This is a genomic window from Symmachiella macrocystis, assembly GCF_007860075.1.
In the GTDB taxonomy this organism is placed as follows: domain Bacteria; phylum Planctomycetota; class Planctomycetia; order Planctomycetales; family Planctomycetaceae; genus Symmachiella; species Symmachiella macrocystis.
Genome location: NZ_SJPP01000005.1, coordinates 1 through 57,671, shown reverse-complemented (window position 1 = coordinate 57,671; position 57,671 = coordinate 1). Strand labels below are relative to the sequence as shown.

The 57,671-nt window shown below is 53.4% G+C and carries 50 protein-coding genes and 2 pseudogenes (1 of these 52 running past the window's edge); 17 read left to right on the top strand and 35 right to left on the bottom strand.

From position 1 onward, the window contains the following. Window positions 1-567, bottom strand: partial view of a tyrosine-type recombinase/integrase gene (locus CA54_RS28650; protein ID WP_146374448.1) — the 5' portion only. Its footprint begins 72 nt before the window's first position; the window shows 567 of its 639 coding nt (coding positions 1-567); its start codon is at window positions 565-567; its stop codon lies beyond the left edge, outside the window. Window positions 568-971: 404 nt separating this feature from the next. On the opposite strand from CA54_RS28650, the gene CA54_RS28645 reads away from it, so the two are divergent. Then, window positions 972-1,385, top strand: a complete 414-nt coding sequence (locus CA54_RS28645; RefSeq protein ID WP_146374447.1) for a hypothetical protein — start codon at window positions 972-974, stop codon at window positions 1,383-1,385. 172 nt (window positions 1,386-1,557) lie between these two features. Here the strand turns inward: CA54_RS28645 and CA54_RS28640 are convergent, their stop codons facing one another. The 9 genes from CA54_RS28640 to CA54_RS28600 form a co-directional block, all read right to left on the bottom strand. Continuing rightward, window positions 1,558-2,262, bottom strand: a complete 705-nt coding sequence (locus tag CA54_RS28640) for a hypothetical protein (protein WP_146374446.1) — start codon at window positions 2,260-2,262, stop codon at window positions 1,558-1,560. 22 nt (window positions 2,263-2,284) lie between these two features. Next, window positions 2,285-3,562, bottom strand: a complete 1,278-nt coding sequence (locus tag CA54_RS28635; RefSeq protein WP_146374445.1) for a DNA modification methylase — start codon at window positions 3,560-3,562, stop codon at window positions 2,285-2,287. Window positions 3,563-3,899: 337 nt separating this feature from the next. Further along, window positions 3,900-4,982, bottom strand: a complete 1,083-nt coding sequence (locus tag CA54_RS28630; RefSeq protein ID WP_146374444.1) for a DNA primase family protein — start codon at window positions 4,980-4,982, stop codon at window positions 3,900-3,902. Then, window positions 4,912-6,093, bottom strand: coding sequence for a bifunctional DNA primase/polymerase (locus tag CA54_RS28625; RefSeq protein ID WP_146374443.1), 1,182 nt, complete (start codon window positions 6,091-6,093; stop codon window positions 4,912-4,914). Before CA54_RS28625 ends, CA54_RS28630 begins: the two co-directional genes overlap by 71 nt. After that, window positions 6,090-6,353 carry a hypothetical protein gene (locus CA54_RS28620; RefSeq protein ID WP_146374442.1) on the bottom strand — a complete coding sequence of 88 codons (264 nt, stop codon included), beginning with the start codon at window positions 6,351-6,353 and terminating at the stop codon, window positions 6,090-6,092. Before CA54_RS28620 ends, CA54_RS28625 begins: the two co-directional genes overlap by 4 nt. A gap of 71 nt (window positions 6,354-6,424) precedes the next feature. After that, window positions 6,425-6,985: a sigma factor gene (locus CA54_RS28615; RefSeq protein ID WP_197532951.1), complete on the bottom strand. Its 561-nt coding sequence runs from the start codon at window positions 6,983-6,985 to the stop codon at window positions 6,425-6,427. A gap of 70 nt (window positions 6,986-7,055) precedes the next feature. Continuing rightward, window positions 7,056-7,400 (bottom strand): hypothetical protein, encoded by a 345-nt coding sequence (locus CA54_RS28610; RefSeq protein WP_146374440.1) that lies wholly within the window; start codon window positions 7,398-7,400, stop codon window positions 7,056-7,058. Between the two features lie 209 nt (window positions 7,401-7,609). Then, window positions 7,610-8,776 (bottom strand): hypothetical protein, encoded by a 1,167-nt coding sequence (locus CA54_RS28605; protein ID WP_146374439.1) that lies wholly within the window; start codon window positions 8,774-8,776, stop codon window positions 7,610-7,612. Continuing rightward, window positions 8,751-9,962, bottom strand: a complete 1,212-nt coding sequence (locus tag CA54_RS28600) for a hypothetical protein (RefSeq protein ID WP_146374438.1) — start codon at window positions 9,960-9,962, stop codon at window positions 8,751-8,753. Before CA54_RS28600 ends, CA54_RS28605 begins: the two co-directional genes overlap by 26 nt. A gap of 260 nt (window positions 9,963-10,222) precedes the next feature. Here CA54_RS28600 and CA54_RS29955 point away from each other — a divergent pair. The 5 genes and pseudogenes from CA54_RS29955 to CA54_RS28585 all read left to right on the top strand — a co-directional run bounded on the left by CA54_RS29955 (window position 10,223) and on the right by CA54_RS28585 (window position 12,674). Further along, window positions 10,223-10,789: pseudogene (locus tag CA54_RS29955) on the top strand (DUF2924 domain-containing protein). Next, window positions 10,786-10,911: a hypothetical protein gene (locus CA54_RS30060; RefSeq protein ID WP_261343793.1), complete on the top strand. Its 126-nt coding sequence runs from the start codon at window positions 10,786-10,788 to the stop codon at window positions 10,909-10,911. The pseudogene CA54_RS29955 and the gene CA54_RS30060 overlap by 4 nt, the downstream one beginning before the upstream one ends. Before the next feature lie 6 nt (window positions 10,912-10,917). Then, window positions 10,918-11,877: a recombinase family protein gene (locus CA54_RS29665; protein WP_197532948.1), complete on the top strand. Its 960-nt coding sequence runs from the start codon at window positions 10,918-10,920 to the stop codon at window positions 11,875-11,877. Window positions 11,878-11,970: 93 nt separating this feature from the next. After that, the gene (locus tag CA54_RS29660; protein WP_197532947.1) at window positions 11,971-12,303 is read left to right on the top strand and encodes a hypothetical protein; all 333 of its coding nucleotides are present in this window, start codon (window positions 11,971-11,973) and stop codon (window positions 12,301-12,303) included. Then, on the top strand, window positions 12,282-12,674 hold the full coding sequence (locus CA54_RS28585; protein WP_146374437.1) for a hypothetical protein: 393 nt from the start codon (window positions 12,282-12,284) through the stop codon (window positions 12,672-12,674). The genes CA54_RS29660 and CA54_RS28585 overlap by 22 nt, the downstream gene beginning before the upstream one ends. Before the next feature lie 355 nt (window positions 12,675-13,029). Here CA54_RS28585 and CA54_RS28580 read toward each other — a convergent pair whose 3' ends face one another. From CA54_RS28580 to CA54_RS28540, 9 genes are all read right to left on the bottom strand, one after another. Beyond that, window positions 13,030-13,452 (bottom strand): DUF2752 domain-containing protein, encoded by a 423-nt coding sequence (locus CA54_RS28580; RefSeq protein WP_197532946.1) that lies wholly within the window; start codon window positions 13,450-13,452, stop codon window positions 13,030-13,032. Between the two features lie 14 nt (window positions 13,453-13,466). Next, window positions 13,467-14,138 (bottom strand): ubiquitin-conjugating enzyme E2, encoded by a 672-nt coding sequence (locus CA54_RS28575; RefSeq protein WP_146374435.1) that lies wholly within the window; start codon window positions 14,136-14,138, stop codon window positions 13,467-13,469. Then, complete coding sequence (locus CA54_RS28570; RefSeq protein WP_146374434.1) at window positions 14,135-15,454, bottom strand: trypsin-like peptidase domain-containing protein; 1,320 nt, start codon at window positions 15,452-15,454, stop codon at window positions 14,135-14,137. Before CA54_RS28570 ends, CA54_RS28575 begins: the two co-directional genes overlap by 4 nt. Before the next feature lie 16 nt (window positions 15,455-15,470). Further along, on the bottom strand, window positions 15,471-16,181 hold the full coding sequence (locus CA54_RS28565) for an RING finger protein (RefSeq protein ID WP_146374433.1): 711 nt from the start codon (window positions 16,179-16,181) through the stop codon (window positions 15,471-15,473). A 140-nt stretch (window positions 16,182-16,321) separates the two neighbouring features. After that, a complete protein-coding gene (locus tag CA54_RS28560) occupies window positions 16,322-16,858 on the bottom strand; it encodes a hypothetical protein (protein WP_146374432.1) in 537 nt (178 codons plus the stop codon). A gap of 30 nt (window positions 16,859-16,888) precedes the next feature. Continuing rightward, a complete protein-coding gene (locus tag CA54_RS28555; protein WP_146374431.1) occupies window positions 16,889-17,962 on the bottom strand; it encodes an FHA domain-containing protein in 1,074 nt (357 codons plus the stop codon). A 6-nt stretch (window positions 17,963-17,968) separates the two neighbouring features. Beyond that, a complete protein-coding gene (locus tag CA54_RS28550; protein ID WP_146374430.1) occupies window positions 17,969-19,090 on the bottom strand; it encodes a Mov34/MPN/PAD-1 family protein in 1,122 nt (373 codons plus the stop codon). Window positions 19,091-19,156: 66 nt separating this feature from the next. Beyond that, window positions 19,157-20,353, bottom strand: a complete 1,197-nt coding sequence (locus CA54_RS28545) for a HesA/MoeB/ThiF family protein (RefSeq protein ID WP_197532945.1) — start codon at window positions 20,351-20,353, stop codon at window positions 19,157-19,159. Next, window positions 20,337-20,681 (bottom strand): EsaB/YukD family protein, encoded by a 345-nt coding sequence (locus CA54_RS28540; RefSeq protein WP_146374428.1) that lies wholly within the window; start codon window positions 20,679-20,681, stop codon window positions 20,337-20,339. The genes CA54_RS28545 and CA54_RS28540 overlap by 17 nt, the downstream gene beginning before the upstream one ends. A gap of 1,223 nt (window positions 20,682-21,904) precedes the next feature. On the opposite strand from CA54_RS28540, the gene CA54_RS28535 reads away from it, so the two are divergent. Beyond that, window positions 21,905-24,361 (top strand): glycoside hydrolase family 20 zincin-like fold domain-containing protein, encoded by a 2,457-nt coding sequence (locus CA54_RS28535; RefSeq protein WP_146374427.1) that lies wholly within the window; start codon window positions 21,905-21,907, stop codon window positions 24,359-24,361. A 954-nt stretch (window positions 24,362-25,315) separates the two neighbouring features. On the opposite strand, the gene CA54_RS30055 is transcribed toward CA54_RS28535, so the two are convergent. Next, a complete protein-coding gene (locus CA54_RS30055; RefSeq protein ID WP_261343790.1) occupies window positions 25,316-25,450 on the bottom strand; it encodes a hypothetical protein in 135 nt (44 codons plus the stop codon). 157 nt (window positions 25,451-25,607) lie between these two features. Continuing rightward, window positions 25,608-26,576 carry an AraC family transcriptional regulator gene (locus CA54_RS28530; protein WP_197532944.1) on the bottom strand — a complete coding sequence of 323 codons (969 nt, stop codon included), beginning with the start codon at window positions 26,574-26,576 and terminating at the stop codon, window positions 25,608-25,610. Between the two features lie 172 nt (window positions 26,577-26,748). On the opposite strand from CA54_RS28530, the gene CA54_RS29655 reads away from it, so the two are divergent. From CA54_RS29655 to CA54_RS28510, 5 genes are all read left to right on the top strand, one after another. Further along, the gene (locus CA54_RS29655; protein ID WP_197532943.1) at window positions 26,749-26,955 is read left to right on the top strand and encodes a ribbon-helix-helix domain-containing protein; all 207 of its coding nucleotides are present in this window, start codon (window positions 26,749-26,751) and stop codon (window positions 26,953-26,955) included. Window positions 26,956-26,989: 34 nt separating this feature from the next. Then, entirely contained in the window at window positions 26,990-28,669 is a 1,680-nt protein-coding gene (locus CA54_RS28525; protein WP_197532942.1) for a sulfatase-like hydrolase/transferase, read from the top strand. Between the two features lie 34 nt (window positions 28,670-28,703). Further along, window positions 28,704-29,813 carry an ABC transporter substrate-binding protein gene (locus tag CA54_RS28520; protein ID WP_146374425.1) on the top strand — a complete coding sequence of 370 codons (1,110 nt, stop codon included), beginning with the start codon at window positions 28,704-28,706 and terminating at the stop codon, window positions 29,811-29,813. 87 nt (window positions 29,814-29,900) lie between these two features. After that, entirely contained in the window at window positions 29,901-31,574 is a 1,674-nt protein-coding gene (locus CA54_RS28515) for an arylsulfatase (RefSeq protein ID WP_197532941.1), read from the top strand. A 120-nt stretch (window positions 31,575-31,694) separates the two neighbouring features. Next, the gene (locus tag CA54_RS28510; protein WP_146374423.1) at window positions 31,695-33,545 is read left to right on the top strand and encodes an arylsulfatase; all 1,851 of its coding nucleotides are present in this window, start codon (window positions 31,695-31,697) and stop codon (window positions 33,543-33,545) included. A 66-nt stretch (window positions 33,546-33,611) separates the two neighbouring features. Here CA54_RS28510 and CA54_RS28505 read toward each other — a convergent pair whose 3' ends face one another. Together CA54_RS28505 and CA54_RS28500 are read right to left on the bottom strand one after the other, a co-directional pair. After that, window positions 33,612-34,895 (bottom strand): carbohydrate porin, encoded by a 1,284-nt coding sequence (locus tag CA54_RS28505; protein WP_197532940.1) that lies wholly within the window; start codon window positions 34,893-34,895, stop codon window positions 33,612-33,614. Window positions 34,896-35,343: 448 nt separating this feature from the next. Continuing rightward, entirely contained in the window at window positions 35,344-37,074 is a 1,731-nt protein-coding gene (locus tag CA54_RS28500; RefSeq protein WP_197532939.1) for a sulfatase-like hydrolase/transferase, read from the bottom strand. 1,037 nt (window positions 37,075-38,111) lie between these two features. On the opposite strand from CA54_RS28500, the gene CA54_RS28495 reads away from it, so the two are divergent. Both CA54_RS28495 and CA54_RS28490 read left to right on the top strand, forming a co-directional pair. Beyond that, the gene (locus tag CA54_RS28495; RefSeq protein WP_146374421.1) at window positions 38,112-38,405 is read left to right on the top strand and encodes a hypothetical protein; all 294 of its coding nucleotides are present in this window, start codon (window positions 38,112-38,114) and stop codon (window positions 38,403-38,405) included. 60 nt (window positions 38,406-38,465) lie between these two features. Further along, on the top strand, window positions 38,466-39,170 hold the full coding sequence (locus tag CA54_RS28490; RefSeq protein ID WP_197532938.1) for an integrase core domain-containing protein: 705 nt from the start codon (window positions 38,466-38,468) through the stop codon (window positions 39,168-39,170). 200 nt (window positions 39,171-39,370) lie between these two features. Here the strand turns inward: CA54_RS28490 and cheB are convergent, their stop codons facing one another. From cheB to CA54_RS28445, 10 genes and pseudogenes are all read right to left on the bottom strand, one after another. Continuing rightward, window positions 39,371-40,435, bottom strand: a complete 1,065-nt coding sequence (gene cheB / locus CA54_RS28485; RefSeq protein WP_146374419.1) for a chemotaxis-specific protein-glutamate methyltransferase CheB — start codon at window positions 40,433-40,435, stop codon at window positions 39,371-39,373. Further along, on the bottom strand, window positions 40,428-40,799 hold the full coding sequence (locus CA54_RS28480) for a response regulator (protein ID WP_197532936.1): 372 nt from the start codon (window positions 40,797-40,799) through the stop codon (window positions 40,428-40,430). The genes cheB and CA54_RS28480 overlap by 8 nt, the downstream gene beginning before the upstream one ends. Before the next feature lie 13 nt (window positions 40,800-40,812). Continuing rightward, on the bottom strand, window positions 40,813-41,355 hold the full coding sequence (locus tag CA54_RS28475; protein WP_197532935.1) for a chemotaxis protein CheD: 543 nt from the start codon (window positions 41,353-41,355) through the stop codon (window positions 40,813-40,815). After that, window positions 41,348-41,962, bottom strand: a complete 615-nt coding sequence (locus CA54_RS28470; RefSeq protein WP_146374418.1) for a chemotaxis protein CheC — start codon at window positions 41,960-41,962, stop codon at window positions 41,348-41,350. Before CA54_RS28470 ends, CA54_RS28475 begins: the two co-directional genes overlap by 8 nt. A 53-nt stretch (window positions 41,963-42,015) precedes the next feature. Next, window positions 42,016-44,037 carry a chemotaxis protein CheA gene (locus tag CA54_RS30050; protein ID WP_315851740.1) on the bottom strand — a complete coding sequence of 674 codons (2,022 nt, stop codon included), beginning with the start codon at window positions 44,035-44,037 and terminating at the stop codon, window positions 42,016-42,018. A gap of 138 nt (window positions 44,038-44,175) precedes the next feature. After that, a pseudogene (locus tag CA54_RS30295) lies at window positions 44,176-44,448 on the bottom strand (Hpt domain-containing protein); the annotation flags it as partial. A 127-nt stretch (window positions 44,449-44,575) separates the two neighbouring features. After that, window positions 44,576-45,406 (bottom strand): CheR family methyltransferase, encoded by an 831-nt coding sequence (locus tag CA54_RS28460; protein WP_261343786.1) that lies wholly within the window; start codon window positions 45,404-45,406, stop codon window positions 44,576-44,578. A gap of 12 nt (window positions 45,407-45,418) precedes the next feature. Beyond that, a complete protein-coding gene (locus CA54_RS28455) occupies window positions 45,419-46,561 on the bottom strand; it encodes a methyl-accepting chemotaxis protein (protein WP_197532934.1) in 1,143 nt (380 codons plus the stop codon). Window positions 46,562-46,719: 158 nt separating this feature from the next. Continuing rightward, window positions 46,720-47,247, bottom strand: a complete 528-nt coding sequence (locus CA54_RS28450) for a chemotaxis protein CheW (protein ID WP_231963234.1) — start codon at window positions 47,245-47,247, stop codon at window positions 46,720-46,722. A 233-nt stretch (window positions 47,248-47,480) separates the two neighbouring features. Then, window positions 47,481-49,334: a serine/threonine-protein kinase gene (locus tag CA54_RS28445; RefSeq protein ID WP_146374415.1), complete on the bottom strand. Its 1,854-nt coding sequence runs from the start codon at window positions 49,332-49,334 to the stop codon at window positions 47,481-47,483. Between the two features lie 763 nt (window positions 49,335-50,097). Between CA54_RS28445 and CA54_RS28440 the strand changes: the two genes are divergently transcribed. Further along, on the top strand, window positions 50,098-51,078 hold the full coding sequence (locus CA54_RS28440) for an integrase core domain-containing protein (RefSeq protein ID WP_146374414.1): 981 nt from the start codon (window positions 50,098-50,100) through the stop codon (window positions 51,076-51,078). A 222-nt stretch (window positions 51,079-51,300) separates the two neighbouring features. Here CA54_RS28440 and CA54_RS28435 read toward each other — a convergent pair whose 3' ends face one another. Continuing rightward, complete coding sequence (locus CA54_RS28435; protein WP_146374413.1) at window positions 51,301-52,437, bottom strand: leucine-rich repeat domain-containing protein; 1,137 nt, start codon at window positions 52,435-52,437, stop codon at window positions 51,301-51,303. Between the two features lie 726 nt (window positions 52,438-53,163). Continuing rightward, a complete protein-coding gene (locus CA54_RS28430) occupies window positions 53,164-54,621 on the bottom strand; it encodes an RNA polymerase sigma factor (protein ID WP_146374412.1) in 1,458 nt (485 codons plus the stop codon). 415 nt (window positions 54,622-55,036) lie between these two features. Between CA54_RS28430 and CA54_RS28425 the strand changes: the two genes are divergently transcribed. Both CA54_RS28425 and CA54_RS28420 read left to right on the top strand, forming a co-directional pair. Then, window positions 55,037-56,260, top strand: coding sequence for a hypothetical protein (locus CA54_RS28425; protein ID WP_146374411.1), 1,224 nt, complete (start codon window positions 55,037-55,039; stop codon window positions 56,258-56,260). A gap of 536 nt (window positions 56,261-56,796) precedes the next feature. Then, the coding region (locus CA54_RS28420) for a DDE-type integrase/transposase/recombinase (protein ID WP_146374410.1) at window positions 56,797-57,671 on the top strand (875 nt) is incomplete at its 3' end.

The following is a 57,671-nucleotide window of genomic DNA, read 5'->3' as shown; positions in this document are numbered from 1 at the left end:
TAGTAAACTCGCATGTCCCGCTGCCGCGCGGACTTCCGCCAACGTGCGATTACCGGCCAGTGCGTGACTAATGAACGTATGCCGGCCGTGATGTAGCGTAAGCGTTCGTAAGCGATCCCAGCCCAATACGCGGCAGGCGGTCAAGAATCTCCGCCGGAGCACATGCCGATTAATTGGCTTGCCAAACGTCGCAGCCTGCAGCGAACAGAGGAACGGATCACCGGAGCGCGCGGCCTGCGATTTGCGTTTCGACTTCCAGTCCGTAAGGTCCTCCAACGTCCCAGCATCCCACCATAGCGGCACGCGCCGGGCATGGCCCCCTTTGGCGGTTTCGGCGCGGACCTGGATAAACGACCGGGAAATACCCGTCGTCACATCCGCCAATTTCAAACCACCAATCTCGCTGGCTCGCAGACCGCAGCAGTACGCCAGTCGTACCAGCGCCAGGTTCTGTTGCACATTCGGCAACCGATCCGACCGCGTTTTCAAAGATGTCACGACGGACATTAATTCCCGGCGGGTGAGGATCTGCGAAACGTCTATATTCCAAGGCTCAAATGCATGCATGCGCGGGTTTACCCCAAGGTGATAATGACACAAATCCGGACATTTTTTGACACTTTTTGGTCACCCACCAGTTACCTCACACCCGCCCGAAACTCAACGAAAATGGTGCGCAGTTTGTATGAAATGGTTACCATTTTTGGAGAAAAAGTGATCGATGGTCCTATTCGCGGATAGATGCCGGTCTGTTGTATGATTGCGAGCCGACGAGTTCACTGACCAAACCCCCTCGACGATTGGAGTGGCGGCATATGGCGGTTCGACGCCCTTTGCAAGTACAAGTCATTCGCGCCTGGCAGCGTGCTATCACGCGTGATTATTGTAATCAGCGGATCAACTCCGAACGGAGTTTGCAGGCATCACTCTGGGCCCAACTCAATCGAACACTGCCACCCAAGACGCGACGGATGTTCATTGAACCTGGAATGAAAGTCGGAACGAAGCGGGTCTTCTTCCCCGACATCGTAATCTGTAACACCAGAGAAGTGATCGCTGTCATTGAAATCAAGTATCAACCCCGCGCCTTGCCATCTCATGATAAAGATCTAGAGACGTTACGTATCCTTGCACGAAATCGCAGACGAGTTTCGGTGTCCAACACTCGATTCCGAGGACCAGCGGTCGATGCGAAGAATTATCCGATGTCGGAGGATGTCCTGTTCGTCTGGGCCGGAATTCACAAGAAGCCCCAAACTAGTTATGAGTCCGAAGAACAGAAGTTACTTTCTCATCGGTTTCGCGTTTTAGACGACTGTTTTCTGCAGTTGCATGCCGAAACGGATCATCTCAAACGACCAAGCGTGTTCTCAAGAGTCAACTGAATCCCATCTGCCGTTGTTGATCTCCCGCCAACTTTTAACCTGATCGGCGATGCATGTCTTGACGTCCACATCACATACCGCCTGTAACTGATCCCGCGGCGGTGCCAAGTTACAAATGTTCTCCGCGCACACGTCCAACAGCGTCCCCTGGTAATTCGCTCGCACGAGCGCATCACCAGGGGACGCCGATCTCCGTTGTGAATTCTTCCCAGGCCAACTTACCGATCCGAAATCGGTAAGCGGCGGCCGCAGCAATCGCGTTCCACACACCGTCCGGATCACCCTCCCAATTGGTCATCGCGAACGCATGCAACAACTGTCCCGCCTGTTCCAGTTGTTCGTTGACGTAGATCAACGCCATCACGTTCAGCCGCTGTAGGGGCATCGCAATGTCGGGCGCCGCGTAAAACTTGCGGGGCGACGCCTGTTCCAGTAGCCGCATCTCCGCGTCGTCATGGTTTGATTGCGCGATCACCAACCGTGGTAGGCGTTCCTGCAACTCAATGCTGCAATGCGGCGCATACGGTTGCCGACCGTCGGGCGTGGTGGGCGCAATCTTGCTGGGCGGATACAAGCCCTCCAATTTGGCCTCGTCCTGCAGAACTGCCAGCGCGGTCCGTAGGTCGCCGTTTTTGAGCGCGCGGGCAAACAGACTCCGCCGCTGCATAATGTGCCGGCCAAGGAGTTGTTCCACAGCGCGGACGGTGAGTTTGGTGAATTGGCGATAGGCGGCCTCTATGTACCGCCGTACCTGCCGGTCACTCAGCTCCCAGCCTTGCTGAGTCGCATGTTGCCGAACTTCGGGGAATTCCGCGCCGGCCAGTATGAGCCTCAGCACCTCTTGCACGCGGCTTTTGATGACGCTCTTGGACGCCATGTTCTCTAACTCCAATCTATTATTAGGCGGGGATTTTGGCTGTCTGTGGAACGCGCCGTGCTATTTGGCCGGTGAACGCTTCCCAGCGACTCACAATCACATCGCAGTACAACGGATCGAATTCCATCAGGAATGCCTTGCGGCCGGTTTGCTGGCAACCGATCAGCGTCGACCCGCTGCCGCCGAACAGATCCAGCACGTTCTCGCCGATCCTGGAGGAATACTCGATGGCCCGTGTGGCCAATTCCACTGGTTTTTCGGTGAGATGGATCATGCTCTGAGGATTGACTTTCTTGACGTGCCACAGGTCGACGGCATTGTTGGGACCGTAGAATTTGTGACCGGCTCCTTCCTTCCAGCCGTAGAACGCCAGTTCGAAACCGCCCATAAAATCTTTGCGGCTCAACACGGGGTGTTCTTTGTCCCACACGATGGCCTGCGAGAAGTAGAGCCCGGAGGTTTTGAGCACCGGCGGGTAGTTCCCCAGGTTGGCGTAGCCTCCCCAGATATAGAACGCGCCGCCGGGAACTATGACCCGTGCGATATTGCCGAACCACGCGACGAGCAGGCGGTCGAATTCTTCGTCGGACACGAAGTCATTGGCCAGTGGTCGATCCTTGGCACGGAGCTTGGTTTGCGTGGCAGATTTCTGATTTGCCGAGAAGGAGGAGAGCCCGGCAGCGATGGCGTTGTTCGACCGGGGCTCGACTTTGACATTGTAGGGTGGATCGGTGTTCACCAAATGGATCGCCGCGCCGTCCAGCAAGCGGTCCACGTCGGCCGGGTTGGCGCTGTCTCCGCACAATAGCCGGTGATCGCCGAGGATCCACAGGTCGCCCGGTTGCGTGGTCGCCTCGTCGGGCGGTTCTGGGATCGCGTCGGGGTCGGTCAAGCCATCGGCCGGATCGGTGCCCAGCATCTTCGCCAGGTCGTCGGGTGTGAAGCCGATCGTATCCAGGTCGAAGTCGACTTCTTGTAGGTCCAATAGCTCGGCCGGCAACAAGGCTTGATCCCAATCGGCCAATTCGCCGGTTTTGTTGTCGGCGAGGCGGTAGGCCTTGATTTGTGCCGCGCTGAGCCCGGTGACTACGTGGACCGGGATTGTTTCCAGGCCCAGTTTCTGCGCGGCTTTGTAGCGGGTATGGCCGACGATAATCACGCCGTCTTCGTCGACGACGATCGGCTGCCGGAAGCCGAACTCTTGGATGGACTTCGCTACGGCGTCGACGGCGCCGTCATTGAGTCGAGGATTGTTCTCGTAGTGCTGGATGTCAGTGAGGGGGCGTTGGTCTATTTGCATTGTGTGGTTTCCTATGAATATAAATTGATCGTAGTCATTAACGCACGGCGGCCTCGCCATGGTCATTTAGGGTAGGGGTGGTTGCGCGGCGGTCGACGTTCTGGAAGAAGTCTTAAGGCTGTGATCTGTGATCAACAGCGAGCTACCGTCGCACCGTCGCGACGTTTCCTATTGTGCGCCATATATTTGTGTTTTTTTAAAATGCGTGTATTACTCCAAATAAATAGGAACCTCCGCGATGGTGCGACGGCGGATTCCCAAACTGGCTTCCGGGTAAGGTTATACGGATTTCCCATCGGCAAAACATCTCGACGGTGATCGCGACGGTAAATGGCCATTACACGCCCTCCTTAAATGTGATGCCGTCATAGAACCGCACATTGCCAGTGCCGCGACGGCATTCAACCGTCGCGGTAGCAGCCTTCAGATCGCGGCCGAACGTCTGTATCGACAGGGTGACTGTGTGCCCTTCGCGGCGGCACCACCCCACCCACGCGCTATATAGGTCTTCTACATTCACGCGGAGGCCTTGGCCGACCTCGCACTTCTCGCGGACGAAAGCCCCCACCGGTGACCCGAGGTCGCGCATCGCCTGCAACTCTTCCGCAACACTAGCGGGCACAAAGAACCGCCCTCGATGGCGCAAGCGTTTCCAGCCTTCGATCGCCCAATTGAAAATGCCGGGCAGTTCGGCCAATAATTTTGCAGTCAAACCGTGGTCTTCCAGGCCATAAAAGCTTTTCGTCGTTTGCAGCATCACAAACCGCCCGGCTAGCGCTCCACTGGCATCCGACAACTTCGGCAACTCGTTGCTCAAAAACATGAACCGCGTGGGGAGTTTCAGGTATACGCTGCCCATGAACTTGCGGTCGACGGACAGTGGATCTTCGCCGCTGACGCAGAGCAGCCGCACAACGACAGTGGAGATGTCTTTGCCGCGGAACCGGGCATCACTGACAATGGCGAGCGACTTGCCAAGCAGCGGTTGTAACCCGAAGTTACCCGCTAGTCCCGATGTGGTTGGAGCATAGACATTGGCTGTGCCGACCAGCTCTTTAAGCACCCGAGCGATAGTTCCTTTACCGGGACGCGTGGGACCGACCATCAGCAGCATTTTCTGTTGCGACGTATCGGAAGTCAGGCAATAACCGAACCAGTCCTGTAGCAACTCCAGAGACTCCCGGTCATTGCCGAAGAGTTGCGTGACGAACTTAAGCCATTCCTGCGGTGATGGTGCTTCGGGGTCAAGGTCAAACTCCAACGCATTGTTCGTGAAGAATCGCGGGGTGGAAATTAGTAAATTGCCGGTCGGTAAATGCAGCAACTGCGACCGTCCGGCTAGAATTTCGTCAGGCTGCTGATCGCCAGGCTGCGGCTGTAACCAGTAGGGATCGCTGATCGTTCCTGAGTAAATGCACATGAGTGCGAATCGACTCCAGAGCACTGTTGACCGTGCGAGGATTTGCTTCGAATTGCACCAGTCGTGGCTTACCAGAGATGGTCTTGTACATCAACGCGTCGTGAAGCCACCGCTGAAACTTGTTTTTAGCAGCGCCGTCCTCTAATTCCACGTACCGATTGCCTTCCCAGTGCAACAACACTCCATTGTGACAGTACAGCGTGCGTCCCTCGGGATGTGTATGAAATTCGTCGACATAGGCTTCCGCCGTCGGTAGAGTTTTCTTGGGAGAGAGTACCAGCTTGCCGCTTTTTGGATCGCGTTCCCCGGTCTTCGCAAAACCGCTCGGCCTTTCCGTGACTGTTCCACGCTCAACCTTTTTCTCAGCGTCCCGATACCGCTGCAGAATCTCTTTGTCACTCCATTGGCGAGGGAACGGTCGTTGCTGTTCGTACTGACGAATTAGGGCCAACCCGTCTTGGTCGGAGAGGTCATGCTCCACGACCCGACACGCAGCGGCAAACAGACGCTTAGATCCGTCCTTACCATCTGCCATATTCATGCGGAGCATCGCATCGAGGCAGACGTTTGCGGGAAGTTCACCGATTCGCTCTTTAACCGCCGCAGCTAACTTGGCGACACACCGTTGCAATTCTTCTGGATCGACCAACGCCGGTTCCGGGTTGGCTTCGTTCCATTCGATTGCCTCACCGCTCACATGCGTACTGGGAGGCAGAACAGTCTGTTGTCCGGTCGATCGTAACTCGGCCAGCATGCCTTCTGAATTGCTTGAGAACTTCTTGGTCTCAATTGGCCCAGTGGCGCGGTAAAGATAGTGCGACCGCTGTTTGCCAGCGCGACCAAAAACGGCGGAGGTCGGCGGCAAATACTCTGGCGCCAATTCCACCGCTACCGGGTGGTCCAGATCAATGTCGATCAGCCACCCGGACGGTTCGCCGAGCAACACGCCGATGTTCTGCGGTTTGCCGTTGAAGTGCTTCGGCAGATTCTCCGTTGTTAGTCGAAGTTTTTGCCAACCATTGAGACGAGGGGCTTTCGACTTGTGGGGGATCGGTATGACGGACCAGCCGCGGTTCGTGTATTCAATGGATTTGCTTAATAAGTCGCTCACGAGACGGGCACCTCCCGCACCGTAAACGCATCCTCCCCAAACTCACGCCCCACGAATTTAACGAACAGGCTATTCAGATCGCGGCCAACTAGATTACCGGCGTCGATCACACAGGTCCGCCTATCGACATCCATGGCATGCTTAGCTTCCAAACGCACCTGCGATTCACCGTGAAGACTCTCTGTAGCCAACACGGCCAGCAGGAACGAGGCTTCAATCTCGAGCATGTCTACCTGCGGCGCAAACGTGTACTTGTACATAATGTACTCCTCAATGAAGTCCCTCTACCTACTATTTATTTACGCAATCGGGTGGCGCAAGCGCCCGCGAATTACAAATATTCTTTGAGGCCGGCGTCTTCGAATCGACGTCGCATGTGGGTGATGTGGTGGTGGGCTTGACGCCTAGAAATGTTGAGGGCGTTTGCCACGGAGTACTTAGAATTCCATTTTAGCAGGTTTCCCAGAGCGGCAAGATCTGCCTGAAGTCGACCCAATACTCCGCAGACGTCGAACCGAAGCTGCGCTATTTCACAGTCGCTCCGCGGTGCCGTACCGCGATGTTTGCGGGCACCCGATACGGTCAGTGTGTCGCCGAGTTCGTATGGTTCTTCGTCGATCGGCATGTTCAACGAAACCCCATTGGAGGCGTGGTTCCGTTTCTCCGCCGTGTGATAACGAATCAGCGACGCCCCTTTGTTTCGGCAAAGGCGTGTCACGAATGCGTTGAAAGCCCCACGTTCAATGTCAAAATGATGCTGCTTTTCTAAGACGTGCAGCCACAACTCTTGCTCTATGTCTTCGCGGTCCAATTTGTGGAGCGCGGGATGTTTCATCAACTGTCTCGCCTTACGGCGGATCAGTCGGGACGTACCTTCATCGCAGAAAAACATTGGTTCCATCCTCAGGTGGGACGATCAGAAGAGGCGGCGGGATGCGCATCCCGCCGCGCTGGGTAGAGGTTTAGTTAAGCGGGCGAAACGTCACGTGCGTCGCCAGACCATTTCGGACCTCAATCACTTCAACCCAAAGGTTGCGCTCGATGTCGAACAGCTCCCATAGGTTGTCCAGAGCCTTAGGGTGAGGACCAGACCACGTCAGCTTGTTGCAACCGCATCTTCGTAAATTATCAATAGGTCGGCGAAACACCTGAATCGGCTCTGGAAACTCTTGTGGTTCGCCGTCCCGTACCAACAAGTTTTCGAGGCGCCCGAAATAGACGTCCTGCATCCAGGTGACTAAACGGCAACGACCATCTGTAATCTCGTCGATCCAAGACGGAATTTCCTGTCGTGTAGTAGAACTCATAACGAATCCTCGCTTCCTGGCCCTGTGGCCAAATAAATCACCCCGTGGGAAGCAAGTCCGGTGAAGGAGTTCCCACGGGGTGCGACCGCATTGGCTGCGGTTGATTGTTAATTAGTAGGTTTCACCGGACCTGCTACCTGAATAGAACGGCCGGTGTAGAACCTTGCGCAGAAACGACTTCTGCGATTTGCCATCTGCGCAGATGTTCGCTAGAGAAGTGGTTCGTCACCCTCATCAAGCGACTTGTCGTCCATTCGGTGAAGACTTCGGAGTTGGAGCGAAATCGCTGTACCCCGTGTCGGTTCGATTTTCAGCGATGGCAATATGCGTAGATTAAGTCCAGCTTTTTCCAGTTTTTTTCCACAATCACTTACAAGTGTTCCGATTTTTGCCAATGTGGATTTTAGCGTTTCAGGTTCACGCGGGCTTTCGACCAAGGCCCCAGGATAAACTTCTTCAAGGATAGTTGAGAATGTGACTGGCACGGGGAACTTGAAGCACAACAATCTCATGAGTTGGAGTTGTTTGGTTGGAGTACCATCTTGGTTTGGAGAGAATTCAACCGTTTCATCGGGGTGCCCGTCCGTCTTCGTACTGATCTTCAATGCACCTGATTTAACGGTCCAAACCTTCGCAGTCGTATGTTCATTCGGATCCGGCCATTCCCTTTCAACACGAATCCTGGAATTACGTTCCATCGATCGGCCTTCGTCTCTGCGTTCCTCTCGAAACTTCTCTGAGAACACCTCCACTGCGCGCCGTCCGATCGGAGTTATCAGCCAATCACACTCGTAAAACTGGAAAACTTCGCAAAATGGGAGAAACAGACATCGTTGTCGATCAAGTAGGGCTGTACAGGACGCATCGAGGAATTTGTCTGTTGCAGCGAATACGATGAAAGATTCTGAGGACCCTGCTACAAGAGCATTCAGAGATTGTTCAAACTGCCCTGAGCTGATAGCGATGATGAGATATGTAGGAACCGCCAAATCGGGATCCGCAGACAGTTTGCCGATCATGCGAGTCGAAGCAGGAAGCTCCACAGTTATTGCTGAAGGCAAGGCTCCCAAAACTTGGCAAACACCCTTGATCAAATTAACCTCGTCCAGCTCGTAGATCCAACGTTCGTCATCAATGATTATCTGTCGCTCGCCGGATTCACGGTTGACACCGACACAGCTACCGTCTGGCAAATTCCTTACCGACAGTGCTGCCCCTTGTCGCGTCAGAATAGTGTAAGCTCGCCGCTCCGTCCGTCGCAATAACTTCTGGATGAGTCCAATGTCGTCACCCACCAACAACCGCCATTGAACGAGCACAGCCTCCTGATTGGGGATACGCTCGAGCGCTTCACAAAATCGTTGCCACGTTGTCATTCCCAGCCTCGTTGTCCATAAATCGTTGTTCTGTTAACCACCGCTCGATTAGTGAGATGTCCTCATTGCGAGAGAACTTAGCAATGTTTGGCAATTGAAGCCGAAACGGCCGAGGATTCGTCTCGCCGGAGAACACCACATTAAATTCAGCCTCGATGAGCGCGGCCGTTTCCACCACATCGCCCTCCAGATCCGTACTGCTGCTAAAGATATTGTCCGAATTCCACGTTTCCACGCGGCCATAAACATCTTGGAAATGCCAGATCAATCCGGTGGCACGAATTGAGTCAAGGCCTTCATTCGCACCACAACCCAGCGACCGTTGGCCGTAGTCCTTCAGTGGTTCCAGCGAAAACACTTGGTCTTCGCTAAACATCCGATCGTCGCCAAAAACGTGTTTGCCAACGAGATTGCGATAGAGTTCGGCTTCGGGTCCGGGGTGCGAGCAGGGTTTGACTTTGAGCAAGCCGTGCTCACCGTCAAATACAATCGCATCGTATATCAATGGTTGGTATTCAATGCTAACGATACTTTTTCCATTCCAGCCTTCCAGGCGCCGGTAGGGTTGTCCATGCCGGACTAGAAACCAGCGATCAACATCACCACCAAAATCGAATATTTCTGTGCTACGTCCCCACTTCTGTGACTCGAACCAATTTCCAAGTTCGGTCTGTAAGTTCGATAGTGCCTCCTCGATCCGGTCTGGGAATTCCAACTCTGATTCGCTGGAGCGGAAATAATAAAATCGTGTCGCATTGGGCATCGCCCACTCGGCATGCACTCGCACCACGACGTTTCGATCGTACAACCACATGCACAATGCGACATCGGCAGGGCTGGGATTGTCGAGCGTCAGGTTTTCAGGAAAACTAACGACAAAAATCTCCATCTCGCCGCTCCTGGCATGGAATTCATTGATGAGCGCGGCCTGCGCATCTGGCGTCGATAGTTCGTCGATGAGATATAACGCATCGAGCAACTCGTGGGGCGTTTCCTCGTCAGGGGTCATCAATATGGTGATAAGTTTGTCGTAATTCAGGCGACCGCCTTTCGACTTTTCGGGCAGCTTTAAGCCTCGCCTCGCGAAGAAATCGCGATATTGCGTCAGGAAACCACTAAGGTTTTTTCGATCGATCGACCGGAGCACCCCCGGGTTCGACAACCGCTTCATGCGGTAATCAGCCATTACTTGTCTCCTTGTTGTACATCAATGGTGTGGGATCAGGATGAAGTCTTCCAAATTACCACGCAGGAAAAAACGATTCATTTTTCGGGCAACCGCAACGGCCGATTGCGTAAATAAATAGTATGAACACAGCACCCCCCACCACACACCGGAAGATCGCGACCGCCAAATCGCCGAACTCCTCGCCCGCGCCGTTCAGCGGCTCCACGCCAGGCCAATCTCCCCTCCACGCCTAGAAAAATCCGCCCCGACATGCCTTGATGCCGGCGACGATTCGAGGCTCACTGTCACCGTTGGTTAACGGTTTCGAGAGTCTCACACACAGGAGTAAATTCATGGCGTTGAACATCGAGCAAGAGGTTACCGCGTTGCGGCGAATGACGCCCCGTGAATTGCGGGTGCGGTACGAGGAGGTCTTCGGCGAAGAATGCCGCTCCAACCACAAACAATGGTTGATCAAGCGGATTGCTTGGCGGATGCAGGCCAATGAGGAAGGGGACCTGTCGGAACGGACTCGCCGCCGGGCAATGGAATTGGCCAACGACGCCGATCTGTGGCTCAAACCGCCACAGGGGCACGATCTGGCAAAGCCACCCGCGCGGACGGGACAGCTGCCGAATCGCCACGATCCCCGACTGCTGTTACCCGGCACGACGCTTTCCCGAATCTAGAAGGGGGGTGATGTCCGCGTGAAGGTGCTCGACGAGGGCTTCGAATACGAGGGGGAAACCTTCAAGTCGCTCTCGGCGGTCGCCAAGGCGATCACCGGCACACACACCAATGGATTTCTCATTTTCCGCCTGAATGTTAAAGGAGGACAGCAATGACGCGCTGTGCCATCTACACCCGCAAATCGACCAACGAGGGGCTCGAACAGGAATTCAATTCGCTCGACGCCCAGCGAGAATCCGCCGAGGCATTCATCGCCAGCCACCGTCACGAAGGCTAGGAGTGCTTGCCCACCGAATATGCCGATGGTGGCTTTTCGGGAGGAGACATGGACCGTCCGGGATTAAAACGACTAATGGCCGACATCGAAGCGGACCGCATTGAATGCGTTGTGGTCTACAAGGTCGACCGCCTTAGCCGCAGCCTGCTTGATTTTGCCAGCATGATGCAGGTCTTTGAACAACACGGCATCTCGTTCGTCTCGGTCACGCAGCAATTCAATACCACCCATTCCATGGGACGGCTCACGCTGAACATTTTGCTGTCGTTCGCCCAGTTCGAACGGGAAATGATCTCCGAGCGGACGCGAGACAAGATGGCGACTGCCCGCCGCAAGGGAAAATACGCTGGCGGCCCGCCGATCCTGGGATATGACATCATCAACACGAAACTGGTCATCAACGAAATCGAGGCACTGCAGATCCGACAGATATTCGAGCTTTATCTGGAGCACGAAGGGCTGCTGCCAACTATCGCGAAAATCGATCAGCGGGGTTGGAAGACGAAGCGCTGGACCACCAAGAAAGGCAAAACCCGTGGTGGCCGCCGATTCGACAAGACGAGTCTGCACAAACAACTGACCAACGTGGCCTTCATCGGCCAAGTGCGGCACAAAGAGGCCGTCTACGAGGGGGAACACGAGGCGATCGTCGATCAGGAGATATTTCGCCGGGTACAGGAATTGCTGCGAAAAAACCACCGCAACGGCGGTCGCGACGTGCGAAACCGGTTCGGCGCGCTGCTCAAGGGACTGCTCCACTGCGCACCGTGTGGTTGCCGGATGACGCCTTCGCACGTGGTCAAGAACAAGACAAAGCGGTACCGGTATTACGTCTGCACCAATGCGCAGAAACGGGGATACGGCGAGTGCCCTCCAAAATCAGTACCGGCCGGCGAAATCGAACGGTTTGTGGTGGACCAGATCCGAGCGATCGGCCGCGATCCCGGCCTCGTCGCCGCCACGTAGGCTGCGTCGCGGTCGCAGACCTAAAAGGCGATCAAAGAACTAAAAACTGAAACGCGGGCGTTTTCGCGGGAACTGGGGCGTTTGGGCGGCGAAATGGAACGGGCAGTTGCCGCGGAGGAGACGGCCCGATTGGCCGACGCCCAGGAACGCGAGGCGATCGCAGAACGGCGACAGTCGGAGATTCGTAGCGAATTGGCAGACTTGCGAAACCGGATCATCAATGAGGCGGACGTGCAGACTGCATTGGCGGAATTCGATCCGGTCTGGGACGAGTTGTCCTCACAGGAGAAATCGAAGCTTCTGAAATTGCTGATCGAGCGGGTCGACTACGACGGGCAGGCCGGAACGATCAGCGTGACGTTTCATGCGACGGGAATCAAGACGTTAGCAACGGAGGTGGTGCAATGTTTGGTGGACCGACTGTAACGGCAAACGTGCATTTCGGGGCCGGGCGGCGGAGCCGGAAAGAATTGAAGACTGGCGAAAAGCCCGCGCCGCCGGCAAAACGCATTCCTAGGATAGCCAAGTTGATGGCGTTGGCGATTCGGTTCGACCAGTTGATCTGCGATGGCGTCGTGACTGACCAGGCGGAGTTGGCGTGGCAGGGACATGTCAGCCGGGCGCGGGTGACGCAGATTATGAATTTGCTCAATCTAGCGACTGATATCCAAGAGGCGTTGTTGTTTCTGCCAGCAGTGGAACAGGGAAGGGATGCGATGACGGAGCGCGAACTGCGGGCGGTTGTGGCGGAGGCGGATTGGGGGAGGCAACGCAGGATATGGACCATCCTCCGTTAAGATGTGCCCTTGAGGATAACGCCGCGTTTGTAGTGGGAACTTGCCTACTCTAAATCCACAGGTCTACTACACCTCGGCCGAATACAGTTGCTAATACCAACGGTGAAATGAAATCGGCAGTAGTATGGTTGGGAACGCGATCCCGAATCCATGAAGATAGAGGAATGAATTTACTGGGTTTTCAGGCTCGGCCAGTCAGAAGAAACCTGATCCAGCAAGCGCACTCATAAACTTTCCCATTTTTGTCTTGGCCATCGTGATTTTATGCGGCCGTGTGGAAATAAATAACTCCAGAGCAACAGCACGCACTGCAAGACGTACTCGCTGCTGAGCGACATTTATTGCCTATCAGCGATCACAGCCAGAATCCGAGTATCCAATTCCCGATCAACATCGCGATCAGTCCCCAGGCAAACCATACCGTAAAGGGTTTGCCAATCGGATAATCTTTATGATAGGCCAGTGCGGCGATGCGATAAGGAAACTGGAGGAGCACAGCTATGGCCAACACCCACCCAACACGATGTACGGCTAAAGATTCCGCCCATTGGTTGTGCGACAAATACACGAAACTCCGTGTGAGGCCGCAACCTGGACAATCGACACCAAACACATCTCTCGAAATGCAACTTGAGGGAAGCGGATGACTTTTAAACATGCGGAGTTGAACGCCTTGGTCGGGGCGTACTTCGAGCAAAAAAGCCAAACAGACAACAACGGCTGCAGTCGTCAACATCATGAGATGCCGATTGCGCATCCGTAATCCGTTCTGTGCCATACGATCGTTAATCATCAAGAAACCGGTTGGCCGGGGATTTGAATCAGAGTTTGACAACGTTTACAACGAAAACGTTTGCCGGCCTTATCAACCGGCACGTTGTAGCGTGCTTGGCAATTCGTGCACGGGACGGAAAGCGTCGCTGGCTCCGACACATGTGTGGATTTGACTTTGCCCTTCGCGGATTGAGCGGATCGGGTTATCTTCCGGGATCGCGATGCCTTCTCCTCGGGGAGCATACTGACCGGGTCGAGTGGCAGTTGCACTTTGTTTTCGTCGACCCACCGCGCCGCTTCGCCATTTAAGGGGCTTTTTGTATTGTAGCTTTGATAGGCGATGATCTCGCCGATGCGAGCGACGATCGACCACAATGGTTCGCCCGCACTCCAGTGGTCTCCTACGCAGATGGCATGCGGCGCTATGTTGGGGTGAAATATCGGAGTGAGCATCCGACATTGGGGCGGGACACGTGGATAGTTCCGTGGCAACAAAATTTCTACAGTGTGGTTTTTTATCCATTCAACGTCATCATCGACTTGTCGAATGCTGCGGATACGGTATTCCAGTTGATATCTCTCGGGGGGATCACCATCGGCTTGAATCAATGTCAGCCTCGGATGCTGCTTGATAAAACTCCCCAACTTCTCATAGTCCGATTGCAATCGGCGCAGTCGTACGTTGCTCATAGTGCGTCTGAGGCCTCAATTTGAGGGGGGATAAAACCCTCCAATGGATGTGGTGCCAATTCTAACAGAGATTCAAACGCGATGGTAAAACTAAGCCCCTCGCTAAATCGCTTGTCATCGCTCCAGGTATTGATGCCAATCAATTTCCCAGCTTGATCGTAAAGACCTCCTCCGCTGTTACCGGAATTGATCGCGGTGCTGATTTGAATCACGCGAATTTTACGATTGCCGCTGGCCAGGGACCGAAACTGTGAAATCCCACCGCTCGTATGTGTCCAGCCCAAACCGTGAGGATTCCCAATCGCAAATACTTCATCCCCCACGGCCAGTTGGGGAACCGCAGCATCCCAAACCGCAGGCAACACATCCGGTGACAAGACAGGCACGGTTAACAACGCCAAGTCGATCCCGTCGGGAGCCATCCAGACTAGTTTTCCCGGTTGCGAGAGTTGCCCAATCAGCTTGATTCGTAATTCGCCGATATCTGTCGGCAGTTTCGTGTCGTGAAACTCGTCCCCTGTATACTCGTCGTCGATGACATGCCGGTTGGTTACGATCAACGCTTCTCCGTCTTGGATTCGGAGGATCACTCCCGATCCGATCGAGCCTCCAGAAAATCCTGGTATGCCGTTGTGCGATTCAATCAACACGTTTGCTTTGATCGCACGGCGAATATGTGGGGCGGCAGCCTCGATTTCAGCCGCGTCCGGTTCGAATTCGATCACTTGATGATTCTCGGCGCGGCCGTTCAAGAACAAGGCAAGAAACACGACCCAACCCGCCATATCAACCACGCCCAGCAGAATTCCAGAGACAGCGAATCCGGCGCCGCGGGCATTGGGTTTGTGTGTCGCCAGAGCAATGCACCCCAGCGCAATTGCCATTAACCCGGTGATAAGGCCGAATAACGGAATTCCCAGCAGGGCTATCACCAGTGCAATGACTGCCAAGCGATTCATCCCTGGCCGGTCGGACGAAACTCCCGCTGCGGAAGCAGAATTGGCATGTGGGCGGCGAGGATGAAATACGGATTTCGCTGGATGCACGCGTTTTAGATCGCCGGAAGTAATTTTGATGTCAGATGGCTGCGCCGCCAATTCCACACGTCGCTGCGGCGCACAATGATACGATCCGCACGTGTCCCAATTCTGAAAACATTTCTCATGCTGGACTTGACCACATGCCTGGCAGATGGAGACCATCTCGCCCAGTTCGATCTCTCCTCGGCAGTGGGGGCAAAGCACTCCCGCCTCACGGCTTCCAGCCAGCAGTGATTTATTATGGGGTTGATCCAATGTTGGACGGGCTTTATTCAACAGTCGGGTTCGTCGGTTAATTCAGTCCGCTTATTATCGCAAACGCAAGCATCAAAAATGAGTATATCGCAGACAGAATCGCCGCGGAATAACACAATACCAAGTAAATCGGGCCGGCTGCTTTTAATTCCTTGCGTTTGTTCAGTAATACACCGAAGGCCACGAATATCATGATGGGGGCAAAACACCCGATCAAGCTCATGACAAAAATGGCAATGGTCCAATTTCGCAAATCTCCGACCGCCGACTCATGCTTCACCTGCCGCCGCAAATCTTTCACAGTCAAAGGGTCAACGGTATTGAAGTCGGTGCCGCAATAACGGCATCGTAATGCAATCGACTTGATCGATTCAGAGCAAGCAGGACACGTTTTCTCATCCCCCCACCCAGAACGCTGCGTCTGAGAAGAACTCACATCTTTCTCATGTGCGGGGGCTTCACTACAACCATAAGTCCCGCATCCCCCCACTTCCGCCCAACATTCCTGGTGATGAATCTGATCGCATTGCGGGCAGCTGACCAACTGTTCAGACGCATGCGCTGACGATTGACATATCGAACAGGTTGCGACTGTTTCACCTGCATCCACTGGTACTGTCTTCAGCGCTGTCGCGTGGACGGTCAGCGCAATGCCCTGTTTGCATTTGGGGCAGCGCAGAGCGCGTTTCTCTGTATTAGAGGGCAATCGTATACTCGCCCCACACTCACATTGAATGATGTTTGACATTGCTGGTCAGCCTAAGTCTCTGTGCGGTCTCTGTGCGGTCTCTGTGCGGTCTCTGTGCGGTCTCTGTGCGGTCTCTGTGCGGTCTCTGTGCGGTCTCTGTGCGGTCTCTGTGCGGTCTCTGTGGTTGTTTCCACCTCTTTTTAACGATTCGCTGCTGCTTCAAGAATTACTCGGACAATTCCCCAAACGATTTGCATTACAAAAGAGATGCCGACCATTTTGATCCCTTTGGGCTTTCCCTGAATCATATAAACAATGCCAAAGATACAGGCGATTCCGCTACATATAATGCAAAACACCCAGTCGCCCGTCGTCAAATCGGCATCCTCATCCGAATGACGGCTCTCCTTCTTCTTGAGTGTCTCGTCAAAGATTTCTCCGCAATAGCGGCATTTGACGGCTGAGTCTTTAATCATCTCTCCGCAAACCGGGCACGGATGTCGGAAAGCGCCTTCGGCCTCTTCACGTGGGATCGGAGTTCCGGCGTTTTCATAGCCGTCAAACGAAGAGAAATCGTCGTCGCCCTGCGTTGAGTAGGACTCGACCTCTTCGGCATCATACACGGCGTCCGGGACTTGGATCTTTCCGTTACAATCGGGGCATTTCCCCGTCTTGCCAGCGGAGGATTCACGGACTTTCAATGCTTTCCCACATGTTGGACACTCAAATTCAATCACGACCGGCTCCTAAAGATGTGAATGATCAACCTATACTTTTTCTTTTACTGAAAACTCCAATACGGTTTTGCCGAGGCCGATTTGATCGCCCGCGTGCAAGACGTGCCGTTTGATCGGAATCCCGTTGACGTAGGTCCCATCAGGGGTTTGGCAATCTTCAAGTTCAAAACGTCCACCCCGGTTATGAATCAGCGCGTGTCGCGGTTCAATCACATCGTCTTTGAACAAATAAATGTCGGCTTTGGGTGAACTGCCGAGCACTGTGGTATCGCGATACATTACAAACTGCTTTCCGGCCAATGGCCCCTTTTGCATCAGCAACCAGGCTGTCTTCGTCCAGCCTTCGACTAAGCCGACAAATAGGCCGACCGAGAGTCCTATGCATGTTAACCCAATGGCTCGGCTTAAACTGGCCTCACCGTCATCAGTGACAAATAGCAGACTAATCGGATCGAATAACAATCCTCCCACTAACCCGCCCAGCACTCCTCCCACAACTCCGTTGAGGACCACTTTTTTCTGGCGGATCGCGATGCCCTGACCTAATCCAGCAGGAATACTTGCAACGGCCCAGGCTGCTGCCCGACCCATCATAAGGATTAACAGAGCAAATCCGGTTGGCATTTCATCGTCCTGTGGATTTTCCCAAAACTCCAGTGCGATGGATGTCATCACTGTAAAAATACAGCCAGCGGCAACCAAAGCAATCAAACCACCCCCAAAGCCAACTCCCAGCCCAATCGCACCGCTGATCACGGCACGGCTTGCATTGCGGCACATGATTCCTTCGGCAGCTCCCAAAAACAGGCCAATGAATCCGGCAACAGTAGGGAACAGAAGCAAGTTGACAATTTCGACGTCGTCTTGACCTGCCATTGAGTCGTCAAAGAAAGGCTCCAGAATCATCCAGGCAACAAACGCCCCCAAGCCGCTCGTCACTGACAGATAGAACCAACTGGAAAAAAGTGTTCGAACCAGCCACGATTGTGGCGCCATCTCGCCAACGTCGCGGCCCAGATGCGCCTGCTGCTGTAGAGATTCCTCCACACTTGGAGAATGCAGGTCATCTTGGTGGATGCGGATTGGCTGATTCGGGGCAGGCATTTCAGTTCACTCCGCTGGTGGTTTATCGGATGACGAGGATTCGCTCGTTTTCTGCTCGCTTGGCGACTTGGGCGAGGCGGGCTGGGGAGCGGCGTCGGTGAGAATTTGTTTGAGCAGGCCTTCAACGATTTCAGATTCTTCGTTTGTGAGACAATATGTCGCTTCAATCACGTCCAGTTGTTTTTGACTTTTTGCGACCGTATTGAGCACCGTGCGCCATTGCTTGCGAATCTTGTTCTTTTCATCACCTGCCAGTAATGCATGCTCCTTGGATAGTTTTTCAATCTCCAAAGTCGCCAACCCCAAGCCCGAGTCGACGGCGTCCAGGTGCCGTTTCAGTCCTGGTCGCAGATTCTTGATAATTCCATATTCCTGAACGACGCCACGGAAGATCATCCGTTGCTCCCAATTGGATCGCCGATTCGAAAGTATGCCTGATAGCATATAGCCCAGAAGAAACACCAGCGCCATACACATCCAAAAGTACAACGGCCCCGGTGCGGCGTTTTCAACCCGCGCAACGACCGCCTCGGGAGCACCGGGCTGTGGCGGCGATTGGCCGGCCGCTGTTTCGCGCTGGGTTTCCGCGCGGATTTCGTCGCCGACCCAAAAATGGGAACAGAGATGTGGCTTGCCCTCGCGCCAGACAAAGACGCCCTCGGTCTTACGAATCGGATCGACCACGTGAGCGATTTGACTGGCACCGGAAAAGAAATTCTGGTGAATGAATTCATCTCGGTCCGACAGAAATATTCCAAAGTCTGGGTGTGTGTGGTACCAGCCGACGATGCTCAAATCACTATACCGTGAATCCATCTCCGCATTGATTTTTGACCAGGCTTCGTGGGTAAACGTCACTTCAGCGAACTTACTCGTAGCGGCGTCGGCACGAATGTGTTCAGAGATCAATGCGAAGGGGCCGTGTGCATCGTGCTGTACTCCTCCCACCAGTACACCACAGATTTCGACGGACGTATCCTCTTCAGCATGAGCCAGAATAGACACATGGCATTTCTCAGTGAAGTGGACGCGAAAATCCTCAGATAGGTTGACGGGAAAATCCGCTTGAGGCAATTCTTCCAACACAATTTGCCGGACGTCGGGCAAACTCATACTCGAATCTGTCATGCTGACTCCCGCGTCTTTCCCGTTGTGTGTCGCAGCGCGATCAACCGAAAGCAACTTTGTGGTAATTCATCGGGAATGATCAGTCCCACCTAGAGGCCCCAATACGGAATCCTGGTCGCCGCCAAACTCATAATACTTTTGTTCTAGGCCAGAACGGCCTCCGATAATATCCCATTCCGGGACACCCAAATCTTTGAGTGTCCGATCCAAAAACTTTTCTTGGCCGTTGAGGGTATGGAATGTTTGCGGGATCCGGTCTGCCCCACATGACGTACAGCGGCCTTTTCGTTCATTGACGCACCCCAACGAGGAAAACATCATTTCTTCGTTCTCACACTCTGGACAACGTAACGATTCTAATAGGTCGTTGTTGAATTCGACCACAGCCGTCGGCCCTAGATCTCTGCGAACGCGTTGCAACATGTCACTTGCAGTGATGTCGGAGACGCTCCATGACTCCCGGACAATGGGCTGATAGGGATCATGCGATGGGCATTCGCTCCGCTGCGTGTAGTCGACGACATAACTCTGATGGTTCGAACCGTCGAAAACGAATCCCTGCCCGGAAAGCACATCGAGACCGTGCAGTAGCTTGACCGCTTCTTGGCATTGAATTCCTGCGATAATCGAAGCGGTTGTCGGCGTCGTTGGGACCTTTCCTTGATTCATTTCATCTCGCGAGAGTAGCGCACAACTCCTCCGTGCTTCTAACATTTTCCAGTCGACTTCGCTCATTGTGCACTCATAGCACGGACCACATGCCGGATCGAACACGCGCGCCACACCGTCCAATCGTTCAATCGCGCCGTCAATCCAGACCTTGCCTGCACGGGCAGCGGCACGGTTAATGGCCACACGGGCTTCGCGATTATCTAAACCGCACAAAATCACGTCAGCCCAGCGAAAGACACCTAACCCCAAATCGTAAACCACATTGCCGAAAAACGGCTGAATCTTCATATCCGGATAAATTTCAGACGCCCGTCCGGCCGCCACGTCGCATTTTCGACGTCCTTCATCCTCAGCACGAAACAGAACGCATCGAGATAAATTGGAATTCTCAATCGAATCCAAATCGGCGACAAACACTTGACCGATTCCGAGCAGCGCCAGATTTTTAAGAATTTCGTTGCCAAGCGCCCCGGCACCGATTACCAACACGTTCGCCTCGGCCAATCGTTGTTGGTCCCACCAGGAGATTAATTTGAACCGGTCGAAACGCTGATCGCCTTCTTTTTCACTCCACTTAATTGAAATGGCCAATGCGTCCCCCCAAGTTGTCAATTGGAACTGGCGCGACGCCGTTTTGTTGCGGTCCAGGGCTTCCTGCAGTGATTTCTGGTTGCAGCCGTAAGATATCGCCATCTTTCACACCGGCCGAATGCAGGGTCTCATCATCCAACAATTGTCGGCCGCTGCTTTTGTGATGAAACTTGTAGCTCATGAGTTGTCCATCCGGGCTGTGCACGGGTAAATTCATGCGTTCGACGAGAACGACAATCACGCGATTGACCTCAGCATCTTCCGGCAGTTCCACGGACTGTTTTTTGTTGCCAGTTGCATCCCATACTTCGATGGTTATATCGTTCATGAATCGCATCCTCTATACGACTGTTTAACCCCTGGCAACGCTTCTCCGACACTCTCTGTCCGTGTCAAAAGCAGGCGCAATCGGGCTTTGAAGCTGTATCTATGATGACGTTTTTAAACGGCGAATTGCAAACTGCATCACCGCCAAAAGTGCGATAAACTATGCGCAGACGCAGGCAACATCACTTGTTGTGCCACTATGCCAAAAAGGTATTGCGATTGCAAGAAGTTTCAGCTACCCCAGATCAAAATGGGAGACGCTTACAGAGTTCAGAATTGCCGTACTCGAGTTCCAGGTAATCGTTTGGTTGATGCGATTGGAGGGCACTATCCGCTACCCGATAACCATGGGTACGATCTCGCGCCGTCAGCGAAATCGACATTCAAAGTGCTAACAAGCCGTCACAGCGGCGGCAGATGATACAGCCAGAGTCGCGAACGACATGCTATGTTGCGAACGGACTCAGTTCGAAAGTTGTCCACATCAGACACCATTTGCAACCCTCTACAAACTCGTCCCCAGTGAGGCTTTTACGGCCAAGCCATTAACCGGCAAGACTACCCAAAACCAGAGAGTTCGAGATATTGCAACGGGGTCGGATCCCCAAACCCATATTCCGGAACGGCCCCATTCCAGGCGTTTCGAACCAGAGAGTTTTTCAACAGGTGGCTCAGTTGTTTATAGGTGGTGCACGGGGCTGAATGCCAGGAGTTCTGCCGACAGTTCATGCATGACTTTATCCGATGAACTTCGTTGTGGCATTCGGCTTTCGGCCGCCAATGTTTTTGGACCGCTCGGGAAGTGGCGATTCCCCGTCCACTGTTTCGGCAACTGCTACAGCGGATCCATCGGCTGAAAATGAAACGCCCCCTTCCCATGCCGGAATGAGGCCCTGCCGCGTTGAACAACTCCGAAGTTGACAAAGGAAGGTACGAACGGTCCGTTCGCAACGGGGAGAGAAGGGCGTTGGAGGCCGTCCCACGTGCGGCGAAACGGTCGCGATGGCAATGAACTCGTGGCGGAGCAGGCAAGTTCAGGATATACTCGAACAAATCGCCCTGCGGCCAAGACGGATTCCATTTGGGTAATTTTAGGACGAAACGGTTTGATCGATCGCCCTCTGATTTGGAGTTTTGCCTGCAACGATTCGGGACGATGCGAGTGCTCCGCCCAACCAACACCACAATCAGGCCAGACCGCACGAGAGAGAGAGAATTGATCCGATGTATCGCAGCTTACTAGGCGGATTTCTGTTCATTGTCCTCAGTCCTGCTGTCGCGATAGCGGCTTCGACGATCGATTTGTCGACGGCAACAATCGTGACAGATTCTCCGTCGCCCGTGGTGGCGAAGGCGGCAGTCATGCTGCAGGAAGAACTGGCTGAGCGCAGCGGCATCACACTGCCTATTGCCAAATCCGCACCCGCAGATGGGGTGGTCATCCGTCTGGGGACATCGGCAGATGTTTCGATTGTGGAGGTACCACAAAAGCCCGAATCGTATACGGTCGCCGTCCGCGAAAAAGAAGTCTGCCTAGTCGGACATGACGCGCGAGGCGCACTCTACGCTGCGGGGCGACTGATTCGCCTCGCGACGTATCGGCCCGGAATTTTGACCCTGAAGCTCGATCAACCGATCATTTCGTCGCCGGACGTTCCAATTCGCGCGCACCAGTTGGCATACCGCAATACAGCCAATACATACGATGCCTGGACGGTGGACATGTATGAGCAATACATCCGCGATCTGATCTTATTCGGTTGCAATGGCGTGGAACTCATCAGCAATCTTGACGCGAATGCCAAAGATGGTCCGGTCATGACCGAGACGATGCGTTCGATGAACGTGGCGCTCTCGGAGCTAATCCGGTCTTACGGCATTGACGTTTGGATCTGGTCGCCGGTCATGGCAATCGAGGGTGAAGATGTGACAACGCCGGAGGGCGCGGCGCGGGCGATCGCACTGCGTCGCAAATTCCTCGAGGATTATTCGGCGATCGATCACTTGTTTATTCCCGGTGGTGACGACGGCGATACACCGGCCGAGCATTTGATGCCCTTCCTTGAGAAGCTGTCAGTCGTTCTCAAGGAAATTCATCCCAATGCCAAAATCTGGGTATCCAATCAGACCTTCACGCTGGAAGAAAACGACTACTTCTTCGACTACCTTACCTCCAACAGCCCCGACTGGCTCGCCGGACTTATCTACGGACCATGGATCAAGATGGGATGGGAGGAAATGCGTGAACGCACACCAACCCGCTATCCCATCCGGCGATATCCGGACATCAACCATACGGTGCGCTGCCAGTACCCGATCCCCAACTGGGACCCAGCCTTTGCGCACACCATTGGCCGAGAACCCGTGATGCCGATGCCCCAAAAGCAGTCTCACATCTACCGCAGATACTTAAATCTCAGCGACGGTTTCGGCACGTATTCTGATGGAATCCATGATGATCTGAATAAACAGGTCTGGAACGTTCTCGGCTGGGATCCGCAGGCAGACATGGATATCGCCCTTGAGGAGTACGGCAAGGTCTGGTTTGGAGTCGATCTGGCGAAGGACGTTGCAGAGGGGCTGCGCGGGCTGGAGGCCAATTGGAGTGGACCTATTGCGGAGAACACAGCAATTCCCCGCACGCTGGCCTTGTGGGAAAAAATTGCGAAGCGCGTTCCCGATTTTGACAAAAACTGGCGAGCACAGATGTATCTGTTTCGCGCCCGATTCGACGCCAACGTCCAGGCAGAAGCCCGTGCCCAGAAGGGTTATGAAGCCCAGGCACTCGCCGCACTGGCCGATGCCTCACAGACTGGCGTGAGCCAAGCCATCGAAAGTGCCCGTGCGGCGCTGGCTCAAGCTGACCGACCGGCAGCACCTGCGCTGCGGTCCGGCCTTGAGGAATTGGGACCTTTGATGCTGGAGAGCATCGGTTATCAACTGAGCGTCGAGCCACCCTATCTCGCCCGAAATTCAGAACGCGGCGCTATGCTGGACTGGCTGGATCAGCCATTGAACAATCGGCCCTGGCTGGAACAGCGGTTTGAAGCAATTCTGGCACTCCCCAATCAGGCAGAGCAGCTTGCGCAAATCAAAACCATCCTGAATTGGGAGGATCCGGGCCCCGGCGGGTTCTACGATGATCTGGGGACAATCGGAAAGTACTCGCACGTAATTTCGCAACACAGCTGGGAAGAGGACCCCTCGGGCAATCACACCTCTCGCGTGGCCTTCCCGAATTACAAGGCGGACGCCAAGACGATTGCAAAGCAGACCGGACAGACGGAAAAGGACGACTTGGCGTTCAAAGAAGAAGTGGCCCGCGTGGCAGGAGCCCATACGGGACGTCAAGAATTGCGGGGGTCTTGGCAAACACAAATCACCACGCTCTACGGTACGCCGCTCAAGATGAGGTACGAAGGTCTCGATCCGAAAGCCCAGTACCGACTCAAAGTCACATACGCTGGCCGTTTCCGCCCCAGCATGACGCTCACTTTGAACGACGAGTTCGGCATTCATGGTCCTGTCGCTCAACCATCCCCCATCTGGCCAGTCAGCTACCACGTGCCCCAGGCAGCAACCCGAGGCGGTACTCTGGACGTAGAATGGAACCTCGTCGACGGTCGTGGCTGTATGGTCTCTGAAGTCTGGCTCATCAAATCTAATGATGCCGGTCCGTAGAGTTATCTCGAAGGACCTTTGGCCGTTAACCCCGAGCATGACTTGGACAAAAAAAGGGGAATCCGGCTTAAGGCGACCTCTGCCGACTCGCTCACAAGAACTGAGGACGTCAACCTGAGGAGGTGCGCAAGTGCTCACGGACATACCGAACACTTGGGGGGGCCTTCGATGCCTCGGACGTGCGGAATATCAACTGTTATTTGAACAACGTAAGGCCGTCGCTGTAGGCAAACTTCGATCACAACCTACGCATGCAAATAATGCCTTTCGAGGGGAACCATTCCACACCCTCTTCGAACCAAGAATCTCTTTGCATTTCAGCCCGGCCGCGCCGTTAACCATCCGGACACCCAAAATCAGACAGTTCGAGAGTTCCCAACGGGGTCCAATCCAACAACCCACTTTCCGGAATGGTCCCCAATCGTGACCTTTCGAACCACAGAGTTTTGCCTACGGCGACCGCACGTTCCAAACCCTTTGACGCCGTAGGGATATACGAAAAATGCCGTAGCTCTCGCCACGGCGTCTGCGTAAACCAATGGGGGAACGGAAGTTCGCTCCCAAAATATTAGCTCCCCGTTCAAAACCCTCTTCGAACTAATATCTCTTTATGCAAAGAGATATTTGACGAACACCGCGACCTAAAGCATGGAGCGAGCGTATGTTATGGAGAGCGCGGGGCAGGGCATGCGGCGAGAATTCGGCATTGCGCGACAAAATCGAATGTCTCGCGCGCGATTTCTGGTTAACAGAAATCTCTCTCTTTGTGTTAACCGGAGGGGAGTGCTAAAACCTTTGACCCATTGGTTAACAGCTTGCGCGACACAGAGAGCTTTTCCAACGTTCGACACCCCCAGTTTTCGGCGCCGAAATGTTGCGACCCACGTTTCAGCGCGGTACAAAAACGATGCTATCTCCCAACTCAACAACACGTTATCGAAATCACAGACAGGCTCAGGATGTCCCGGCTGTTTCACCCGCTGTTGTGCTGGTCTTCATCAATGTCGAGACTCGTGAAATCTTCGTCAGCAATTCCACGGCGCATCCCGATTCGGCGAGGGTGACGCGAAACGGGTTGTTGACACACATGCTGGTTCGCCGCGTCTTGAAACTACGACGGTGTGCCTCACCCCAACCGTTTTCACGATGTCAAGAACTTCAGCACATTCACACGCAAGTGGGCGTCATTTCAGGGCAGAAACCGAGAGGATTTACCGAGGGTACTGAACTGGTTGTCGTACACATCCTATCTACGTCGAAGGGTCTCAGAGGGTGATTCGTGAAAGACTTTCTTGTAATCCGCTGCGAACTGGCTCAGATGCCCAAAAGCGAATCTTGTTGCAACCGCTGTCACGGTGGTCGACTGCGGATCAGCTCGCAGAAGTTCTGATCGCACTCGGTCAAGACGCCGTTGTTTGATAAATGCTTTTGGTCCCATGCCATGGCACTTGCGAAACGCTCGGTTCAATGTCGGAACGCTGATGCCCACTGCTGCAGCAATGTCCACAACGCGAAGCGCTGAGTTTAGATGCCCAAGGATGAATTCCTCGGCAGGCTTGACGTAGGCTGCGTAGCCTCCGCTACGTAGATGTACGTTTTCGTGGCGATCACGTTGAACTGCGGACAATAACAATGCCCAGAGGCTGTCCTCGATTTCTACAGTCGCAAGAGGTGATTGCAGAAAAGCCCCGCCGCGATTTAATTCTTCCCATATGAAATTCGCGTACCTCGTAAAGCATGCACCTGCGCCCGAATCACGTTTCAAGTTGGCATTAACCTGGTCCAACCGAAAGTCATCGTTCCCATGGAATGTCCGAGCGTATTGCTGAAGCAGCGGTCTCTGGAAACACAATGTGGTGACGTCGAGGCTCTCATCGCTTGTGAAATCGAATTCGCAGTCGTCGTGATTCACGACGTGGACGCTTCCAACTTCCCATTCGCTACCGCGTCTTGGACTAGCGGTGCGTATTTGGCCACTTGAGACGATGTTGACACTGACAAAACCGCTTCCCTCGGAAACGACAACCCGGGCCCTGGGAAGCTTGAGACTGAAAAATGCAGTACGGGGTAACTCGAACAGCTTCATCTCTGCAGAAAACTCTCGGCCGTGCACCTCTGTTACGCTAACATCTGTAACCGGTCGCATGGATTCTTCCCATGCTTCAGGTGTTGTGGCGAGGACACTATTTCCCGTTTGGATCAGCTCAGATTGCATTGAAGGGTAAGCTCTCTTGGCGAGCGGCGCTGGCCTCGTCCTGGTCAACCCGCGAATTCGTGATCGGATATCGATAATTTGATCCGAAATTGATAGCGAGCGATCATCGAAAGTCGGACAATACATTTTGTATGACAGGCAATGGAAAGTCCAGATAAAGGGGCGTGTCCACATGACTAAACCGCAAATCGGTACCCAGAGCAGTCGTAGACTCGGACGCCCCCCTGGAGCTCCGGAGTCCATTCGTAACAAGCGCGTGGTGACGCTAATGACGGACGCTGAGTTCGAGAAGTTGATGAAGGTCGCTGACGAAGAAGAAAAATCGGTGTCGGGGTTGGTGCACCATATTGTCTCACGATACCTGAAGCGTCGTAGCTGAAGGTGCCGACGTTGCTTCAATCTTGAGGAACTACATGATGATGTTTAATGATGCCTTGCGAATTCTGATTGGAGTGACGCTCCTGGCGAGTACTGGCGATGCGTTGGCCCAACAAAGGAGTAAACCAATTCAACACGATGCCGAACACTATATGCTGTTGGCTCAGCACGGTGAAAAATGGGCCCGTGAAGACAAGGTGATTGGGGCCAAATTGGCTGAGGTGCGAAAAGCCAATGGTGGCAAACGCCCCAATATCCTTTTTGTACTAATAGACGACGTGGGTTTCGGTGAGATGGGTGACCCGGTACTGAATCATGTGCGGGGTTACACCACTCCGAACATCAATGCATTCGCCCGGGAAAGCCTGACGTTCTCCCGCATGTATTCTGAACCCACCTGCACACCCACCCGCACCGCTCTCCTGACCGGCCGTCTGCCTGTTCGCAGTCATATGCTAGAGCCAAAAATCGTGCCGCCAGAAGGCACGGGCTTACATGGAGATGAAGTTACGTTGGCCGAACTCTTGAAAAAGGAGGGCTATAACACAGCACACATCGGTAAGTGGCATCAAGGCGATATTGCGCAGGCTGCACCACACAATCAGGGTTTTGATACGGCCAGCTACCCCCTTCACAACCAAGCGACCTTCAACTTCATGACCATCGAATCTGAAGAAGACCGTCTTGCCGACAATGTCGCGACACGCAAGACCATTCCGAACTACCGCATGGACAAGAACTTTCGTCCGGCAGGCTGGGTATTGGGTGTTGATGCCGTTGCTGGCGAGGATGCACACGAATGGGGTGCGGAAGCAGGAAAACCACTGGACTACGCCTACTACGACGCATTGAACGAGCGATACAAGAAGCAGGTGATTGAACGGTTGAACCAGCTGGCAGCCGAGGATGAACCGTTCTTCCTCAACTACTGGCCACAGATTCCGGTTAACTTCACACGCCGTAACAGAAATTTCGTAACCGCCAACGGAGGCACCTGGGTTGAGAGCATGAAAGATCTCGACAATCACCTGGGTGATTTGTTTGCAGCACTGGAAGCAACCGGCAAGGCAGAGAACACCGTGGTCGTTGTCATGAGTGACAACGGCCCGATGGCGCAGGCCATGCCAGAATCCGGCTACTCACAACTGGTCTTCCGCGGCTTCAAGGGAGATACAACTGAAGGCGGTATCCGGGTGAATGCCTATGTCCGCTGGCCGGATGTCATCAAGGCTGATACCTTTGCCGGCGACATCGTTTATTGCGGTGACTGGTACACGACACTGGCAACAATTGCACAGGCAGATAAACACATCCCGCGCGATCGCGTCATTGACGGTGTGAATCAGTTGGCGCTGCTCTTGAATGGCGATGGATATGGTCGTCGCGATTACCATCATGTCTATGAGGGCCCTCATCTGAAGGCCACGATCAAAGAACAGTTCAAGGCACACTGGCCTGCACCAGGATCGCCCGGTTTTGCGCTGCCGGTTTTCGACCTGTACAGAGACGTTAAGGAAACCAAGCCTTTATTGGCCACGGGCATGTGGTCCGTCGCGTACTTCCCTGATATGCGGGAACGCCACATGGCCTTGAAGAAAAACTTCCCGGATCGTGGGGAAACACGCGGCAAACCCTACGAAGGGATTGCCAAACTTCGTCCGGAGACCAAGGCATTGCTGAAATACTATTATTCGGCGCGGAAGGCTGCCGAGTAATTCGGAAATCTTGAACTTGTGAAGGAGAGAATAGATGGATGGAAAGCAGTACTCCCGTCGCCGTTGCCTTCGGGCCGCTGCGGCTGGAGGACTCGGGGCGATTGCCGTCGCAGGAACACGCCCAGCGTTGGCAGCGAACAGCTTGCCAGAGGTTAACATTGCCGGCTATGCCTACGACCGCGTGCGCGCGATTCAAGATGGGCGACTTGACCTGGAAGGCTTCGAAGTCCGCTTTCATGCCGATGACATTTATAACCTCAACAGGCATCTCTTCGGCCCAAAGCGGACCTACGAGGTCAGCGAAACGGGACTCATCCCTTACGTCACGAGGTACGCCAACGAAGACTTCCGCGCCTATACTCTGATTCCCGTTTTTATCTCGCGGACGTTCCGACATCGGAACATTTTCGTTCGGACTGATCGTGGGATTGAAAAGCCCGAGGACCTGCGCGGCCGGCGCGTTGGAACACCCGGTTACGGGATGAGTTCTCACACCTGGATTCGCGGTTTCCTGCAAGACGTATACGGCGTCAAACCCAAGGAAATGCAGTGGGTCGAGACCACAAAGAGTTCGGACGGCGGGAAATTGAATTCCGGATTCGGAAAGTACTTTCTGCCAAAAGACTTTCCACTCAAAAGAGGCCCGGAAGGCGTGGACGAATCAGAGCTAATTCTCTCTGGCGAAGTCGACGCTCTCATAACTGCCATCGAGCCAAAGGCCTACACCGACGGACACCCGAAGATCAGGCGTCTGTTTCCCAATGTCCGAGCAGTGGAGAAGGAGTACTACAAGAAGACAGGTGTGTTTCCAATCATGCATGTCGTCGCAGTCCGAAAAGATTTTGCAGATGCAAACCCGAGCCTGCCAAAAAAACTCTTTTCCATGTACAGCGAGGCCAAGCAAGCCGCCTATGACGACTTGGAAGCTGCCGAGGTGCTGAAAGTGACTCTGCCGTGGGTGAACCAAGATTTGGCAGAGACGCGAGCGTTGATGGGAGAGAACTTCTGGCCGTACGGGGTGAAGTCCAACCGCAAAGAATTGGAACTGGTGATGCGCTACACTCATGAACAGGGCTTGGCGAAACGTAAACTCAGCGTGGAGGAGATATTTCATCCATCCACACTGGAATTGATTGAGGCCTGAGACACCATGTTGAAATCGATAATGCGCCCCTTCACAACCCGCGTAGGATTCCGAATTGACTTTGCACATCCAACCGAAGTGTTCGATATGGAAAACATTCTGCCTCTGCGGAGTTTTATTGTTTTTCTGATGGCGCTCTGTCTTATTGTCGCAACGAACCAACATGCTCGTGCTGACAAGAATCCGAATCTCGTACTTATCGTCTTGGACGACGCAGGCTATAGCGACCTTGGTGTCTTCGGAAGCGAGATCGATACTCCTCATATTGACAGCCTGGCAAAAGGCGGCGTGCAATTCACGCAGTTTCATGTCACGCCGAACTGTTCGTCAACGCGGGCTTCGCTGCTCACGGGGATGGATCATCACCGCACGGGCCTTGGCACGCACGGCGCGGCGGCAGAAAACCAACGGGGCAAGCCCGGCTACGAGGGTTACCTGAATAATCGCGTTGTTACGCTGCCCGAGGCCCTACGTACTGCCGGGTATCGCACCATGATGGCGGGAAAGTGGCATCTGGGCAGCCGTGATTCTGGCACCTGGCCCTCCGCGAGGGGCTTTGATGATTGTTTCGCTCTGCTGAACGGCGGCGCCAGTCATTGGGAAGACAACGCACCTCTGTTTCCATCAAAGCCGAGTGTTTATGTTGAAAATGGCACAACCATCAAACGACTCCCCAAAGGATTCTATTCAACAGACTACTACACCGGCAGAATCATCCATTACATTGAGCGCCGCAAGAACCCCGATCAGCCGTTCTTTGCTTTCTTATCCTTCACCGCTCCCCACAATCCACTTCATGCCCCCGCTGAGTCGATTAAGAAATACGAAGACAAATATTTGGATGGGTGGGACGCACAGCAACGGCGTCGCCTCAAGAGCCTGAAGTCCAGGGGATTGATCGGCAAATCCGTCAAGCCGCAACCGAGACCGGACTGGATTCCGTCTTGGGACAGTCTTAGTGATTCGGCGAAGAAACTCGCCGCCAGGGACATGGCAATTTACGCTGGCATGATTGATCGCATCGATCACAATGTGGGGCGTCTTGTGGCCCGACTCAAGACGCTGGAGGAATACGATAACACGTTGATCCTTGTCATGTCGGATAACGGACCGAGCAAGACCACAATTGCCGATTACTTGAAAATTGATGGTGCCGGGGCCGATTTCGTCAAAGGATTCAAGAACGACTTCGACAATCGCGGCCTATCAGGTTCGAGCGTCGATCTTGGCGCAGGCTGGGCTTATGGCCTGGCAGCTCCCTTTCGTCTGATGAAAGGATACCAGTCACAAGGCGGGGTGTTGAGCCCTTTGATTGCCAAACTCCCCTCAGTGTGGAAGAAACCGACTGGACTCAATACTGCTCCAGTTCATGTAATGGACATTATGCCAACGCTTCTCGAAATTGCCGGAGGTGCGAAAATCGATAGGAAAGCCATCCCCATGCAAGGGAAATCATTATTGGCTCTGATGCGAAGTGGAGACCGAGCCACGTTTGATGAACGAGGGTTTGGCGGTGAGTTATTTGGCATCCGATCTTATCGACAGGGGAATTGGAAAATTCTCAAACTTCCACCACCGTATGGCACTGGCAAATGGCAGCTTTACGATTTGTTGGTCGACCCTGGTGAAACTACGGACCTTGCCGACAGGCAGCCCAATCGACTGAATAAACTTGCTGCTCAGTGGCGCACCTACGCATCGGTGAACGGTGTAGTGCCGCCGAGCAAGCCAATTCTCTATGCAAAGCCCCCTCGGAAGTGAACCGGCAGTACGGAATCATCGCAGCCGTTGGTCAAGTCAGGAAACCTTCGAATATCGGTGAGTGTCAAAAACCATGACGGCAATGTTGTTTGACAATACGGTCGTTTTACGGCGCGTCTCGTGCCAAAGATCGTTCAACGGATATTTGAGACAATCGGCTCTAAGCTTGAAATAGCATTGCGGCAACATGAAACTGCGGGAGCTGGTGATATCCGTTCGGGGGGGGAGGTCACTGTTTTAGGCTGGTTAAACTGTAATCATATGTACGGCACGAATAGAAATAAATATCGACGGTGGCTACTTTCTGCAGGATATTGTGGAGGTAAATTGATGATTAAGCACTTGTTGATTACGCCTTTGTTGTTTGCGCTAGTGTCATCAAGTGTTGCACAGGATTCCCCTCCAAACGTGCTGCTAATCGTCGCCGACGACATGGGTTACTCGGACATCGGACCATTTGGTGGTGAGATCGCAACACCTACCCTTGATGCGTTGGCGAAACAAGGCCTTCAGTTGACCAACTATCATGTGCTGGCGAGTTGTTCACCTTCACGTTCGATTCTCTTGTCTGGGATGGACAACCATCGTGCGGGCTTGGGCACAATGAGCGAACTGTTGACAGAGCAAGCCAAAGGTAAGCCTGGCTATGAAGGTTACTTGAACCATCGCGTCGCTGCGTTGCCCGAGGTACTCAAGGCAAACGGCTACCGCACGTATATGGTTGGCAAGTGGCATCTTGGTGAGGATGAATCAACCATCCCGCACGCAAGAGGCTTTGACGAGACCTTTGTGCTCGTTGGCGGAGGTGGAAGTCATTGGAGCGACGGTCAATGGGTAACGCCAACTGTGCCGGTGAAGTACAGCCGTAATGGCAAAGAAGTGAAGTCGCTGCCGGAAGATTTCTACTCGACCAAGAACTACACCGACAACCTTATCGAGTGGATCAAGAGGGATCAGGACAGCGACAAACCTTTCTTTGCTTACCTGTCGTATACCGCTCCGCACGACCCGCTGCACGCTCCACAGAAGTACATCGACAAATACAAGGGAACATACGACGGCGGGTGGGACACCTTGCGTGAGAAGCGTCTGCAAAAGTTGAAAGAGCTCGGCGTCATTAACAAGGATGCCAGACCTTTCCCTCGCTTACCCACAGTGAAGGCGTGGGAAGAGTTGCCGGAGGATGAACGGGCGTTGGCAGCCCGCGACATGGAGGTCTACGCCGCCATGGTCGATTACATGGATGGGCAGATCAATCGCGTTATTGATCAACTGAAATCGGTGGGCCAATATGAGAATACGCTCATCATCTTCTTCTCAGATAATGGTGCCAACGGATCTTCGCTAGCGACTTATCCTGGTCAGACGAGTGAATACATGAATAGGTTCGACAATCGTCTCGAAAACCGCGGTTTGAAGAACTCGCTCATCGACATGGGCCCAGGCTGGGCTCAGGCAAGCATGTCGCCAGGCCGTATGTTCAAGGGCTTCACCGCGGAAGGTGGCATTCGATCTCCACTACTGGTGAAACTGCCCGGCAAAATGGCAAACGCCGGCAGCATCAACCAGTCGTTCTTGCACATTAGGGATATCATGCCGACGATTCTTGACGCGGCCAATATCAAACAACCGGCGACGCAGTTCGCGGGGCGTTTGGTACAACCCATCCAAGGAACTTCCATGCTGCCACTGCTCGAAGGTCGCGAATTAGATACGGGTCCGGACGTTCGTGAGGTCGGATACGAGCTGTTTGGAATGAAAGCCTTCTTTGCGGGCCGCTGGAAAGTTCTCTGGATGCCAACACCACATGGTACGAGTGAGTGGGAGTTATTTGACCTGAAGCAAGATCCGGGCGAGCTGAATGACTTAGGCAAAAAATACCCGCAAAAACTCATGGAACTTGTAGCCCGCTGGGAACAGTACAAGAAAGAGAACGGCGTCCTTGATTTGTCTTCGGGTGGCGGCAAGTAAATGAAGCAAGAGTCGTGCGACCACGATGTGGGCCATCTCTCAAGCTCTTTGTATTTCAATAATCGACTAGAAGTCAATCTTTCCCCGCAGGCCAATAACAACCGCCGTATCTAATGCCTGGGGCCCGGGGTTGACCACTTGCAGGTCCCCAGTTAAATGGAACCAAGGTGTAATTTCCGCGTTGTAATAGACTTCGCCACCATGCACATCTTCTAGCGGATTCGCAAAAACAAACAGACTCTTGAAGTCGCTGTTGAGCCCGCTATAGAAGTAGCCCATGCCCATGCGGTCGTTAGGCCGATTGTCCATCGCGCCGAATGCTTCTATCGAGACTGATGCTGTTACTCCGAATGGTGAAGTATCCTCATCGGATACGCCTACTCGACCAAACAATTTCGTATACCGTCGATCGTTGCAGGGGTCGGCCCATATCCTCTGTTCGGCTAGGTATTGCAGCATCCAAGAACCAGTTTGCTGAGTCGGTGTCACGCCTCCAGGTGGAACGATGACCCAATCGGAGGTGTCAAATGACGTGTACTCGCCAGTGGCGTATGTCCCTAGTATGGTGTGCGACCCTCGCAAACCTCCAAAGTTGGTATTGTTTCTTGCGAGCCCCACCAACGTCACGCCATTCGGGAAATCGAGACCGACTGTTGTCGGAGATTCCTGGCTTTCCATCACGACAAACGCAGCTTGCAATCCGCGTTCACCTGCCTTCATGATCGCGGCAATATTTGAAATAAATGGCATGCTGGGAGTCGCGTTCATTGGCATCGGAATCGACATGTTCATGAAACCGTCAACTCCGCGACCGTAGTCAGGGTATAGCGTTTCCCAAAAGTCGAGTGTGTTATTCCTACCCACGACTGCGGTAAAGCCGCCTCCAAGTTCATGTTCATAGAGCAAGTGTGTTAGCGCAAATGATGGTTCCGGAAGCGGTGAGACCAGATTCGCGTTGACAGGGGCCAAGCCTGCGGCATCCCCGATGACATTCTGACCGAACTGCCAGTCAACGGCGTGGATCTTTATCTTTCCACCTCGCCACAGCCCCATCCGCCCCGTGTCGCCGAGGATGAAAAGATCTAGTTTATCTCCATATCGAAATTTTTGTTCAGCACCGCCGCTCGCTACACCTTGGTAAAACTGTGTCAGAGCCGACTCGACAACGATCCCTTGCTGCGCTAGAGATGTGCGGTGACCAAACCAGTTGCCCGTGAGTTTGTCACGACACAGCAAGGTATCGCAGCAATCACAGGTTTCAAGATATTGCTCATTCAATTCCTGCGCGTAGCCGAATTGGGGAGCACAGAGAAATGAGAAAACGACAAAAAACACCGATAGGGACCGCATTGGGCAAGTTCCTCCATAAACGGAATCAAGCCCGAGCAAGGCCTTCCGTGCGCATCGGAAATGTTCTGCTACCATCTTGATCAAATCCACCATTGATTAAGTTACAAGCGAAAGAGATGCGATCGTGCAGATTATTCGGCCAATGAATTTCTGCGGAGTGCCTCACATTCAGCAGAAACTTATCTCAGATCCGTCTAGCAGACGATCGGCCTTAACAAAGTTCGGTATTGGACCGTCTTCAAGTGACTCGTTCTGTAAAATCCGACAGTGCACTGTCGTAAAACGTTCGAAAGTCGGCAAGTGTCAAAAACCTAACCGGCAACGTTTTGTGGCAATACGGTGGTATTACGGGATGTCTCATGTCGAACGGGTTGATGAGACGAATCAACGAAATCGCCCCACCGATCGCGTGACCGACGGGGCGAGATGACGCAAACGTCAGCGATTTCTACTTTCCAAAATCGGGGTCGGCTTTGGAACCTGGAATCTCGAACTCAAGGTATTCCTTCACGTCGAAGGGCATGTTCTTGATGTTACGTCTGATGTGGTCAGCAATCGCCTTTGTTTCCGGTCGTGCATTGGAAAGTCCGGTATACGGAATCCCGTAAGCCTTTTTCTTATCGGGATACTTCTTTTTCATCAGCTCGTGCCGGGCACGCATGCGATTGAACTGACCCTGCGTGTGAATCAGTGGTATGAGCATCGGGTTGTCTTCGCGGGTATCGACGTAGAGATCGTAGTACGCCTCGGGCAAACCGGACGATGCGCCCTCGCTGCTGCCAAGCCAGTGACGCTTGTAGCGTCCCTTCACGGTCGCCCCGAGCGTGTGACCGGCATAGATGAAGACGTAGTCGCGTCGACTGTGGGTGTCGCCATTCAGCAAGAGAGCCGTTTGGTCAATCCCGTCGATCACGCGGTCTCCGGGGATATGTTTTGTCGCACCAGCCAAGCGGGCGAAGGTCGTATAGAGGTCGGTGACGTGGACGATGTCGGCAACGGTCTGCCCCGGTTCGATCATGCCTGGCCAAGATGCAAACGCAGGCACGCGAACTCCCCCCTCGGTGAAATCGCCTTTTCCACCACGGTACATCAAGCTGAGCATGCCGAACTGCGGTGGTGGGCTATGAACCATAGGTCCATTATCGGCCATCGCGACCACAAGCGTATTCTCTGCGATACCAAGCCTTTTAAGTTCTTGCATGAGATCGCCGACAAATGCATCCAGATACTGCATTTCTTCGGAAACCATTGTTCCCGCCTGCGTGCTCTTCTTCGGATAGGTCTTAATGAGGTTCAGAAGATTTGGCCAATACTCGACAAAGAACGGCTTACCTGCCTTTGCGTTTTTGCGGATGAAGTCAACGGTCCGCTTTTCGCACTCGGGATCCATTTTTCTGTACGACTCGTTAGTCGGAGTCTCCCATTCCTTTCCTTGCTCGCCCTTGCGCCCTTCGATTGCCATCACAAGCCCCGTCGGAATCAGACCGGGATTGTCGAGTCGGTAAGGGTCGGCTGGGTAGTTTTCTGGGGAAAAGCCGCGAGCGGCCCCGACGGCGTCACCTGTCCTATTCCACTGCGAGATGATTTGATTCATTGGAGTGAACAGCGTTTCGTCAAATCCTTGGTTATGCGGGTAGCTCTCCTCAATGTCTCCCAGGTGTCCTTTTCCGAAATGTGCAGTGGCATAGCCTTCCTTGGACAGAACCTCGGCGATGGTGACCTCATCAGCACGCAAACCAGCCATTTCGTGCGGCATACCGACCTCGCCCATTCCATGCCGAACTGGGTGTCGACCGGTCAGAAAAGCGACTCGCGTGGGTGTGCATGATGGTTCTGAGTACATCCGTGTGAAGTTGATGCCTTCTCTCGCCATCCGGTTGAGATTCGGTGTTGTGAATCCAAAGTTTTTCTGTAGGGCGGGAAAGCCAACCGCTCCAAATGTCATGTCGTCCCACAGGATGTAAACGATGTTTGGCGGCTGGCCATGCTTCTTTCGCAGCGTGGCAAGTTTCTCGTCAAGTAATTTATCCTCCGCTGCCCACCGCTGGCCATTCTGGGCTTCGAGAATGTAGTATTCTGCGTCTTGGATGATCTTGCCTACTTGCGATTGAGCTGTAACCACTCCGTTGCTAACAGTAAGCAGCAAACAAAACATACCTATTTTCACGACTCTCATCATGGCGTCACTCCAGGTGATTGTTATTCGGTCAGATTGGCGTATCGACAAAAAAACGGAGAGGCGATCCGCACATCTCTGTGGCAATGACAAATGAGACTTAATCATGACCAAACCACAGCCTATAGTCAATTAAACGCGGTCAGTCCCAGAATACGTTCGGTTTATGCGATTGGAGGGCACAATCCGCTACCCGACAACCATTGGTACGATCATCGTGCCGTTAGCGATGTCGACATTCAAAGTGCTAACAAGCCCTCACAGCGGTGGCAAATGAGATAGCCAGGATCGCGAACGCTATGCTATGTTGCGTGCAACAATCGACGGACTCAGTTCGAAAGTTGTCCCCATCTGGCACCATTAGCAACCCTCTTCGAACTCGCCTCTACTGAGACTTTTTTGCAGGTAATCCGTTAACCATCCGGCCCACCAAAACCAGAGAGTTCGAGAGTTCCAAGCGGGGTCCAATCCAGAAACCCACTTTCCGGAACGGACCCCAATCCAAACGTTTCGAACCAGAGAGTTTTGCCAGAAACCTGGGCGTGCCCCAAAGCCTTTGACTACGTAGGGATATACGCAAAAACGCCGTAGCTCTCGCCACGGCGTTTCGTGTAAACCAAATGGGAGCAAAAGTTCGCTCCCGAAATATTAGCTCCCCGTGCCAAACCCTCTTCGAACCAAATATCTCTTTGTGCAAAGAGACATCGGGGCTGTTAACCGCCGCAAGGCATGTAAAGAACGTACGTTACGGCGAGAGCGAGGAGTGGCAGGCGACGCGAGTTTGCCTTTGGGCGACAAAATTAAATGTCGCGCGCCAGATTTTTGGTTAACAGTTTTCTCTCTCTTTGTGTTAACCGGAGGGGAGTGCCAAAACCTTTAACCCATTGGTTAACAGCAACCGCGACAAAGAGAGATTTTTCGCCGCTCGAAACCGTGGATTGTCGGCGCCGAATCGTTGCGACACGCATCCCAGCGGGGTACAAAAACAATGCTATCTCCCAACTCGACAACATGTTATCGAAATCACAGGCAGGCACAGGATGTCCCGGCTGTTTCACCCGCTGTTGCTGCTCATTGCCAACGCCACTGAACACCGACTGGCCAAGCACGCCCTATATCTGAAGGAAGAGCTGGCAATTCTGCGCGCCCGCGTCCCTGGCAAAAGTCACACGAAACCGGAGGAACGTGCCCGATTGCTCAAATTCGGCAAACCGCTCGGCAAGGACATCGACCGGTTGATCAGCATCGTCACGCCAATCACATTCCATCGCTGGGTCCGGAAAGAGCGACGCGGCTACAAGCCGGCCAAACCGGGGCGACCCCGAAAACGATAAGTACTCCGCGAACTGGTCCGCAAGATCGCCCGTGAAACCGGCGTCGGCTACACGCGCATCTTGGGCGAGTTGCGGCGGCTCGGCATCAACCGCATCTGCCGACAAACGGTCCGCAACATCCTCAAAGAGGAGGGGATCGACACCTCGCCCAACCGGTCTCAAGGTTCTTGGGAGCAGTTCATCAAGATCCACGCCAAGACCCTCTGGGCCTGTGACTTTTTCACAAAACATGTCATCACGCCAAGAGGGCTTGTGAACTATTTCCTGTTGGTCTTCATCAATGTCGAGACCCGCGATATCTTCGTCAGCAACTCCACGGCGCACCCCGATTCCGCATGGGTAACACAGCAGGCCCGCAACTTTCTCATGCAAACGGCCGGTCGCGACGAAAAGCCAGCCTGCCTGATTCGCGATCGCGACACGAAATTCACGGCACAATCCGACGATGTACTAAAAGCCGAAGGTGTAAAGATCAAAGTCCTGCCGGTACAGAGCCCGAACCTGAATTCCAGATACGAACGAGTCATCAAAAGCATCAAGCAGAAATGCCTGAACAATTTTCTGGTCTTCGGCGAGCAGCATCTGAACTACCTTGTCCGTGAATACGTCCGCCACTACAACGATGATCGAGCCCACTCTGCCTGTGGACATTTATCGCCCTCATGCACTGATCCGCCACCGGAGAACAACACCATCGTTCTCGATGACATCGTCCGCCGTGAACGACTCGGCAGTCTGATCCAATGGTACGAACGCGCTGCGTGATTCTTTAATTGCTCCCGTTCGCGACACCTGCGAAATCCATATAAGCGCAGCGTGAAAAAACGACCCGAATTCAATCGCGACTACCGCTCACTGCTATCATTTCAGCCAACAGTTTTCGCACACGTTTTAAGGCGTACTTGCTATCTTCGCTCCACTTCAGTTGCTCACTATATTTGGACCGCGCGACGGATCTACTGTGTTCACTTCGCCTCGCGGCAAATTGCAGCCGCCATTTGATTCAAGGGGATGATGCGATCAGCCAGACCATTTTTGATGACCGATTTCGGCATGCCGTAGACGACACACTCACGTGCATCTTGTGCTAGAATACGAGCGCCGCAATCTTTGAGTAGGGCGCAACCTTCGGTGCCGTCATTGCCCATTCCAGTCAGGATGACGCCGAGCATTTTCTTTTGCGGCACCGTTTGGAATGCTGAACGGAATAGATAGTCCACTGCGGGGCGACAACTGTGTTCTGGGGGATCGTTGCTAAGTCGCGTGACGAGTCCGCCTTTACTGCCCGCTATTCCCATGTGTCGTCCGCCTGGGGCGATGAGGATCGATCCCGGTAAAATTGGTGTATCATCCTGGGCTTCCACAACATTCAGTGGGCAGAGTTCGTCGAGCCGGTTGGCTAGGCTGGCAGTGTAGTTTGGCGGCATATGCTGGACAACCAGAATCGGTGCGCGAAAGCCTGCTGGCAAGGAAGGCAGGAGTCGTCTGAGCGCATCTGGTCCTCCGGTCGAGGTGCCAATCAGAACAAGTTCACAACGAGACGTCTCGCCAACAAATTCGTCTTGTTGGGCTGAATCCTCAACTGATGCAACATCGATTGATCCGTAGTAGGATTCATAAACGGCCTCGAGAATGCCATCGAGGGCATCTGTTAGTTCTCGTTTGTTCGCCTCGACATTTCCGCCGGATGGCTTCAGGATGAAATCGAATGCACCTTCCATCAGCGCATCGGTTGTCACTTGAGCGCCGGCAGCGGTGTGGCGGCTGACCATGATCGTTCGAGCACGGTCACCGCGGATTTTCATTTCACGCAATACCTGAATGCCGTCCATCCCTGGCATCTCGACGTCAAGTGTTACAACGTCGGGATCCAACTCACCAATTTTTTTAAGCGCCAGGATACCGTTCTCGGCGCTGCCAACGATCGAGACTGTGTCGATTTCGCGCAGCGCATCGCGGATCAATACCCGGGACAGGGTGGAATCATCGACGACGACGACCCGTAGACGCTTCTTACCCACTCTATTCATCCTTACATTTGTACTTTACAAAGAAGCCTTTCAGATGTTCTGGATCGAACGGCTTCACGATGAAATCTAAGGCTCCACTGACGATGCACTCCTGGAGTTTTGCCTTTTGATTGACCGCGCTGACCATAACGATTCGAGCTGAGGGATGTTGTTCACGAATTGCCTTGAGCGCGGCTAAACCGTCCATTTTCGGCATAACCATGTCAAGGGTCATCAGGTCCGGCTGGTGTTCATTGTACTTTACAACGGCGTCTTCGCCGTTGTCGGCTTCGGCGACGATGGTCCAGCCCGCCAGTGCGGCGATCTCCTTAATCTTCATGCGCATGATCAGTGCGTCATCAACAATCATCAATCGGTTCGGCATTGTGTCAGCCTCATCAAATCTCTACAGCGTCGCACCCAACAATCTCAATTTGGACACGACTTGTGCTGGGTGTGAACATCATTCGCCTCCCTTGTTGCCCGCCGCAATGTCGTCCCAGTATGGGAATGTTGCGGGATTCGAGTTCCCGTTCGATGGCGGCCAGATTTTGCTCGCCAATCGCGACGTCGGCTGATGTAGCGAACATCCGCGCGCCACCGGCAAGTTTCGCTGTTAAGCTCTTCAATCTGCCGTTGTTTAGGCAAATGAGTCGAATCAACTCTGGAATTGCCGTGTCAACGAACTTGCCCGGAAGACCTTCTTGGCCGCGAGAATCCGGTAGTACGACGTGGGCAAGGCCGCCGATTTTTTTGTGCGGATCGTAAAGGGCAACGCCGACGCAGGAGCCAAGCAACGTCCGGATGGTTTCGCCCTTTGTCACAACAGCAATCTCGCTCATCCGCACAGTAACCACTTCCGGTGCTTCGCCACTGGTAGCTCGACCGGCGACGTGCCGCCGCCGAGTTTGGGGAATACGTTCGATCCGTGACTCATTCATTAGGCAAGGATTCCTGTAACTTCGCCATTGATGTTGCGTCGGGAACCAATAGGAGCGTCCAGTTCAGCGGTTGCCCTCGAATCTCGAACCGAGCTCGGGCAAGGAATACCGTGTTAGACACGACGGCTTGTGACATGAACAGAGACTGCAGCAGGCTCTCGGCGAAATCTCGCTGGAAGGTGGGTGGCGAGGGAATCAACTCGTTTATTGTCGGCGTTTCCACCGAAAGCTGCCTAGCCAGTGAATTCAGGTAGGCACAGCCGATAATATTGGCCGATTCGAGTGCTGCGGACTGTTCAATTTCGCCCCATTCGGTAGCTGTTTTCACTGGCTGATTGAGTAGAAGATCAGTCAGTGAGAGTCCGCAAGCGTCTTCAAATGCAAACACGAGCTGGCCGCTCAGCGATCCATCGAAATCCATTGCGCAGACGCAGAGTGTTGTCTCGGGGTCGCCCAGCAGATCACTGACCTCGGCCAAAGGTTTTTGATCGAGTGATTCGATCAAGATCATTGACGGTACTGCCAGCCATTTGGCCATTGCTTCAGACGCCTCCGCAGCCCCTGCATGAAATGCTGCTTCAAGGCGCCGAAGTTGTGGTTCAGTCAATCGTGGATCGTACATGCTGGAAGTTGCTCGCACTAAAACTCACCCATCCGGATTCACTCGGCCATTGTCCCTTGAGACACCGGCAGTCGCGCACGTTCTGATGCCAACTCGGCCACGGCATTGACATCGAGCATCAGGCAAACGGTGCCATCGCCCATCACACTAGCACCAGACAGGCCTTGGATGCTGGTGAAATTGTCGGTCAGCGACTTGATCACTATATCAGCTCCCCCGAGTAGTTCGTCCACGCACAGCCCAATTGTCTGATCTCCGCTTTGCAAAACGACAATGTTGACGGCCGTGGGTGTTGTCCTTTCACCGGCTGCAGTCGAGGCCATTTTATGGAATGTGTTCCATTCAAATATCTCATTCATCCCGGCCACCGGAATGAATTTCCCGCGTACGTCGATTGTACGGTGATTGTGGACAGAGTAGACCTCATGGCGGGGCACAGAGACTATTTCACGAACATCATCGATGGGGAGGGAAAACACACCGTCACCGAAGCGGACGAGCAAGCTGCGAATGATGGCGAGTGTCAATGGTAGTCGAATGGTGAAGGTTGCGCCCTGTCCAGGCTTGGAATCGATTTCGATCGTGCCATTTAAGTCAAATATGCGATTGCGAACAACGTCCATGCCGACTCCGCGACCGGAAATGTCAGTGACCTTCTCTGCTGTGGTGAACCCAGGATGCCAGATGAATTCGATCACTTGCTGTTCGCTAAGTTCCCGCAACCCAGCCTCTGAGACAAGGCCTCGTTCTAGCAATCTCTCGCGGATGCGTTCGACATTGATGCCGGCACCGTCGTCGCGCACACGAATGAAAACATTATTGCCGCTGTGGGATGCTTCGAGAGAGATCGTGCCTGCTTCTGGTTTCCCCAGTCGAGCACGCTCGTCTGCCGATTCCAGCCCATGGTCGATCGAATTACGTACCAGATGGATTAGCGGATCACCGAGCTCATCAATCATGCGTTTATCGAGTTCGGTCTTCTCACCAAGAATGGCCAACTGCACGTGTTTGTTGCGTTCCACTGACAGATCCCGAATGACCCGGCGAAATCGGTTAAATAATGGGGCGACCTGGACCATGCGCGTCTCCAACACACTGTGCTGTAGGTTGTTGGAGACCCGGTTGAGCTGATCGACAGATTCAGCAATCTGTGTGAAGTGCCTCCTTCCCTGCTCCCAGATTGTGGATTGTTCTTCGAGTTCGGTCAGATCGTCTTCCAGATCCTTGAGGACGTGCCCCCAGCCATTAGCTTCGGTACCCATCGAATCGCTCAACTCTTGAATTTTCTGGAGCCGAAGCCTGAGGCGTTCGTTGAGATCCTTTGCTCGGTTCGAGGCACTCCTGTTGCGAAACAGGGATGTCATATTACTAGCAATCTGCGTGAAACGTGCACGTGTGACAACGAGTTCGCCGGTGAGATTCATCAGCCGGTCCAGTCGGTTGATGTCGACCCGAACTGTCTCTGCGACCTTTGGGCGACTTGCTTCACCTGTGAGACTGGGTTTCGTTTCATCGCCGGAAGACATTACCGTTTTAGGCGGCGATGAATCGGATATGATTTCCCTAGCGGTGTCATTTTCGGGGATAGCATGGGCTGGCTCACGCTCTTTTCTTGGCGGCGGACCGCTGTGTTTGATTTCCGTCAGGCCAGATTCAGGACTGGGAGCAACGGATTTGTCGCCGTCCGAGACCGTCGATGTCTGTGCTTCTGGTGGCTCTTGGTCTGCATGCGTAAGGGTGTCGCCAAGGGACGGGTCGAGCATTGCCCCCCCCTCAATCTTGACGGATTCCACACCATCAACATCGGCAATCTCACGCACCTCGTTGGGATCGTGATTTGACATGACGATGACCGCAAATTGTGGTAGATCGTCTACACTCTGGACCTCGTCAATGGATGGATCGGTGGCCACAATCTCACCGATCTGTGATAGCCTCGCAACAATCAAACGCGCTTTCAGATCGGCAAGTTGAAGTCCAGGTTTGAAGCAGACCCGCACGCGATATGCACCCTGTAATGCCAATGTCTTGGCAGATCGGTCTGGCAGGTCATCAGGCACATCGACAGAGAAGTCATTCGCAGCACTGGGGTTGGCGGACTTTTGATCGAGTTCTGCCAGTCGTGCAATTAGGTGACTGCCATCCCCTGGGGGCTGTTCACCGCGGCGGAGACCGTCATTGAATGCCCGGAGAAAATCTACGCACTCCAGCAAGAGGTCCATGGTCGCCTTGTCGAGTATTCGATCGCCTGTGCGAAAAGTTTCAAAGCGATTTTCAAATTCGTGGGTCAATTCGCTCACGCCCTCGAAGCCCATCATTCCCGACGAACCCTTGAGCGTATGCAATAGGCGGAATGCTTCGTTGAGTGCCTCGATATTGTGTGGATCATCTTCCAGCGTTAGCAGCGACTCGACGAACGCTTCCAATTCCTCATCGCACTCGTCGAGGTAGATCTGGAGATAATCCGTCATCTCGTCTGATGACGACGGTTCGCTGGGATCGGGTTGTTGAGGATCGTCTTCCACGAGATTGCCCTAATGCCTTGCTGCCGTATACAGCCCGTTGAGTCGCACAATTGGTATATGCAACTCAATGGGCTTATTTAACCTTCTGGTAGAGGAATGTTGAGTGCTTCTTCAGGTCTCCAAGCATGTCATAGATTCCTTCTGAGGGACCGACCACGAGCCAGGCGTTGTCGACCATGCGGCTAATCAAATTGCCGATCACTTTCTTCTTGGATTCGCGGTCGAAATAGATTAGGACATTGCGGATGAAGATACAGTCAAAAGGCTTTACTTCCATTGGCTCGATCAAATTGTGTCGTCGAAATTCAACCATGTCTTTTAAGGCAGGCCGTACGTACCACTGGGAATCTCCTGCCTGTTTCGTAAAGTACCGCTTTCGGCGTTTGTCGTCGACTCCTTTGACCGCGCGTTCGTCGTAGGCGCCACGTTCGGCTTTCTGAATGACTTCGGCATTGATGTCGGTGCCGACAATCTTGAGGGTCCAATTCCTCAGGCGGAGTTGGTTTTCGGCCAGACAAACTGCCAGCGAGTACGGTTCCTCGCCCGTACTGCACGCCGCTGACCAAATACGCAATGATTTGGATCGCATTCCTACCTGTGCCTCTCGGACAACCTGCGGGATGAACTGTGAGCGAAACCAGTCAAAGTGCTTATCCGTCCGAAAGAAGAATGTTTCGTTGGTTGTGACAACATCCAGAAAACACGCAACCTCTTTTTTTCCTTGATGGGATGTCAGATGTTGCAAATATGATTGATATCCATCAAACCCACCCGCTTTCACCCGTCGGCGAATGCGGCTGCTGAGGAGTGACCGCTTCGTCTTCGGAACACGGATTCCACTCATTCGATAAATGAATTCCTGACATCGAGTGAACTCGTCCTCATTGAGTTCAACGGGATCCACTGGCTTGCCTCCTTACATGTTGAATTGCGACACGAGTTGCTGTAGATTGGCAGCTTGAGCACCAAGTTGTTCTGCACTCGCAGCCAGTTCCTCAGCGCTGGCCGCGTTCGATTCTGTCGTGTCAGAAACGGACTTAATTGCGGAATGGGTTTCGCTCGCGCTAATCGATTGGGTTTCGGTCTGCTCGGCGATATGGGTGATTCCCGCCGCCGTCTTGTCAGCGGCGGCAACGATCGCTTTGAGGGAGTCGCCCACGTTCTCTGACAATTGCGCCCCTTCGGCAACTCGGCGAGACGATTCCTTAATCAACTGCGTAATCTCCTTGGCGGCCTCACTGGAGCGTTCGGCAAGTTTGCGCACTTCGTCGGCTACCACCGCGAATCCCAAGCCGTGCTCGCCAGCTCGAGCGGCTTCGATGGCTGCATTGAGAGCCAACAGGTTCGTCTGGCTAGCGATCTCGCTGATCACTTGAATGATGTCATTAATCTGCTCGCTCGACTTCTCGATCAGGCGCATCGCGTTGATTGCCTCATTGACAGAATTTCCGCCATCCTTAGCCATTGTCGCGGTCTCGTCAGCCTGCTCTTTGGAGCCAACCGCACTCTTTGAAATCACTTGGATGGAGCCGGTCAGTTCGTCGATAGATGCGGTCATCTCTTCGACCGTAGCAGCCTGTGTCTGCGCGCCGTCGCTGAGAGTCGCACTGCTGGAAGCAATCGCCTTCGAGCCTTCGGCAAACTGATCGGCACTTTCGACGACGAGTTCGATTAATTCCTGTGTCTTCTTTTTTTGTTCGATTGCGTTTTTTTCCAATTGCACTCGCTCAGTCACGTTCGTCGCAAACTTGACAACTTTGATCGGCTTGCCATCAAGGTCAAGAATTGGGTTGTACGAACCTTGGATCCAGACGTTTTGGCCATTCTTTCCCACACGGCGGTACTCACCCGCCATGTACTCTCCTCGATTCAATTGAGCCCAGAACTCCTTGTACGCGGTACTCAATCGGGTGTCTTCGTCGACAAACATGCTGTGATGTTTGCCCCGAACCTCGTCCAGAGTGTAGCCCATCGCGTCTAAGAAGTTCTCGTTGGCTGCAATGATCGTGCCGTCCATCTCAAACTCAATTACTGCTTGAGACTTATTGATGGCATCCATTAGCCCAGCATTCTCGACAGAAGCCAGTTTCTCATCAATGACACTGGACGTACTGCTGCCGGTTTTCGTTCGCTGGCTCTGAGACGCTCTGCGAGAGCGACGTGTGGGAGTGGATTTGGCCATGGATGTCATCTCTAGTTGCGTTAGAATACTGAGAATTACATTTCAGATGTCGCGGTATCGTGAATCGCCGCTCGTTGAACCTGATCGAGCTTGTCTGGCTCCAATAATTCATTGATGTTCAGAATCACGAGGATTCGGTCATCGAGCTTGGCGAAGCCGGTGATATAACCTGTCTGGTCGGCGGTAATCATGTCTGGTGCAGGCTGTATGCTCTCGGCGGGGATGCGGATGACCTGTGTGACGGCATCCACCGTGCATCCCATCGTTCGTTCGCCGACATTAACCACGATCGTGCGACTCTCACGATCCGCCGGTCGCGATTCGAGACCAAACAGACACCGCAGATTGATGATCGGAATGATCGTTCCACGGAGGTTACTGACGCCCTCTACGTAGGCGGGAACCTGGGGCGTATGCGTGATTTGCGGGAGAATAACAATCTCCTGGATCTGCTCGATCCGGAATGCGTACTCCTGGTCTTCCAATCGAAAGCCCACGAACTGAGCCGTGTTATTGTTCCGGACCATAGATTCGCTGAGTGCCGAGTTGCTTGGTTCCTGCACGGTTATGGCTCGCTGAATTTAGCTAACGGTTTGGTCAATGTGGGTAACCTGGGGCATGCCTTATTATGAGTGCTGAGGTACCCAAAAGCAATATGCATCATTCTATTAGCCAAGGAGCGAATCAACCGCACACACACATATTATATATCCGTTACGACTCGCAAAACTGGCAGCGGAAGTTCTACCTTGAAAGAGGGCACGCTGCCTAAGGCCTCGCTTTGGTAGAAAGACGATCACAACGTGATCTGGAGAATGCGTGTCAGCCGGATATCATCGAGCAGACAGCGAGTTACTGCCGTGAAACTCCTACATGACAACGCTCGGAGAGTCATCTGATGGCCATCAACCTGCACCGCCGCAGTCGCTTTCACTTCGATTGTCTTGGCTTCAGACACTCGCAGCAACCGGCCGGCGTAGAGCTTGGTATCGCCAGTCGCGTCGCCAGCGGTGCGTAGTAGAATTGCTAAGTCAAACTTGCCAACCGGTCCCTTCTCTGTCCCGAGATCCACCAGTGTTGTGATTTCAACGTCGAGCAAACCGACACTACGAATCAACTCGGCCATTGAATACGGAATCTGGTCTCCGTCACCGACAATCAACACGCGCAGGGAAAGTGGATCGATTGGAACGTCAAATGACATTTTCGGCGCGTTCAGGAACGTGCAAGCATGTACTGCCCGTAAGATGTCGTCCGGCTTAGTTTTCTTTGAGACGAGCGCCAGCGCACCGGTTTTTCCGGCGTCGATCAATTCATCGACTGTCGAATCGCTTGAATTGAGGACCAACATCGACTGTTGCAATCGCTGGTCGGTACGCAGCTTTTTAATCATGTCGACACCGCTCAGATCGGGAACATGCATGGATGTCACTACAACGTCGGGAACCAGCGAGGGATCGCTGGTTGCCTCTGCCGCCCGGTCGTGCACACGGATCGATGAGATTCCTGACTTTGCCAGAGCATCGCGCAGCATTAGAGCCTGTATCTTCGATGGCTCAATGATGCAGACCGATTCCAGTGTCCGCCATTCTTCAATAATCCTCTCCGGTTTGGTACCAGATGTCGGCTCAGATTGTCGATGATCGAGCGACCGTAGGTCGCGCGCCATCTCGGCTGCATCCTGATAACGCTCCTGGGGCTCCTTTGCCATCGCCCGCGCGATCACGTCTCGGCATCCAGCAGGCAAATTACCGTTCAACTCGTTGGGATCCGGAACCGGTTGTTCCAAATGGGCGTACATCAATTGCACAATTGTCGGACAGTTGTCGAACGGAAACTGGCCCGTCAGGAGTTGAAATAAAGTCCCGCCAAGACTGTAAATGTCGCTGCGGTGATCGATGTTGGCGCCGCTGAATTGCTCGGGGCTCATGAATTGTGGCGTGCCCATTACCTGGCCAGCTTTGGTCACGGCGGTCCGTGTATGATTGGCTGCATCCACCAATTTCGCCAGACCGAAGTCGACAACCTTGACGACCCGGCCCTCTGTCAACATCAGGTTTTCGGGTTTGATGTCGCGATGCACAAGTCCTGCCGCATGAGCGGCTTCTAATCCATCGGCAGCGTCCGCCACGATTCGGCAGGCATCCTCCCAGGGCAACGAGCCGGACTGCTCCATCAGATCAAGAACGCTCCCCCCACGGATCACCTCCATTACGATGTAATTCAAGTTGTCCTGGACGCCAATGTCATAGATCGCGACAACGTGCTGATTGTTCAGTTTTCCGGTGGCCTTGGCCTCGGTGAGAAAGCGATCCAACGCCTGCGGTCGCGAAGCAATCTCAGGCGGAAGAACCTTCACGGCTACCTCACGTTCGATCATCGGATCAAACGCCAAATAGACGGCCCCCATCCCTCCGGTACCAAGGAGCTGGCGGATCTCGTATTTTCCCAACGAGGACCCGACCTCCAGTTCTGGCACTGTCGGAAACTCGTTATTGTCGAACTCCGTCTTGGCGCCCATAACTGTTTTTACATTCAGGCCATCACATACGGTCTCCGAATCCAAATCGGGTTCATGCTCCGTGATAGGAGTTTGAGGTTCCCCCGCTCGGTTCTCCACCGAGTCGTTGCTGGCACCTTGATTAGCCATTGGACGACTTCTCCATTAAATGTCTGGTATTCACGTCAGAATGTATACTACTAAGCCCGATTAGAGATCGTCAAATCCCTTTGATACTGAAGTAATGCTCGATGAAGGCCATTTCATAAAGCCACTGTAGTATACCGCATTCTTGTCGCTTCGGCACCAAGCACATCTGCTGGAAAACGGTCCGCAATATTCTCAAGAATGAGGGGGCGAATAATTGCCCAAGCGCTCCTGCGTCACCTGGGATCAATCTCTGGCCTTGCACGCCTAGAAGCGCTGGGCCTACGATTCCCGTTCAATACTTCCCCGTTCGAAACCCTCTTCGAACCAATATCTCTTTGTGCAAAGAGACATTTGACGGACGCCGCGACCTAAAGCATGGAACGCGAGCAGGTTACGGAGAGAGCAGGGCAGGGCAAGCGATGCGAAATCGGCTTAGCGCGACAAAAATCGAATGTCGCGCGCGATTTTTGGTTAACAGAAATGCCTCTCTTTGTGTTAACCGAGGAAGAGTGCCAAAACCTTTGACCCATTGGTCAACAGCATGCGCGACAAAGCGACGTTTTTCTACGTTCGACACCCCTAGTTTTCGCCGCCGAATTGTTGTGACGCACGTTCCGGCGGGGTACAAAAACAATGCGATCTCCCAATTCGACTACACCTTATCGAAATCACAGACAGACACAGGAAGTCCCGGCTGTTTCACCCGCTGTTGCTGCTCATTGCGAATGCTTCTGAACACCAACTGGCCAAACACGTCCAATACTTGAAAGAAGAACTGACGATCCTCCGCGCTCGCATCCCTGGCGAAATCCACACCAAGCCGGAGGAGCGTGCTCGGCTGCTCAAGTTTGGCAAACCGCTGGGCAAAGACATCGACCGCCTGATTAGCATCGTTACCCCCAGCACGTTCCATCGCTGGGTCCGGGAAGAGCGACGCGGCTACAAACCGGCCAAGCCTGGACGCCCGCGGAAGCGGAAAGTGCTCCGTGAACTGGTCCGCAAGATCGCCCGCGAAACGGGTGTCGGGTACACGCGTATCCTCGGCGAGATGCGGCGCCTGGGGATCAACCGTATCTGTCGGCAAACAGTTCGGAACATCCTCAAAGAGGAGGGGATCGACACCTCGCCCAAGCGATTCCGTGGCTCCTGGGAGCAATTCATTAAGATGTACGGTAAAACGTTGTGGGCTTGTGACTTCTTTACGCAGCGCGTCATCACACCGCGGGGTCTTGTAAACTATTTACTGTTGGTATTCATCAATGTCGAGACCCGCGAGATCTTTGTCACCAATTCCACAGCGCATCCCGATTCGGCGTGGGTCACGCAGCAGGCGAGGAACTTTTTGATGCACACCGCTGATTGCGAGGACAAGCCAGCCTGTCTGATACGCGATCGCGACACGAAGTTCACGGCACAGATCGACGACGTGTTCAAAGCCGAAGGACTGAAGGTCAAGGTCCTGTCGGTCCAGAGCCCGAACCTCAACTCGCGCTGCGAACGGGTCATCCAGAGCATCAAGCAGGAATGCTTGGACAATTTCCTGATGTTTGGCGAGCAGCATCTGAACTACCGCGTCCGTGAATACGTCCGCTACTACAACGATGATCGTGCCCATTCCGCCTGTGGACATCTGCCTCCAACATGCGATGATCCACTACCCGAGAACAATACGATCGTACTAAATGACATCGTCCGTCGCGAGCGACTCGGCGGCCTGATCAAGTGGTACGAACGTGCAGCGTGACTTTTTTCGATTTCGCTACTCTTCGCATCTTTGCTCCCCGTGCGCGTTTGGGCTGTCAGTCCCGGTTTGAAATCAAATTCCTCGCTCGCTACCATGATTTCCGCCAACAGTACGTTCAAGAAATCTTGAGGCCAACTTCGTTTTGTCGTTCGACTTGCGTCCGTCACTGTTTTTGGACCGCGCGCCATCATTGTTTTTGGACCGCGCGGCCTTGATCGTTTCTCATCGCCCGATCTGCACATTCGGCAAAAGTTCCTTGAGTTCCTTCATGCCCGCATCCGTAACTTTGGTATCTCCGAGGAAGACGGCATTTAGGTTCTTGATGGCTTTGAATTCCATCAACCCCGCATCCGTGATTCGAGTTCCCCTAAGGTTGACAAAACTCAGTTTCTTGAATTTTCTCATCTCTTTCAGCCCAATATCTGTGATCTGGGTATTCACGAGATCGAGTCTCGTCAAATTGAGGCTACTTAGTTCCTTCAAACCAACATCCGTAATTGGGGATGAACTGAGATTGAGGTTATTCAGTTTCTTGAATTCCCCCAGGGTCTTCAGCCCCAAATCTGTAATCTGGGATCGTGAGAGGTCAAGCTGTGCGAGGTTTGGGAGTACTAGCAATTCCTTCAGTCCGTTGTCTGTGATTTTCGTATTTCCGAGCCAGAGCGAGTACAACTTCTTCAGTTCCTTCAATTCTTTCAGACCCTCGTCTGTGATCTGGTTCCCATAGAGGACGAGTACCGTCAGGTTCTTGAGTTTTTTCAATTCTTTCAGACCGGTATCGGTAATTTTGGTGTTTTGAAGGTGGAGCATCTTCACATTCTTGAGCGGTATCAAGAGATGTACCTGCTCGTCACCGAAATTGTGATTGTCAGCAAAAAAAACAGTGATATCCCGTCGTCCCTGAACATTGCCTTTCCACTGAACTCTACCGCCCAGTTCTTTGATCGATTGGAGAGACGTGGCCTGCTCGAAGACCCGCAACTTTGGTAAAGATGCACGCAGTTCAAGGACACCTGCAGATGTAACGCTGGTCTCGATCAGATTCAATTCTGCCAGGCTCTTGAGTTCGGAAATCTGCTTCAGTCCCTTGTCTGTTATTTTGGTGCCGCTGATGTCAAGTTTTGTGACGTTGTTGAATGCTTTCAGCAAATGAATGTATTTGTCGTTGAACCGTTTGCTCCCGACGAGTGAAACTCCGACGACAGGGTGATTCGGCAACTTGTCGTCTCGCTTAATTTTTCCGCCAAGTAGTTCGATCTTCTTAATCGCCTTAGATTCATCGGATTCGTCAAAAGCAATCACAACGCTCGCAGAGACCGAATACACAGCGAACAAGAGAAGAAGTTGAAAACGCATCATATGGCCTCAATCACAACTCAAAGGTGATAACAACTACATGACGGGGCAATCACGCTCAAGTATACCAGCATAGTTATTTTGTCGTAAGTTCGAACAATTCAGAAAAAACGCGACGTTGCCTTCGGCTCTTGCGGCTGTTCAGGCTAAAATCCAAACGCCGACGACGACCACGCTCTTTGACGGTCTCACACGACCCAGGCTTTATCGATCTGTCGCCGGCCGCCGTGGGGAAGCCTGCTTCGCTACGCTCCGCATCCTTCCCCACGGTGATGTCCATTACATCATCCGTCTCTGTTAAAGCAAACATACAAAACCTTCGCAAACCACAATGACGTCCAATCTAGCACCGCTAAATCCCGACACTCTCGGTTCGAGCAGAGAGAGTCTCTTTGTGTGGGTTAACGGCTGTTGCTACCGCTCAATCGGTCCAAAAAGTGATGGTTGGGTCCGCTCTACCGGAACAAACAAGTTGCTCAGACCGTCTTCCACAATTAATATCATCTACCACCGCCACGACGGACTGATGGCATTTTGAATTCGCAGGTGGCAGAATGCACGCTAGTGCCCGCCGCTGCGGGCACTAGTCCTGCTGGCAACTAGGTGTGCCAAATTCCGAACGTTTTCTGACACAGTGCTTGGCGTCATTACAATCAGCACGTAGCGAAGCGGACGTGGCTTCTCGCAAGCTGACTCGTGCTCCCTAGACATCTACATACGTTCGTCCGCCTATTCCCGCCTGCCGTAAACCCGTTTCCAGGCAATTGTGGTAAGGATAACTTGAGTCATTGTTACGGCTGTCATGGTTCCAAGGTACCAAGGGATGAAGTCGACAAAAGCTGATGCCCAGACACTCCGCCTCCAAAACATGATGAGAATTGTCACAAATGCTGTTAGCCCAGTGCCAACACCGAACAACTGGAAAGACCACTTCGGAAGTCGAAGGCTGACCTGGGCTGCAATGAAACTTATGCCGATCGCTGTCGCGAACATCGCCCACAATACAATCCAGTCATGAGCTATTAATGGCAAGACGGCAGGTCCGGCGATCACAAGCAGCGAGCTGAGGCAGAAGATTCCGCAGACCTTCAAAGTAATTGGTCCATTGTTATCGGATTCGAAGAGCGGCCTTGATGGAGTGAAAGTCCCCGCTTCGATGCGAATACGTTCGACTCGTTTTCCCATTTGTCGACTAAAGACGATCCAGGGAATGAGGAACACAATCATCAGCGCAGCTGGCAAATAAGGTCGCAACAAGGGAGGTTCGATGTACTGCTGCCACCAAAGCGACGAAAAAAGCGTCGCCGCATAGACTACGAAACCGCAAAACCCAATGAACAAATTGCGGTGCAACAACTGCCGCTCTTGTACCGAACGAGCGTCGTCAAATGCCGACTTGAACAACCAAGCAATCACGGGCAAATTCAGGATCGGCCATAGCAAGAGACCGCCCAGTCCGCTTCCCACTCCAGCACCGATAGCCGATTTTGCGACGGTCGTCGTAGCAGTCGTGACTCCTGCTGCAGCCGCCGAATTTGATGTTGCCCCGGACAGCCCCAATATGACAGCGCCCGTAAATGCCTTTGCCGGTTTGGAATCGGACAGTACTGTTTCAACGACTGCAGCAAGATGCTGTCGCAACATATTCCGGCCTCGCGACAATCGCTGCTTCACGGCATCCTCAGACAAGTCCAACGCATCGGCGACCCGAGCGACCGACTGGCCTTCACGGTAGAACAAAATCAAAGGCTCGCGGTATTTTTCCGGCACGTCGGCCAACGCTTGCCATACCAACTTCTCTTCTTCCGCTCTCGCCGCCCGTTCGCTCGGAGTTTCAATAATTGAGGGAATGTCAGGAACCGCATCCAGATGTGCAACGCGAGTGACGCCACGTTCCAATCGTTGCGACGATCGATGGGCCAGATTTCGTACGATTGTGCAAATCCACGCCTTGAACTTGCTGACCTCCTTCAGGTCGGCCAGCTTTTGCCAGGCGAGAATGAAAGCATCTTGTGCAAGATCCTCGCTCAGCGCCAGGTCGCCACAGCGGTTATAGGCGACAGAGCACACAAGCGACTGATATCGCTCAACGACTTGGCCATAAGCATTTTGGTCGCCCTGCCCGCAAAGTTGAATCAGTTCAGCATCAGTTGCCGCATACAAGTCGATAGGATCGATAGATTTCATAGGAAGCCTTTTGCGGTTGATGGTCTAACAATATCATAGAGACCAATGCACTACAGCCGGTGACAAGAATTTCCGGAAAAGCCCCATTCCCTCAAATAGCCGGGGAATTCGACAAACGAGCCAAGAGGTAACCTTACGTGCACCTACTGCTGGGGAACGCGACCTTCGGGTGGTTAGACTAGTCCTGCTTACCACAAAATGGATCGGCGCTTCTGGCGATAGAATCAGTCCATGTGACTGGTGTCATCCATGGAGGCAGGACTAGGTGTGCCAAATTCCGAAGGACTTTTGGGACTTCTTAATCATTCTCTACTTTGTTGCGTTATTTCGTGTCAAAAGCATCGTCCTAATATCGGCCGTCCTTTTCGCAGGAAAGCGATTGAACCAATCTCTTTGGTAGAGCAGGGGTTATGACATGAAAAGAAGTACTATGCTGAGTTTCTTACTACTCTTGGCCGTTCTGTCGACGGCAGGCAGTAAGCTTTCCGCATTCTGGCAAGGACTTCAACCAGGCGCCGAAAGCAAAAACGGGCGGAGGACCCCATCAGTTGAGCGGAAAGCCTCCACCAAGCAGATTCTCGTTCACTTGGTTAAGGGAGCCGCGAATGAACATAAGCCAGCCAAAGACGATTCAAATGCAGAAGTGGAAGCGAAGCTGTCACCTCAGGTGGAGAAGTTCCTGAAATGGCTTCCGGTCGATACAGAAACCTTGATCGTCGCGCATGACGTACCGCTTTCCAAGCCGACGCGATCCGCCGAAGGCGATGTTCGGGAGAAAGTGAGTGTTGAGAGATCTCAGCAACTGACCACGTCGATGAACTACTTGGCCAAGTCAGTGGCTTTGGGGAAGTTTTCAACGCTTGGCTGCGGCAACATGTTGAAAAGCGGGTCCTACGTCAAGCTTCTCAAAGATGTTACCGTGCCTCTGGTTGTCTACGGCGGACGAAACTACGAAGTCGTGAGTGCTTTCGGTACGTATCGTTACGAAGGCTGCAGTATCTTGGCTTTCAAGGACGAACTGGCGACAGCCGGCAAGGAGTATTTGAAGGCGTTGCGCCGCGACGCCAATCAGATACGTCGGATGAGCGGCCACGACGTGTTCGTTTTTCCGGCCGACAAGAACGAAATGGAGTCGTTTTACAAGCTCAAACCATGGCAAGGCGTGTACGTCACGACTGTCGGGGCGAACGTGATCCTCTCGGCAACTAGCGACGCATATCTAGAGGAGATTCTCCATCGCGTTGACGGACAAGCTGACGATCGCGCTCTGCCTGACACGTTGCCGCAGTGGTCGTATGTCGATTCGACAGCCAACACGTGGGGACTCCGGAACATTCCAGCCATTGAGAACCAAAAACTAAACGGTCTCGTTTGGATGTGTCAGCCCAGCCATCGCAACACGCTGGAAGTGATCTACCTTCCGAATGCTCCTAACAATGCAATGAAGCCGGCCAAACAATGGTTTGGCCTTCAGGACACCAAAGACGACGCCACGAAACTTCCGGTAGGAGGAGGGGCGATCGAGTTGCACGACGACGGCACAACGCAGGTCACCGTGCAGTTCGACAAACTCAAAGACAACAAGTGGATTCCGATTTTTCCCATCTTCTGGCTACAAGGGTATTATGGAACGTGGTAGGAACGGAGCTGTCTTGGCCGGGCTCGTTTCAGTCGGCGACGTCAACTCCTTACCTGGTGTTTCGCATTCTAAAAATAATCCATTTGAAGAGAGACATATACCCCATTCCCTGGACCAATTTTCAACCAAGTAAGGCTATCGCTCCCTATCTCCCCGTTCAAAACCCTCTTCGAACCAATATCTCTTTGTGCAAAGAGACATTGGACCTGTTAACCGCCGTAAGGCATGAAGCGAGCGCACGTTACGGCGTGAGCGGAGCAGGGGAGGCGACGCGAAATCGGCTTCGGGCGACAAAATCGAATGTCGCTCGCACGATTTTTGGTTAACAGAAATGTCTCTCTTTGTGTTAACCGGAGGAGAGTGCCAAAACCTTTGACTCATTGGTTAACAGCTTGCGCGACAAAGAGAGATTTTTCGTCGCTCAAAACCGTGGATTGTCGGCGCCGAATTGTTGTGACGCACGTTCCGGCGGGGTACAAAAACAATGCGATCTCCCAATTCGACAACACCTTATCGAAATCACAGACAGGCACGGGATGTCCCGGCTGTTTCACCCGCTGTTGCTGCTCATCGCAAATGCCTCTGAACACAGATTGGCCAAACATGTCCAATATTTGAAAGAAGAACTGTCGATACTTCGCGCTCGCATCCCCGGTGAAATCCACACGAAGCCGGAAGAGCGTGCCCGGTTGCTCAAATTCGGGAAACCTCTCGGCAAGGACATCGACCGCCTGATTAGCATCGCCCCCCCCAGCACGTTTCATCGCTGGGTCCGGGAGGAGCGACGTGGCTACAAGCCGACCAAGCCGGGACGCCCCAGAAAACGGCAAGTATTGCGTAAGTTGGTCCGCAAGATCGCTCGTGAAACGGGTGTCGGGTACACGCGTATCCTCGGTGAGCTGCGTCGCCTGGGGATCAACCGTATCTGTCGGCAAACAGTTCGGAACATTCTCAAAGAGGAGGGGATCGACACGTCGCCCAAACGCTCGCAAGGTTCGTGGGAACAGTTCGTCAAGATGCACGCCAAGACGCTCTGGGCCTGCGACTTCTTCACGCAACGCGCCATTACGCCGCGGGGAATCGTGAACTATTTTCTGTTGGTCTTCATCAATGTCGAAACCCGTGAAACCTTCGTCACGAATTCCAAGGCGCATCCCGATTCGGCGTGGGTCACGCAGCAGGCGAGGAACTTTTCGATGCACACCGCTGATTGCGAGGACAAGCCAGCCTGTCTGATACGCGATCGCGACACGAAGTTCACGGCACAGATCGACGACGTGTTCAAAGCCGAAGGACTGAAGGTCAAGGTCCTGCCGGTCCAGAGCCCGAACCTCAACTCGCGCTGCGAACGGGTCATCCAGAGCATCAAGCAGGAATGCTTGGACAATTTCCTGATGTTTGGCGAGCAGCA

Bases quoted from the DNA above. Each gene is read 5' to 3' on its own strand.
- CA54_RS30060 (WP_261343793.1), top strand. From the start codon at position 10,786: ATGACGCGCTGTGCCATCTACACCCGCAAATCGACCAACGAGGGGCTC.
- CA54_RS28455 (WP_197532934.1), bottom strand. From the start codon at position 46,561: ATGGATGCCATCAATAAGTCTCAAGCAGTAATTGAGTTTGAGATGGAC.
- CA54_RS28445 (WP_146374415.1), bottom strand. From the start codon at position 49,334: ATGGCTAATCAAGGTGCCAGCAACGACTCGGTGGAGAACCGAGCGGGG.
- CA54_RS28530 (WP_197532944.1), bottom strand. From the start codon at position 26,576: ATGCAATCTGAGCTGATCCAAACGGGAAATAGTGTCCTCGCCACAACA.
- CA54_RS29660 (WP_197532947.1), top strand. From the start codon at position 11,971: ATGGAACGGGCAGTTGCCGCGGAGGAGACGGCCCGATTGGCCGACGCC.
- CA54_RS28435 (WP_146374413.1), bottom strand. From the start codon at position 52,437: ATGATGCGTTTTCAACTTCTTCTCTTGTTCGCTGTGTATTCGGTCTCT.
- CA54_RS28635 (WP_146374445.1), bottom strand. From the start codon at position 3,562: ATGCAAATAGACCAACGCCCCCTCACTGACATCCAGCACTACGAGAAC.
- CA54_RS28475 (WP_197532935.1), bottom strand. From the start codon at position 41,355: ATGAATGAGTCACGGATCGAACGTATTCCCCAAACTCGGCGGCGGCAC.
- CA54_RS28520 (WP_146374425.1), top strand. From the start codon at position 28,704: ATGGATGGAAAGCAGTACTCCCGTCGCCGTTGCCTTCGGGCCGCTGCG.
- CA54_RS30055 (WP_261343790.1), bottom strand. From the start codon at position 25,450: ATGTGTGTCAACAACCCGTTTCGCGTCACCCTCGCCGAATCGGGATGC.
- CA54_RS28575 (WP_146374435.1), bottom strand. From the start codon at position 14,138: ATGAGCAACGTACGACTGCGCCGATTGCAATCGGACTATGAGAAGTTG.
- cheB (WP_146374419.1), bottom strand. From the start codon at position 40,435: ATGAATAGAGTGGGTAAGAAGCGTCTACGGGTCGTCGTCGTCGATGAT.
- CA54_RS28645 (WP_146374447.1), top strand. From the start codon at position 972: ATGTTCATTGAACCTGGAATGAAAGTCGGAACGAAGCGGGTCTTCTTC.
- CA54_RS28540 (WP_146374428.1), bottom strand. From the start codon at position 20,681: ATGAACGATATAACCATCGAAGTATGGGATGCAACTGGCAACAAAAAA.
- CA54_RS28430 (WP_146374412.1), bottom strand. From the start codon at position 54,621: ATGAAATCTATCGATCCTATCGACTTGTATGCGGCAACTGATGCTGAA.
- CA54_RS28585 (WP_146374437.1), top strand. From the start codon at position 12,282: ATGTTTGGTGGACCGACTGTAACGGCAAACGTGCATTTCGGGGCCGGG.
- CA54_RS28425 (WP_146374411.1), top strand. From the start codon at position 55,037: ATGAAAAGAAGTACTATGCTGAGTTTCTTACTACTCTTGGCCGTTCTG.
- CA54_RS28640 (WP_146374446.1), bottom strand. From the start codon at position 2,262: ATGGCGTCCAAGAGCGTCATCAAAAGCCGCGTGCAAGAGGTGCTGAGG.
- CA54_RS28610 (WP_146374440.1), bottom strand. From the start codon at position 7,400: ATGAGTTCTACTACACGACAGGAAATTCCGTCTTGGATCGACGAGATT.
- CA54_RS28630 (WP_146374444.1), bottom strand. From the start codon at position 4,982: ATGTGCATTTACTCAGGAACGATCAGCGATCCCTACTGGTTACAGCCG.
- CA54_RS28480 (WP_197532936.1), bottom strand. From the start codon at position 40,799: ATGCCGAACCGATTGATGATTGTTGATGACGCACTGATCATGCGCATG.
- CA54_RS28515 (WP_197532941.1), top strand. From the start codon at position 29,901: ATGGAAAACATTCTGCCTCTGCGGAGTTTTATTGTTTTTCTGATGGCG.
- CA54_RS28525 (WP_197532942.1), top strand. From the start codon at position 26,990: ATGATGATGTTTAATGATGCCTTGCGAATTCTGATTGGAGTGACGCTC.
- CA54_RS28600 (WP_146374438.1), bottom strand. From the start codon at position 9,962: ATGGCTGATTACCGCATGAAGCGGTTGTCGAACCCGGGGGTGCTCCGG.
- CA54_RS28500 (WP_197532939.1), bottom strand. From the start codon at position 37,074: ATGATGAGAGTCGTGAAAATAGGTATGTTTTGTTTGCTGCTTACTGTT.
- CA54_RS28605 (WP_146374439.1), bottom strand. From the start codon at position 8,776: ATGACAACGTGGCAACGATTTTGTGAAGCGCTCGAGCGTATCCCCAAT.
- CA54_RS28550 (WP_146374430.1), bottom strand. From the start codon at position 19,090: ATGACAGATTCGAGTATGAGTTTGCCCGACGTCCGGCAAATTGTGTTG.
- CA54_RS28495 (WP_146374421.1), top strand. From the start codon at position 38,112: ATGTCCCGGCTGTTTCACCCGCTGTTGCTGCTCATTGCCAACGCCACT.
- CA54_RS29655 (WP_197532943.1), top strand. From the start codon at position 26,749: ATGACTAAACCGCAAATCGGTACCCAGAGCAGTCGTAGACTCGGACGC.
- CA54_RS28615 (WP_197532951.1), bottom strand. From the start codon at position 6,985: ATGTTTTTCTGCGATGAAGGTACGTCCCGACTGATCCGCCGTAAGGCG.
- CA54_RS28505 (WP_197532940.1), bottom strand. From the start codon at position 34,895: ATGCGGTCCCTATCGGTGTTTTTTGTCGTTTTCTCATTTCTCTGTGCT.
- CA54_RS28620 (WP_146374442.1), bottom strand. From the start codon at position 6,353: ATGTACAAGTACACGTTTGCGCCGCAGGTAGACATGCTCGAGATTGAA.
- CA54_RS28535 (WP_146374427.1), top strand. From the start codon at position 21,905: ATGTATCGCAGCTTACTAGGCGGATTTCTGTTCATTGTCCTCAGTCCT.
- CA54_RS28555 (WP_146374431.1), bottom strand. From the start codon at position 17,962: ATGCCTGCCCCGAATCAGCCAATCCGCATCCACCAAGATGACCTGCAT.
- CA54_RS28565 (WP_146374433.1), bottom strand. From the start codon at position 16,181: ATGTCAAACATCATTCAATGTGAGTGTGGGGCGAGTATACGATTGCCC.
- CA54_RS28580 (WP_197532946.1), bottom strand. From the start codon at position 13,452: ATGGCACAGAACGGATTACGGATGCGCAATCGGCATCTCATGATGTTG.